General features: G+C 47.5%; 43 protein-coding genes and 2 tRNA genes. 1 reads left to right on the forward strand and 44 read right to left on the reverse strand.

Translation table 11 applies throughout. The annotated features are described in order from the left end of the window. Window positions 1-260: 260 nt before the first annotated feature. The 35 genes from lysS to metG form a co-directional block, all read right to left on the reverse strand. Complete coding sequence (gene lysS / locus PJK55_RS14215) at window positions 261-1,751, reverse strand: lysine--tRNA ligase (RefSeq protein WP_214786226.1); 1,491 nt, start codon at window positions 1,749-1,751, stop codon at window positions 261-263. A 148-nt stretch (window positions 1,752-1,899) separates the two neighbouring features. Continuing rightward, the gene (gene dusB / locus PJK55_RS14220; protein ID WP_243834802.1) at window positions 1,900-2,838 is read right to left on the reverse strand and encodes a tRNA dihydrouridine synthase DusB; all 939 of its coding nucleotides are present in this window, start codon (window positions 2,836-2,838) and stop codon (window positions 1,900-1,902) included. A 70-nt stretch (window positions 2,839-2,908) separates the two neighbouring features. Continuing rightward, window positions 2,909-3,406 (reverse strand): 2-amino-4-hydroxy-6-hydroxymethyldihydropteridine diphosphokinase, encoded by a 498-nt coding sequence (gene folK, locus PJK55_RS14225; RefSeq protein ID WP_271306200.1) that lies wholly within the window; start codon window positions 3,404-3,406, stop codon window positions 2,909-2,911. Continuing rightward, window positions 3,403-3,768 (reverse strand): dihydroneopterin aldolase, encoded by a 366-nt coding sequence (folB, locus tag PJK55_RS14230; RefSeq protein ID WP_271306201.1) that lies wholly within the window; start codon window positions 3,766-3,768, stop codon window positions 3,403-3,405. Before folB ends, folK begins: the two co-directional genes overlap by 4 nt. Then, window positions 3,761-4,546 (reverse strand): dihydropteroate synthase, encoded by a 786-nt coding sequence (folP, locus tag PJK55_RS14235; protein WP_271306202.1) that lies wholly within the window; start codon window positions 4,544-4,546, stop codon window positions 3,761-3,763. The genes folB and folP overlap by 8 nt, the downstream gene beginning before the upstream one ends. A gap of 11 nt (window positions 4,547-4,557) precedes the next feature. Then, window positions 4,558-5,376 carry an aminotransferase class IV gene (locus tag PJK55_RS14240; RefSeq protein WP_271306203.1) on the reverse strand — a complete coding sequence of 273 codons (819 nt, stop codon included), beginning with the start codon at window positions 5,374-5,376 and terminating at the stop codon, window positions 4,558-4,560. Next, window positions 5,360-5,944, reverse strand: coding sequence for an aminodeoxychorismate/anthranilate synthase component II (pabA, locus tag PJK55_RS14245; protein ID WP_271306204.1), 585 nt, complete (start codon window positions 5,942-5,944; stop codon window positions 5,360-5,362). The genes PJK55_RS14240 and pabA overlap by 17 nt, the downstream gene beginning before the upstream one ends. Further along, window positions 5,941-7,320 (reverse strand): anthranilate synthase component I family protein, encoded by a 1,380-nt coding sequence (locus PJK55_RS14250; protein ID WP_271306205.1) that lies wholly within the window; start codon window positions 7,318-7,320, stop codon window positions 5,941-5,943. Before PJK55_RS14250 ends, pabA begins: the two co-directional genes overlap by 4 nt. A gap of 94 nt (window positions 7,321-7,414) precedes the next feature. Next, a complete protein-coding gene (gene cysK / locus PJK55_RS14255; protein WP_074036641.1) occupies window positions 7,415-8,368 on the reverse strand; it encodes a cysteine synthase A in 954 nt (317 codons plus the stop codon). 84 nt (window positions 8,369-8,452) lie between these two features. After that, window positions 8,453-9,382, reverse strand: a complete 930-nt coding sequence (gene hslO, locus PJK55_RS14260) for an Hsp33 family molecular chaperone HslO (RefSeq protein WP_271306206.1) — start codon at window positions 9,380-9,382, stop codon at window positions 8,453-8,455. Between the two features lie 19 nt (window positions 9,383-9,401). Next, on the reverse strand, window positions 9,402-10,166 hold the full coding sequence (locus tag PJK55_RS14265) for a type III pantothenate kinase (RefSeq protein WP_214749858.1): 765 nt from the start codon (window positions 10,164-10,166) through the stop codon (window positions 9,402-9,404). Between the two features lie 93 nt (window positions 10,167-10,259). After that, complete coding sequence (gene ftsH, locus PJK55_RS14270) at window positions 10,260-12,284, reverse strand: ATP-dependent zinc metalloprotease FtsH (protein WP_271306207.1); 2,025 nt, start codon at window positions 12,282-12,284, stop codon at window positions 10,260-10,262. Window positions 12,285-12,389: 105 nt separating this feature from the next. Continuing rightward, window positions 12,390-12,935 (reverse strand): hypoxanthine phosphoribosyltransferase, encoded by a 546-nt coding sequence (gene hpt / locus PJK55_RS14275; RefSeq protein WP_012727721.1) that lies wholly within the window; start codon window positions 12,933-12,935, stop codon window positions 12,390-12,392. 35 nt (window positions 12,936-12,970) lie between these two features. Then, complete coding sequence (gene tilS / locus PJK55_RS14280) at window positions 12,971-14,197, reverse strand: tRNA lysidine(34) synthetase TilS (RefSeq protein ID WP_271306208.1); 1,227 nt, start codon at window positions 14,195-14,197, stop codon at window positions 12,971-12,973. 68 nt (window positions 14,198-14,265) lie between these two features. Beyond that, window positions 14,266-14,337 (reverse strand) — tRNA-Glu (locus PJK55_RS14285). A 9-nt stretch (window positions 14,338-14,346) separates the two neighbouring features. Continuing rightward, window positions 14,347-14,423: transfer RNA gene (locus tag PJK55_RS14290), tRNA-Met, on the reverse strand. 142 nt (window positions 14,424-14,565) lie between these two features. Beyond that, entirely contained in the window at window positions 14,566-17,178 is a 2,613-nt protein-coding gene (locus PJK55_RS14295; RefSeq protein WP_271306209.1) for a YhgE/Pip domain-containing protein, read from the reverse strand. A gap of 202 nt (window positions 17,179-17,380) precedes the next feature. Continuing rightward, entirely contained in the window at window positions 17,381-17,899 is a 519-nt protein-coding gene (locus PJK55_RS14300) for a S1 domain-containing RNA-binding protein (protein ID WP_214749849.1), read from the reverse strand. Between the two features lie 74 nt (window positions 17,900-17,973). Continuing rightward, window positions 17,974-18,348 carry an FtsB family cell division protein gene (locus PJK55_RS14305; protein WP_074036621.1) on the reverse strand — a complete coding sequence of 125 codons (375 nt, stop codon included), beginning with the start codon at window positions 18,346-18,348 and terminating at the stop codon, window positions 17,974-17,976. A gap of 76 nt (window positions 18,349-18,424) precedes the next feature. Further along, window positions 18,425-18,682, reverse strand: coding sequence for an RNA-binding S4 domain-containing protein (locus tag PJK55_RS14310; RefSeq protein WP_271306210.1), 258 nt, complete (start codon window positions 18,680-18,682; stop codon window positions 18,425-18,427). Then, entirely contained in the window at window positions 18,679-20,094 is a 1,416-nt protein-coding gene (gene mazG / locus PJK55_RS14315) for a nucleoside triphosphate pyrophosphohydrolase (RefSeq protein ID WP_271306211.1), read from the reverse strand. Before mazG ends, PJK55_RS14310 begins: the two co-directional genes overlap by 4 nt. Before the next feature lies 1 nt (window position 20,095). Beyond that, window positions 20,096-21,643: a polysaccharide biosynthesis protein gene (locus tag PJK55_RS14320; RefSeq protein ID WP_224863731.1), complete on the reverse strand. Its 1,548-nt coding sequence runs from the start codon at window positions 21,641-21,643 to the stop codon at window positions 20,096-20,098. Next, on the reverse strand, window positions 21,627-25,154 hold the full coding sequence (gene mfd, locus PJK55_RS14325) for a transcription-repair coupling factor (protein ID WP_271306212.1): 3,528 nt from the start codon (window positions 25,152-25,154) through the stop codon (window positions 21,627-21,629). Before mfd ends, PJK55_RS14320 begins: the two co-directional genes overlap by 17 nt. 45 nt (window positions 25,155-25,199) lie before the next feature. Next, entirely contained in the window at window positions 25,200-25,757 is a 558-nt protein-coding gene (gene pth, locus PJK55_RS14330; RefSeq protein ID WP_271306213.1) for an aminoacyl-tRNA hydrolase, read from the reverse strand. 55 nt (window positions 25,758-25,812) lie between these two features. Next, window positions 25,813-26,769, reverse strand: coding sequence for a ribose-phosphate diphosphokinase (locus tag PJK55_RS14335; protein WP_214697188.1), 957 nt, complete (start codon window positions 26,767-26,769; stop codon window positions 25,813-25,815). Between the two features lie 45 nt (window positions 26,770-26,814). Then, a complete protein-coding gene (gene glmU / locus PJK55_RS14340; RefSeq protein ID WP_214761674.1) occupies window positions 26,815-28,170 on the reverse strand; it encodes a bifunctional UDP-N-acetylglucosamine diphosphorylase/glucosamine-1-phosphate N-acetyltransferase GlmU in 1,356 nt (451 codons plus the stop codon). Between the two features lie 184 nt (window positions 28,171-28,354). Next, a complete protein-coding gene (spoVG, locus tag PJK55_RS14345) occupies window positions 28,355-28,654 on the reverse strand; it encodes a septation regulator SpoVG (protein ID WP_271306214.1) in 300 nt (99 codons plus the stop codon). A gap of 139 nt (window positions 28,655-28,793) precedes the next feature. Continuing rightward, window positions 28,794-29,618, reverse strand: a complete 825-nt coding sequence (gene purR, locus PJK55_RS14350; protein WP_271306215.1) for a pur operon repressor — start codon at window positions 29,616-29,618, stop codon at window positions 28,794-28,796. A 73-nt stretch (window positions 29,619-29,691) separates the two neighbouring features. Further along, window positions 29,692-30,555 carry a 4-(cytidine 5'-diphospho)-2-C-methyl-D-erythritol kinase gene (gene ispE, locus PJK55_RS14355; RefSeq protein WP_214761693.1) on the reverse strand — a complete coding sequence of 288 codons (864 nt, stop codon included), beginning with the start codon at window positions 30,553-30,555 and terminating at the stop codon, window positions 29,692-29,694. Between the two features lie 100 nt (window positions 30,556-30,655). After that, window positions 30,656-30,892 (reverse strand): Veg family protein, encoded by a 237-nt coding sequence (locus tag PJK55_RS14360; protein WP_012727736.1) that lies wholly within the window; start codon window positions 30,890-30,892, stop codon window positions 30,656-30,658. A gap of 82 nt (window positions 30,893-30,974) precedes the next feature. Continuing rightward, complete coding sequence (gene rsmA / locus PJK55_RS14365; RefSeq protein WP_214749825.1) at window positions 30,975-31,853, reverse strand: 16S rRNA (adenine(1518)-N(6)/adenine(1519)-N(6))-dimethyltransferase RsmA; 879 nt, start codon at window positions 31,851-31,853, stop codon at window positions 30,975-30,977. After that, window positions 31,850-32,410: a ribonuclease M5 gene (gene rnmV / locus PJK55_RS14370; protein WP_224863722.1), complete on the reverse strand. Its 561-nt coding sequence runs from the start codon at window positions 32,408-32,410 to the stop codon at window positions 31,850-31,852. Before rnmV ends, rsmA begins: the two co-directional genes overlap by 4 nt. After that, window positions 32,403-33,689 (reverse strand): 3D domain-containing protein, encoded by a 1,287-nt coding sequence (locus PJK55_RS14375; RefSeq protein ID WP_271306216.1) that lies wholly within the window; start codon window positions 33,687-33,689, stop codon window positions 32,403-32,405. Before PJK55_RS14375 ends, rnmV begins: the two co-directional genes overlap by 8 nt. Further along, the gene (locus PJK55_RS14380; protein WP_271306217.1) at window positions 33,686-34,453 is read right to left on the reverse strand and encodes a TatD family hydrolase; all 768 of its coding nucleotides are present in this window, start codon (window positions 34,451-34,453) and stop codon (window positions 33,686-33,688) included. Before PJK55_RS14380 ends, PJK55_RS14375 begins: the two co-directional genes overlap by 4 nt. A 51-nt stretch (window positions 34,454-34,504) precedes the next feature. Further along, window positions 34,505-36,463 (reverse strand): methionine--tRNA ligase, encoded by a 1,959-nt coding sequence (gene metG, locus PJK55_RS14385; RefSeq protein ID WP_074036582.1) that lies wholly within the window; start codon window positions 36,461-36,463, stop codon window positions 34,505-34,507. A gap of 330 nt (window positions 36,464-36,793) precedes the next feature. Between metG and PJK55_RS14390 the strand changes: the two genes are divergently transcribed. Next, complete coding sequence (locus PJK55_RS14390) at window positions 36,794-37,087, forward strand: AbrB/MazE/SpoVT family DNA-binding domain-containing protein (RefSeq protein WP_012727742.1); 294 nt, start codon at window positions 36,794-36,796, stop codon at window positions 37,085-37,087. 16 nt (window positions 37,088-37,103) lie between these two features. Here the strand turns inward: PJK55_RS14390 and rsmI are convergent, their stop codons facing one another. The 9 genes from rsmI to PJK55_RS14435 are packed head-to-tail and all read right to left on the reverse strand — an operon-like array spanning window position 37,104 to window position 43,606. Next, entirely contained in the window at window positions 37,104-37,973 is an 870-nt protein-coding gene (rsmI, locus tag PJK55_RS14395; protein ID WP_271306218.1) for a 16S rRNA (cytidine(1402)-2'-O)-methyltransferase, read from the reverse strand. Beyond that, entirely contained in the window at window positions 37,945-38,223 is a 279-nt protein-coding gene (locus PJK55_RS14400; RefSeq protein ID WP_214749818.1) for a GIY-YIG nuclease family protein, read from the reverse strand. The genes rsmI and PJK55_RS14400 overlap by 29 nt, the downstream gene beginning before the upstream one ends. Next, window positions 38,216-38,953, reverse strand: a complete 738-nt coding sequence (locus tag PJK55_RS14405; protein WP_214697164.1) for a tRNA1(Val) (adenine(37)-N6)-methyltransferase — start codon at window positions 38,951-38,953, stop codon at window positions 38,216-38,218. Before PJK55_RS14405 ends, PJK55_RS14400 begins: the two co-directional genes overlap by 8 nt. Window positions 38,954-39,013: 60 nt before the next feature. Beyond that, window positions 39,014-39,349 carry a DNA replication initiation control protein YabA gene (gene yabA, locus PJK55_RS14410; RefSeq protein ID WP_012727746.1) on the reverse strand — a complete coding sequence of 112 codons (336 nt, stop codon included), beginning with the start codon at window positions 39,347-39,349 and terminating at the stop codon, window positions 39,014-39,016. A gap of 23 nt (window positions 39,350-39,372) precedes the next feature. Then, window positions 39,373-40,203 carry a PSP1 domain-containing protein gene (locus PJK55_RS14415; RefSeq protein ID WP_074036570.1) on the reverse strand — a complete coding sequence of 277 codons (831 nt, stop codon included), beginning with the start codon at window positions 40,201-40,203 and terminating at the stop codon, window positions 39,373-39,375. 6 nt (window positions 40,204-40,209) lie between these two features. Then, window positions 40,210-41,202, reverse strand: a complete 993-nt coding sequence (locus PJK55_RS14420) for a DNA polymerase III subunit delta' (protein WP_224863712.1) — start codon at window positions 41,200-41,202, stop codon at window positions 40,210-40,212. Window positions 41,203-41,216: 14 nt separating this feature from the next. After that, on the reverse strand, window positions 41,217-41,546 hold the full coding sequence (locus tag PJK55_RS14425; protein ID WP_271306220.1) for a cyclic-di-AMP receptor: 330 nt from the start codon (window positions 41,544-41,546) through the stop codon (window positions 41,217-41,219). Then, the gene (tmk, locus tag PJK55_RS14430) at window positions 41,546-42,184 is read right to left on the reverse strand and encodes a dTMP kinase (protein WP_083600200.1); all 639 of its coding nucleotides are present in this window, start codon (window positions 42,182-42,184) and stop codon (window positions 41,546-41,548) included. The genes PJK55_RS14425 and tmk overlap by 1 nt, the downstream gene beginning before the upstream one ends. Before the next feature lie 3 nt (window positions 42,185-42,187). Next, window positions 42,188-43,606 (reverse strand): aminotransferase class I/II-fold pyridoxal phosphate-dependent enzyme, encoded by a 1,419-nt coding sequence (locus tag PJK55_RS14435; protein ID WP_271306219.1) that lies wholly within the window; start codon window positions 43,604-43,606, stop codon window positions 42,188-42,190. Between the last annotated feature and the right edge of the window lie 68 nt (window positions 43,607-43,674).

Below are 43,674 nucleotides of genomic sequence, written 5' to 3' on the forward strand. Positions count from 1 at the left end.
GGCGACTCTTAAAATAATACAAGTCATCGACACAGTTGTCAACCACTTTTTTATTTCTTTCCGCTGCCATCAGCGGCAACGTTTATTACTTTACCGCACACCTTTAATTAACGCAAGGGTTTTTTATAAAGTTTTTTCAAAAAAGTTTTTTTGTTAGAGTTTACCCTTTATTCAACGGCTTGTTTCCCAGCGTTCATCCGGAAAAACAAAAAAGAGAAGCTGGATTGCACCTACGTACAAACCGGCTTCTCTACTATTATTCACTGTTGATGACGCATTGTAGGGAAAAGAAGAACGTCGCGGATTGATGGTGCGTTCGTCAACAACATGACAAGACGGTCAATCCCGATTCCAAGTCCACCTGTTGGTGGCATACCGTACTCAAGCGCCTCAAGGAAATCGTTATCGAGTTCATGCGCCTCGTCGTTACCTGCTTCTTTTTCAAGCAATTGTGCTTCGAAACGCTCACGTTGATCGATTGGATCGTTCAACTCCGTGAAGGCATTCGCGTGTTCACGACGAACGATAAACAATTCAAAACGATCTGTGAAGCGTGGATCCGTTTCGTTTTTCTTCGCTAACGGCGACACTTCAACCGGGTGTCCTGTCACGAATGTTGGTTGAAGCAATGTCTCTTCGACCTTTTGCTCAAAGAATTCGTTGACGATATGACCGAACGTCATATGGTCCTGAACTTCCACACCATGCTCTTTCGCAAGGGCACGTGCTTCTTCGTCGGACATTTGTTGCCAGAAGTCTACACCTGTCTCTTCTTTAACAAGGTCGACCATGTGTGCACGTTTCCAACCGATGCCAAGGTGAATTGTATCTTCACCATATTGTACATCTGTTGTACCGAGTACTTCTTTCGCTACGTGCGCAACCAATTCTTCCGTCAAATCCATGATGTCGTTGTAATCCGCATACGCCTCATACAATTCGATCATTGTGAATTCAGGGTTGTGGCGTGTCGAGATTCCTTCGTTACGGAACACACGTCCGATTTCATAAACGCGCTCGAGTCCGCCAACGATTAGACGTTTCAAGTGAAGTTCGATGGCAATACGCATATAAAGTTCCATATCCAACGCATTATGATGCGTTAAGAACGGACGCGCCGCTGCTCCACCCGCAATCGTGTGTAACATCGGTGTTTCCACTTCTAAATATCCTTTTTGATTTAAGAAGTTGCGAATCTCAGAAATGATGCGGCTACGCAAAATGAATGTCTGGCGTGAATCTTGGTTTGTGATCAAATCAAGATAACGTTGGCGATAGCGCTGTTCCACATCTTTCAATCCATGATATTTGTCCGGAAGCGGGCGAAGTGCTTTCGTCAAGAGCTCAAACTCTTCCACATGAATCGAGAGTTCACCTACATTTGTTTTAAAGAGCTTTCCTTTGACACCAACGATATCACCGAGGTCTGATGATTTGAACAAGTCAAACGGCTCATCCCCGACATCGTTTTTACGAACGTAAATTTGAATCTGGCCTGTCACATCTTGAATGTGGGCAAAAAACACTTTCCCTTTTCCGCGTTTCGTCATGATGCGACCCGCTAGCGTGACTTCTACGTCCTGCTCTGCTAAAGCTTCTTTTTCAACTGATTCATACTGCTCATGTAATTCACCTGCGTGTGCAGAACGATCAAAGCGTTGACCGAACGGGTCGAGACCGCGCTCGCGCATATCGGTCATCTTCTCAAAACGAACCTGCATTTGATCATTCATTTCTAACTCGTGGCTCACTATTCCATTCACTCCTCTATCCATATTGGGTTTATCCCTAACAAAAAACTGTCGACCCGATGGCCAACAGCACAGCCGAAGCCGTTCATTCGTTGTGGTGCACTTTTTCGCCAAACAAGCTTACCATAAATTAGTTCTTTTCTCTAGTTCACACTTCTGACAGTTGTCGTTCGAGTTGATCAACAAATCCATACAGGACCGCTGCGAAAGCCTCACGCGATTCCGTTTCATTGATTTGTTTGCGAATCGGGCCACTGCCTTTCAACCCTTTCAAATACCAAGCCGCATGTTGACGCATTTCACGAACGGCCGTCAGCTCACCCTTAATTGCGCTCAATCGGTCGAGGTGCAACATGCAAATATCAATTTTTTCACGAGCTGCTGGTTCCGGTGGAAGTTCTCCCGTTTCGAGGTACTGAACCGTCTGATAGAGCATCCACGGGTTCCCAAGTGCAGCGCGCCCAATCATGACGGCATCCACACCGTATTGATCAATGACACGCTTCGCGTCTTGTGGTGTGGCAATGTCCCCGTTCCCGATAATCGGCACGGTCGCGACTTTCTTCGCTTCACCGATCCAATCCCAGTTCGCAGTTCCTTCATATTGTTGGGCTCGCGTACGTCCATGAATGGCAATGGCTGCCGCCCCACCTGTCTGAGCCGCTTTGACATTGTCCAAAATAAAGATGTGATCATCGTCCCAACCAAGGCGCATTTTCACCGTGACCGGTTTTTCGACCACATTCGTGACGGCATTGACCATCTCATACACTTTATCCGGATCAAGTAACCACTTTGCACCTGCGTCACATTTCGTTACTTTTGGCACAGGACAACCCATGTTGATATCAATGATGTCGGCATTCGTATTTTGATCGACGTACTGCGCCGCTTTGACGAGTGTATCTTTAGAACCACCAAAAATCTGCAAGCTGAGCGGTTTTTCTCGTTCATCGACATATAGCATGCGCATCGTCCGCGCGTTCTCCAGCAAAATCCCTTTATCACTGACCATTTCAGCACAGACGAGTCCCGCCCCGAATTCTTTTGCAATCAATCGGAATGCCGGGTTGGTCACGCCAGCCATCGGTGCAAGGACTGCACGGTTTTTAATATCTATATTTCCAATCTTAAAGCCTGTCAAGACAACACATCCTTCATTTCACCAAATTCGTTAGCAACTGTAACCGAACGACATCTTGGCGGTCTGCCATCGGTAAATCTGCTAGCCACGACGCGACCGTTCGTCCGCGGACGACGAGTTCTGGCGCAATCTCAGCTAATGGAGCGAGCACAAACGCACGTTCCTGCATCCGCGGATGTGGTACCGTCAAGTGTTCTGATTGTATATCTTCCCCATTATAATAGAGGATGTCAAGGTCGATGGTGCGCGGACCGTTCTTAAAGAGACGCTCTCGACCTAACTGCCGTTCAATTTGTTGAAGGGTGTCTAATAAGTCCGTTACAGATTGATGAGTCTCCACTTCGACCACCATATTGTAAAATGATGGTTGATCGATATAACCGACAGGGGCGGTCTCATAAACCGATGATTGTTTCGTGACCATAACACCCATTTTCCCCATTTCATCAATCGCGTCAGACAATTGTGCGGCCCGCTCCCCGATGTTTGCTCCTAATGCGATATAAATCATGACGTGCGTCTCCTTGTCATCTCGATTGCCACCGAGTCGTAATGTCCTGGAATTGGTGGGTCCGGCTTGATCACTTTTACCGTCACGCTTTGAATCAAATCATGATGTGCCAAAACGGCCGTCGTGATGCGTTCTCCAAGTGTTTCGAGTAAATTGACCGGTTCCCCCGTTACAATGTCTTCTGTGACTTGATATAATCCCGCGTAGCTGACTCCATCCTGTAAATCATCTGACTTCCCAGCAGGTGCAAGGTCCAATTCACACATTAAATCCACGTGAAACCGTTGACCGAGACGGTTCTCCTCTTCAAACACACCATGGTATCCATAAAAGCGCATGCCGTTCACAAAAATCTTATCCATGTCCGTTCCCCCTCATCATCGCATCCATCATCTTCGCTGCACGCATATTCTCTTTCACGTCATGGACGCGTACCCAATCGCACCCTTTCATGATGCCTAAACACGTCGTCGCAATCGTCCCTTCCACGCGTTCTTCTGTTGGTAAATCGAGCGTTTGGCCGATAAACGATTTACGGGACGTACCCAGTAACACCGGATAGCCAAGACGCGTGATCACATCGAGGTGATTCATGAGCTCTAAATTTTGCGCCACGTCTTTTGCGAACCCGATTCCTGGGTCTAGCCAAATATGCTCATCTTTCACACCCGCTGCATGAGCAATCTTAATCGACTCCTGCAAATCACTCACCACATCCTCAATAAAATGATGGTAGTCTCGATTTTCTCGGTTATGCATCAAAATGATGGGGACGCCATATTCAAAGGCGACACGCGCCATCGACCGATCTCCCCATTTCGAGCCCCACACGTCATTGATGATTGTCGCACCCGCTTCTAATGCCGCCCTCGCAACAGCAGGTTTATACGTGTCAATCGAGATAGGCACATCAATTTCTTGTACCAATCGTTCGATGATTGGGACGACACGTTCAATTTCTTCTTCTGCAGAAACAAGCGCCGCACCGGGTCGCGTCGATTCACCACCGACATCAATCGCATCTGCACCTTCTCGTACGAGTTGCTTTGCGTGACGTACGGCTTCTTCGACCGCTGTATATCGTCCTCCGTCTGAAAATGAGTCCGGGGTCACGTTTAAAATACCCATGATCTTCGTCATGCTTCAGCCTCCTATCCAAGTGAACGAACAAGTTCCGCCCACACTTCGTTAAATCGTTCCCCGTCTTTACCGGGGTATTTCAGATTTCCGTAATGCGTCACCGGAGCGACCTGCTGAATCGAGTTCGTCATCCAAATCTCTTTCGCTGCGGTTAATCCATCAAATGTCACCGATTGCTCCACCACGGGAAAGCAATCGATCACCCACTGTCGCGTCACGCCCGCGAGTGCTCCGCTCGAAAGTGGTGTCGTATACAACACATCATCAGACCCGACCCAAAAGATGTTCGACACGAGCCCTTCCACCACGTAGCCCTGTTCATCCGCAAACAATCCTTCAGCATCCTGATCTTGCAAGGTGCGTTTTCCGAGGATATTGTTCATGTAATGATGCGACTTTAATCGAAAAGCCGCTTCAGGACGACTTCTTGGGAAAGGGATTGGTTCGACTCGCTTCTCTTGTGGCACAACTTCTGAGGAGAGCGGTTTGGCAATCAACGTGACGTTCGGTTTTTCATATCGTCCGGCATACAGACCGAGCGGTGCGACTCCTGCCGATACATTCAATCGGATATACAAGTCAGGAGCTTCATTTTGACGACACAATTGCTGAATCGCCGTCTCGATTTCTTCCTTTGTGTAAGGAAAATCAATCCACAGCTCATCTAGACTCTTCATCAATCGTTCCCAATGCGCATCGAACAAGAACGGAATGAAATCATACGTTCGAAACGTCTCGAATAGACCCATCCCATATAAGAATCCATGGTCCTCAACAGGAATCCATGCATCCTCTCGCTCAACAAGGTCCCCGTTATGCCAATACCACATGGCGGTACTCCTCGATAAAGTTTCGAATCATCTCTTTTCCATGCTCGGTCAAAATCGCTTCAGGGTGATACTGAACCCCTTCAATCGGAAGTGTCCGATGCCGGAGTGCCATGATTTCCTTCGTTTCTGTTTCTGCTGTGACCATCAAACATTCCGGTAAGGTAGAACGCTCCACAGATAACGAGTGATAACGGGTCACGACCGTCTGTTGAGGAATATCTTTGAAAATCGACTTCCCGTCATGTTGAATCTTCGACGTTTTCCCATGCATCAGCCGCTCCCCATGAACGACGTCTCCTCCGAACGCTTGCGCAATCGCTTGATGACCGAGACAAACACCTAAAATTGGAATACGCCCTGCGAACGCTTGAATCGCTTCGACGCTAATCCCGGCTTCGTTCGGTGTACAAGGTCCAGGGGAAATGACCAGGTAGCTCGGAGCAAGTTTCTCAATGTCTTGAATCGTCACTTCATCGTTTCGATAAACGACCAGTTCTTCACCGAGTTCTCCAAAATACTGCACTAAGTTGTATGTGAATGAGTCATAGTTGTCGATTAGTACAATCATGTCGTCTCCTCCGTCATTTGCTTCGCCGCCCATAGCGCCTTCGCTTTGGACAAAGATTCTTCATATTCTGAGACCGGATCCGAATCGATGACGATGCCCGCTCCCGCTTGAACGTATGCAATCCCATCTTTCACGACCATCGTTCGAATGGTGATGTTGAAGACGAGATCATCGTCCCAACTTAACCATCCATATGACCCGGTGTATAATCCCCGGCGAACTGGTTCAAGTTCCTCGATAATTTCCATCGTTCGAATTTTCGGTGCACCGGTAATCGTACCACCAGGGAACATCGCTGCTAGCGCCTCCGCTCCTGATACTTCATCACGAATCGTACCCCGTACGTTCGAGACGATATGCTGAACATGTGAATACTTTTCAATCACCATCAATTCGTCCACATGAACACTCCCGTATGCCGCGACTTTCCCGAGGTCGTTCCGTTCCAAGTCGACGAGCATGACGTGTTCCGCTCGCTCCTTCTCATTTTCAAGTAGCGTGTTCGCCAATTCCAAGTCCTCAACATCGTCTTTTCCACGTGGACGCGTACCCGCGATCGGTCGCGTCGAAATGTCAGACCCGTGTTTTTCAAGCAATAGTTCCGGGGAAGCGGAGACCATTGTCAGTGCGTCATCCACAAAGTATCCCATGTACGGAGATGGATTCATTTGACGAAGCGTATCGTAAACACGACGGGGGTCGGCGCGTAACGGTTCGGATTGACGAACGCTCAAATTCACTTGGAACACGTCACCTTCCACGATATAAGACTGAATTCGTTTGACCGCCTCCACGAATTCGTCTTGAGACATGGAGCGCGAACGCTCGACAGGCAATTGTTCAGTCGGTTTGAATGCGTAGTGTGATTCGACGTTCCACATGGCCGCCAAGCGATCCGCTTTACGTTCGGCATTGCCTTCTGCTGTGACCATCAAATAGAGCGTCGAACTCTCTTCGTCGAACACAGCCACTTCATCAAACAACAGAAACGAGACGTCCGGCGTCGCTAAATCATCTTCTGCCTGGCTAGGGAGTCGCTCAATCGTCCGAGAAACGTCATAGCTGACATAACCAATCATGCCACCGAAGAAGGGAGGTGCCCCTTCCGGACGCTCAGCTTCAAATCGTTTCCGCACTTCACTAACCATCTCGAGCGGTTTCCCATACATCGTTTCAGTCGTTTCCCCTATTTGTAAGAGACCGACACCGTCTTTTACATGGAAGCGACCGAACGGTTCGATTCCCGCAATCGTATACCGTCCCGCCCTTCCACTTTCTAGCCATGCGTGGTACGGCTGGTCTGCTGTCAACGTCATGTATGCCTCATACATCTTTTCTTTCGTCATCCGCTTCGTTCTGAACGCTGTCGATCTCACTTGTCATTCCTCCGTCTATTCATTCATGCCTTTTATTGTACACAAGAAAAGGCAGCAACCGAAAGAGAATGTCTCTCGATTACTGCCTGAAATGTTATACGCGACTCTCGTTTGATTCTTCATCAAATTGATAAAGCGGTGTGCTCAAGTAACGTTCTCCGTTTGACGGGATAATCGCCAATACGTTTTTCCCTTTACCGAGGCGTTTCGCCGTATCAAGTGCCGCTGCAATGGCAGCCCCTGAAGAAATCCCACCGAGGACACCGTTCGTGCGTGCCGCTTGGCGCGCGTATTCAAACGCTTGGTCTGTCGTGATTTGAAGGACACCCTCATAAATCTCAGTATCCAGAATGGATGGGACAAAACCGGCACCAATTCCTTGAATCTTATGAGGTCCTGGCTTTCCACCAGACAAGACTGGGGAATCAACCGGTTCAACCGCCAAAATTTTCACGTCTGGATATTTCGCTTTCACGACTTTTCCTGCACCGGTGATTGTACCACCTGTACCGACTCCCGCGATGAGAGCATCCACCGAAAGTCCTGATTCTTCGAACGCCTCGACAATTTCAGGTCCCGTCGTCATTTCATGTACGTTCGGGTTCGCTGCGTTGTTGAATTGTTGGGGAAGGAAGTAGCCGTTTTTCTCAGCTTCTTCAGTAGCACGACGAATCGCTCCACCCATTCCTTCTGGTCCTGGCGTCAAGATGAGCTCAGCCCCATACCCACGAAGAAGGTTACGACGCTCCATGCTCATCGTCTCAGGCATGACGAGAATGGCTTTATATCCTTTCGCGGCACTGACCATCGCCAAACCGATCCCTGTGTTTCCGCTCGTCGGCTCGATGATGGTATCACCCGGCTTCAAGATTCCGTCTTTTTCTGCCGCTTCGATCATGGCGAGAGCAATCCGGTCTTTGACACTTGACCCTGGGTTCATATATTCAAGCTTCAGATACACATCGGCATCTTCTGGTCCAGTCATTCCGTTCAATTTCACAATCGGAGTCTTTCCAATCAAGTCTGTCACTGAGTTTACGATTCGCATTCCATTTCCTCCTCTATAATTCCGACTATTCCGATATTGTAATCATACCCTATCGAATTGAAATTATGCAATTTGGAACGTTGCTTACGATTGTGCCTGTTCTTTCATCGTTTCTAACTGTTCAGCCGAGAAATGATACTTTTCACCACAGAAGTGACAAACCGCTTCGGCTCCGCCGTCTTCCTCGATCATTTGGCGAATCTCTTCTTTTCCAAGACCGATAATGGCACTTTCCATTCGTTCACGACTGCATGTGCAATTGAACTGGATTGGGTTCGTATCGAGGACATCCAGGCTATCGCCGAGAAGTAATTGCAGCATTTCTTCCGGTGTTTTTTCTTCACCGATTAAAACAGATACCGGCGGGAACGTCTGAAGTGCTTTTTCAAGCGCTTGTACCGTCTCTTCGGAAGCGTTCGGCAGCAACTGAACGATGACACCACCTGCAGCAAGAATCGATTCATCTTCTGGTAAGACGAGAACACCTGCTCCGACGACTGATGGTACTTGTTCAGATGTCGCGAAGTAGTATGTGAAGTCTTCACTGATTTCACCTGTTTGAATCTCTGAAGAACCACCGACATAATCTTTCAAGCCTAAGTCTTTAATGACCGAGACCGTTCCTTTTCCGACCGCTTCGCCGACTTTCAACTTCGTCAATCCTTGCTCGTTAACGAACGTCCCGCCATCGACACGAGGGGAAGATACGTATCCACGGACATCTCCTGCTGTATCTGCGTCTACGATGATTTTCCCGATTGGACCATCACCTTCCACTTTAAGTGTGACGCGTGCCGCACCTTTTTGCATGGCTCCGATCATCGAACCGATTGTCATCGTCCGTCCGAGGGCGGCTGAGGCAACCGGTGTCGTCTGATGACGAAGTTGTGTTTCGTATACTGTTTTTGTCGTACGGGCTGCAAAGGCACGCACCTCTCCATTAAAGCCGAGGGCCCGAACGAGATAATCGTCTTTCATTTGATCGAGTAATACTTGTTGTTCTGAATGAATCATATGAGTTAACTCCTTTAGTTTACTTTTGATTGCGCTCGTAAATGAGGCGGAGGCCTTCGAGTGTCAGGAACGAATCCACATGGTCAATCGTTTCTGCATGTTCACTGATCAATCGTGCCAATCCTCCAGTCGCAATGACGGTCGCTTCACCAACTTCACGCTTCATCCGATTCACGATGCCATCCACTTGGGCGACATACCCATAATACGTCCCCGATTGCATCGCTTGAATCGTATTTTTCCCGATAACCGTTGGTGGTGTTGCCAGTTCAATCCGTGGTAATTTCGCAGCACGTTGATAAAGTGCTTCCACTGAAATCATGATCCCTGGTGAGATGATGCCGCCATGGTAGCGACGCTTCTCATCGATGTAACAATACGTGGTTGCCGTTCCAAAATCAACAATTATGAGCGGACCGTCATACTTGGCGATTCCTGCCACCGCGTTGACAATTCGGTCGGCCCCGACTTCGCGGGGATTCTCGACGTGAATGTCTAATCCGGTCTTCACACCTGGGCCGACAACGATTGGACGTACATTGAAGTATCGTTGTGACATTTGTTCAAGTGGGAAAATAACAGGAGGTACGACAGAGGACAAAATGACACCGTCGACTTGATCGAACGAAACGTTCGAATGGTCAAAGAGCGATTTCACTAGCATGCCATACTCATCCGTCGTTTTCGTCCGGTCCGTTGAAATTCGCCAATGGTGTACGAGATTGTCTCCATCGTACATCCCTAGAACAATATTTGTATTTCCAACATCAATCACTAAAATCATGATATAGTTCCTCACTTTGTTGTCAATTGCAGTTCGCTCGAATTATAACACGAAAAAAGACGAATGCCTCGTCAAGGGCATTCGTCTCATTCATTAACGTGATTCGTTGTTCGGACGTTCCGTTGGAGTCGCCTCTGGCTTATCGCCTTCAGGTACGACATCCGGTTGGCTGTCTTGAACAACTTCAGGTCGATCGACAATTTGTCCGTGTTGCACGGCCGCATCATCTTTCTTCGCTGCGTCGTCCGAGTCCGTCGATGCATCCACGTCTTCTTCCGGCTCATGCGGGAGATATTCGCGTGTCTTAATCAAGTGACGAATCTGTTTCGAGTCGAGCGTTTCCACATCAAGCAATGTCTTCGCTACGAGCTCGAGGTCTTCGCGACGCTCTGTCAAAATCTGCTTCGCTTTCGCGTAACAGCGGTTGATGATGTCACGAATCTCTAAATCGATCTCTTGAGCGATCGCATCCGAGTAGTTCTGCTCTGTCTGGAAGTCACGGCCAAGGAAGACTTGTCCGCCATGGTTTGAACCGAGCTGGAGCGGTCCGAGCTTATCACTCATCCCGTAATCCATGACCATCTTCCGCGCAATGCCTGTCGCGCGTTGGAAGTCGTTGCTCGCTCCTGTTGACACTTCACCAAAGATGACATCTTCGGCGACGCGTCCACCAAGAAGTCCAACAATCTTATCTTCGAGTTCAGGTTTTGTCATGAAGTAACGATCTTCTTTCGGAAGCATGACGACGTATCCTCCAGCGTTACCGCGTGGGACGATTGTCACTTTGTGTACTTCATCCGCGTTCTCAAGCTCAAGACCGATGATTGTATGACCCGCTTCGTGATAAGCGACAATGTTACGTTCTTTTTCAGAAATGATTCGGCTCTTCTTCGAAGGTCCTGCAATAACACGATCAATTGCTTCTTCGACATCGACAACTGATACTGCCGAACGGTTAGAACGTGCCGCAACGAGTGCTGCTTCGTTCAAAAGGTTTTCCAAGTCAGCCCCAGAGAAACCAGGTGTACGTTGTGCAATCGACTTCAAGTCTACAGTTGAGTCAAGTGGCTTGTTGCGTGCATGGACTTTTAACACTTCTTCGCGCCCTTTTACATCTGGACGATCGACCGTGATTTGACGGTCAAAACGACCTGGACGAAGGAGGGCTGGGTCAAGGATATCCGGACGGTTTGTCGCCGCAACCATGATAATCCCTTCATTGTCACTGAATCCATCCATTTCAACGAGCAATTGGTTCAATGTTTGTTCACGCTCATCGTGACCACCGCCGAGACCGGCACCACGTTGGCGTCCGACCGCATCGATTTCATCGATGAAGATGATACATGGAGCATTCTTTTTCGCGTTTTCGAACAAGTCACGGACACGTGACGCACCGACCCCGACGAACATCTCAACGAAGTCCGAACCTGAGATCGAGAAGAATGGTACTCCGGCTTCTCCGGCTACCGCACGGGCCAAAAGTGTTTTACCTGTCCCTGGAGGACCAACGAGTAAGACCCCTTTTGGAATACGCGCACCGAGTTTCGAGAACTTACGAGGGTCTTTCAAGAATTCAACAACTTCGATGAGTTCTTGTTTCTCTTCGTCTGCTCCGGCCACATCTTTGAATGTGACGCGACGTTTTTCTTGGTCGTATAGTTTCGCCTTCGATTTCCCGAAGTTCATCACACGACCACCACCGCCACCACCTTGCGCCTGGTTCAACAAGAAGAAGAACAAGATGAAGATGATAATGAACGGTAAAATCGCGAAGACGATGCTGAACCAGCTACTGTTCGATTCAGCCTCCTCGATTTGAATATCCGTATTCGCTCGAAGCTGCGTTAATACATCCGCATATTCAGCTTCGTTCGCTGGAATGTTTGTTTCGTAACGCTGGTCGTCATCTCCTGTAAGGTCGCCTGTAATCGAGATAGCCCCCGGGATTTCTTGTACGGTTGCCGTCTCAATCCGATCATCTTCCACATATTCTAGGAATTTCGAATACGAGAGGGTTTCACTCTGACTATTCGGATTCTGCAAATATTGAAGGAACAAGATCAAGGCTAGGAAAATCACACCAAAAACCAATGTGTTTTTCACTGCACGATTCATTCTCTGCCTCCTATTCCGAGAAACGATGTTCTCGCCCATTCAGTATATGCCTATACTTTGGGGATTTCTTTTATCTTACCACGTCACATTTTCAAAAGAAAAACGTTAGCCCCCGTAAACGCTCGGTTTGAGCACACCGACGTAAGGAAGGTTACGATATTTCTCTTCATAATCGAGACCGTAACCGACAACGAACTCGTGTGGAATCACGAAACCGCTATAGTCTGCTGATAAACCATTTTTGCGTCCTGTCGGTTTGTCGAGAAGCGTGACGATCTTCACAGACTTCGCTTTACGGTATTTAAGAAGATCGACGAGATAGCCAAGCGTCAATCCACTATCAATAATATCTTCTACAATCAAGATGTCGCGTCCTTCTACAGATGTATTTAAATCTTTCTCGATTTTCACTTCACCTGTTGAAGAAGTACCTCCGTGATACGTCGACACGTCCATGAAATCCATTTCTAAATGGATATCCATTTCTTTGACGAGATCAGACATGAACGGCATCGCGCCTTTCAATACACACACGAGAAGCGGAAACTCTTCTTTATAGTCTTCGCTAAGTGTTCCAGCGAGTTCTTTCACCTTTTCTTGAATCTCTTCACGTGAGATTAAAATTTTCTCCATATCGTTCATTAATGACATCTTGAAATCCTCCTCTTTCTGTTTCGACACAATCATCATTTTACCATTAATCGTAGGCAAATCGCATCCGACTTGTCTAGAAATTCTGAAACTCGTACCCCGACAATCGCGAGAATTCGTCCTGAGGCATCTTCAAGCAGGGGTAGAGTCGGACGAATCGTCCGCTCAATCTTTTCATCGATCAGGATACGGGACACTTTTTTTGTTCCCACGGCCAATCGCATTCGATCACCTGGTGCACTTGTTCGAATCGTAAGTGGACAAGTGATCTCATGTAACGGAATGCCCTCTCTCCCCTCCTCGACGGATAAAGAGATAGTTCGGTCTCCGAATTCAACAACGGTCGGCAACGAATCAATTTGAATGGGGCGAAGTGAATCTGGCGTAGAGCGCTGTACAAGATTCAGTACCCTATTCTGCTTCGTCATGAACCACTCGCCTGTCAGATGATAGGTTCCTGTATCCTTTTGACTCTGGAGTAGCTTCTCCATCGCCTCGTTCACATTCACCTCGTAACGAGATGAAAGCAATCGACCGACCGTATACCGATCAAGGAATGATAAGCGCTCGAAATCCTCGAGTTTCACATGAAACGCTTTCATTTCAAGTTCGACACATGCCTCCACCCATTGTTCGCACGATTGATACCTGCTATCCCAATCAGCACGGGCCTCCTTTGCCGCTTCGCTGACTTCTCTCACAATCGATGGCCGCATCTGTTTCAGTCGCGGCACAATCTCATGGCGAATTTGATTCCTTAAGTAAGTACGTTCTTGGTTCGTTGCGTCTTCGCGCCACTCTAATTCATTCTGTCGTGCATACTCGATCAGTTGAGCTTTCGACTCATGTAACAACGGACGGATGAGCCTCCCGTTACCAAATTGCCGGCTTTCGGGAATTCCTTTCACTTCGATCACGTTTCGATGTAGTTGAATGAGCACTGTTTCTAACTCGTCATCCGCATGATGCGCCGTGGCCAATGTGTCATATCCATATTTGTTCATGACGTCTTCAAAAAATTGATAGCGGGCTTCCCGGTATCGGGCTTGTGATCCTCCATCTTGAAAGCAGAGATGCGTTCCATGAAACGGAATATGGTAGGTTGCTGCGACGCGGGCGACGAACATATACTCTTCGTCTGAAGCTTCTCGTACGCCATGATGGACATGCGCCACCGCAACATTCCATCCCTTTTTGACGAGACGATCCAATAAGACAATGGAATCCACCCCACCAGACACTGCGACGAGCACTTTTTTCATGAATTCCCTCCTTGATATAACAAAAGAAGCCATCTCGATTGAGATGGCTTCTTTTCGCTTAGGCTAAGTGACCCGTACGGGATTCGAACCCGTGTTACCGCCGTGAAAGGGCGGTGTCTTAACCGCTTGACCAACGGGCCTAAATAAAATGGTAGCGGCGGAGGGAGTCGAACCCACGACCTCACGGGTATGAACCGTACGCTCTAGCCAGCTGAGCTACACCGCCATGTTATTGTTGTGTCCTAAGCACATTTTCTATAATAACCAGTCACCATTCGAGTGTCAATTCTTTTTTGAAATTTTTTTAATAAAAAAATCGTGCATAGTGTCATCTCCATCACTATACACGATTTCATTACGTTTTTACATCATGCTTCTGATACAACTTGGCGATATTTTTTCTTCCATGCGATTCGGAAGTATGCCCACAGTAATGCAAAACATCCAGCAGCCACAAATGCTAAATACGCTGTCGCCGTCTGCAAATACTGCGCACCGTCAGCTGACAAGATTTCTTTATATCCGGCAACCGTATACGTCATTGGAAGGAGCGCATTGAACGGTTGCAGCGCTCGTGGAATCAACTCGAGCGGGAACGTTCCAGCAGAAGTCGTCAATTGCAAGATTAACAAGACGATTGCTACAAAACGTCCTGGGTTCCCAAGTGTGGTGACGAGTAACTGCACAATAAAGAGGAATGTGATGCTCGTCAACCAACTGAATCCGAAGAACTTCAATGGTTCGCTCACTTCAAGTCCTAATAGTTGCACCATCGCCACGTCTAAAATGAGCGCTTGAAGGAATCCGACGACCATGAGAACACCAGACTTCGACAATACCCATGATAGACTACGTTTTGGACGTCCAGCTGGATCGTACAATGGATAGACGATCGATAAGAGAAGCGCCCCGACAAAGAGTCCGAGTGACATGAAGTATGGAGCAAACCCTGTACCATAGTTCGGTACCTCGTGAATCGAGTTGTCGACGAGCGACACTGGTCCTGCCATCATTTCGACATTTTCATCGTTCAAGCCGATGTCTGCATCTTTCGCACCTTTTACTAGAGCGTCACGAAGTTCATCGCTACCTGATGCGAGATCTGTCATTCCATCTGCGAGTTCTCCGCTACCATCTGAAAGTTCTTGTCCGCCGTCCGCGAGCTGATTCGCGCCGTCCGTCAACTTGCTTGTTCCTGCCCCGGCAGCCTTCGCGCCATCTGCAAGTTCACGACTACCTTCTTGAAGTTTTTGTCCACCGTCCGCTAATTGAGTAGCACCACTCGCCAACTCACTCGTTCCCGAACTTGCGCTTTTCGCACCATCGGCAAGCTTCACACTACCTTCAGACAACTGTCCAGTCGCAGCTACGAGTTTGTCACTGCCTGCCGTAAGTTCAGTTGTCCCGTCTTGAAGTTGTGTTGCACCTTGATTGAGTTTTGAACTCGCTGACACGAGTTCTTGTGAACGGTCAGCTGCAGTTTGTGTCCCTTGCTCGATTTGACTCGAACCACTTGCTAACGCCTGAGCACCTTCCGCTAACTTCGTTTGACCCGTGTTCAATTCAGAAAGTCCTGACGAAAGTTGTCCTGCACCTGTTTCCGCTTGTGCAAGACCTGCCGCCAATGAGGTCTGTCCCTCTTTCACTTGCGTCGCCCCTGCAGCTAATTGATCAAACCCAGCCGATGTCGCTTGTTTTCCTTCAGTGAGTTGTGCTGCGATGGCTTGAAGCATTTCAGGTGACGCAGATTGACCGGACTCAGCAAGTGCCGTTAATTGTCCAATCAACTCATCCTGTTTCGCCGTCAATTCAGATTTCATTTGTCCGATTCCATTGACCACTTCAGTTTGACCCGCGATGAGAGCAGTGTTTCCTTCTTTCGCTTTCGTCAATGCACCTGCTAGTTGGTTTGCGCCGTCATTTAATGCAGACGCCCCTTCTTTTGAACGCTCGATGCCAGCAGCAAGGTCTTGAACGCCTTGATTCAACGTTTTCGCACCCGTGTGAAGCTCATCTAATTTGGACGCGAATGCCCCTGTTCCTTCGACGAGCTGGCTCGTTCCGTCTTGTAAGGCGGATGCGCCATCATTCACGCGGTGTACCCCGTCTGACAAAGCAGTTGACCCGTCGTACACTTGCTGACTTCCATCCGCGAGTGCTGATGAACCTTCTGCCAACTGAGTCACACCATCGTTTAACTGGCTTGCACCGTTAGCGAGTTCACGCTGTTTCGAGGCGAGTAGTTTCGTCCCGTCCGCGAGTTCAGATGAACCATCGGACAACTGAGCGATTCCGTCATTTAACTCACTTGCACCGTCTGCAAGTTCGCGTTGTTTTGTGGCGAGAAGTTCCGTTCCATCCGCCAATTTGACGGCACCATCTTTCGCTGACGTAGAACCGTCGGCAAGTTTTGTCGCACCATCCGCGGCTTCACCAAGTCCGTCCGCCACGTCATTTAATCCATCTTTCAATGCACTGACGTACTGTTTCGATACCTCGGTCGAAAGCTCTGCTTTCACTTGCTCCATTGCGGAGCCACCGATTTGTGCGGCTAGGAAGTTATACGATTCATTCGCAATGTACTTCAATTCAAGTTGCTCTGGATTTTCATCTAGAGCGGTCGTCGCCTTCTCCGAAAAGTCTTCTGGAATCTCGATTGCCATGTAATAATCATGGTCTTTCAATCCAGATTCTGCTTCCTTCTTTGTCGTCTCGACAAACTCGAAGGCTTCCGAATCTAGTAACTTATCAATCAGATCGTTCCCGATTTCAAGTGACTCCCCTTCAAATGATGCCCCTTTGTCTTCGTTGACGATGGCGACCGGTAAATCTTTCATCTGTCCATACGGATCCCAGAAAGCCCACAAAAACATACCGGCATACATTAACGGTACGAGCGCGACTGCGAGAATCGGAACCAACACACGTGGGTTCTTAAAGATACTCCGCCACTCCGCCGTCCATAGTTTCCATCCATTCATTTTTTCTCTCCACCTTCACTTATAAAACATAACTATTTTTTCATGTTCCCTATTTTGCTCTCTTCCTCGAGAAAAATCAACTATATTTAGTTATTTTTTATAAATTTTTTAAAACAAAAAAAGTCGTGAACAAAAATGTTCACGACTTGTCTTGTTACAAGACCTATATGGTTACGAGTAGAAGCTAATTGGTATCAAAGGATTACCCGCGTTTGGCTCCACGTCCACCGCGTTTCGAATCTGTTTGACGTTTCAACGTCGAAAGACGCTCGTCGCTGTCTTTCAAGAATTTGCTCATCAACGTATCGAATGTTTCTGGTTCACGGCGTTGTTCACCACGACGACCGCCGCCACGTGGGCCGCCGCCACCGCGTGGACCGCCGCCACCGCGCGGACCGCCTTGACCTGGGCCACCTGGGCGTGGGCCACGAGAGAAACGCTCACCGGCTGGACGCTCTGGACGTTCAGGGCGTTCACTTACAGGACGATCGACTGCTTTCTTGATGGATAACCCGATTTTCCCATCATTTTCGACGTTCAACACTTTTACCGTGACTTCTTGACCGACTGTCAACACTTCGTTAATGTCTTTGACGTAAGAGTCCGCCACTTCACTGATGTGTACTAATCCTGTCTTGCCGTTTGGGAGCTCGACGAACGCTCCGAAATGCGTAATCCCTGTAACCTTACCTTGTACCTTGCTTCCTACTTCAATTGACATAAAATAATGTACTCCTTTTTTGATTGATTCTTTTCAATTATACGAGTCGTTTCCCTAGCGGTCAACGAACCGACTTATTCCTCTGGGGAGAAGTAGAAAATAATCTCTCCATCTTTGGAGAAGAGGAGCTCGTTTCGCGCTAAGTTCGCGATATAATCCTCATCCTGCAAACGCTCCACTTGTTCCTTCAACTCATCTTGCTCGGCTTTCTGCTCTTGCAACTCCACTTTCGCTTGTGCGTAAGCTTGTTGTTGGTCCGATACATAGCCTACCTTTGAAAAGTAACTCTGTCCAATCAATACCATGACGAATAAAAATAGGAGTGAGGCTGCCGCCAAACGACGTCGAAGATGAACTCTTCGGCGATGTGTGTCTTTTTCCAGCTGTTCTCTACGCTCATCTAGCGCTCGAATGCGCCGTTGTCGATCCATCGGATTACGTCCGTTCATCGCCTCATCCCCCTCCTCTTAATACATTAAGTATACTTTTTTTTACGAGTCGATACTACCGTCCATCTTCTCTTCTTTAAGTAATCTTCTCTTCTTTAAGTAAACGATACATTTCTTTCGCATCTTCTTTACGTGCATGTTCCGCAATCGAGTCAATGACGACCGTGACGAGCTTGTTTCCGAATCGAATTTGCAGCTCGTCTCCGACTTTAACATCAGTACTCGCCTTCGCCACTTGCCCATTTAGCTGAATCCGCCCTTGATCTGCCACTTCTTTCGCGAGCGTGCGTCGCTTGATCAAGCGGGATACTTTCAAAAATTTATCTAATCTCATAACCCTTTCTCCTTTGCCTCGTTCCAAAGAGCATCCATCTGTTCGAGCGTCATCTGCTGAAGATCACCATTCGCTTCTATATACTCGAATCGACGTTTGAACTTTCGGTTCGTCTGTTCTAACGCTTGCTCGGCATTTAGCCCAACGTATCGCGCGATGTTGACGATGGAGAATAATACATCGCCAAGTTCTGATTCGTCACTCAACTCTTCACGCCACTCTTGCAGTTCTTCTTCCAATTTTCCGAAAGCGCCCGACACGTCATCCCATTCGAATCCGATTTGGCCAGCTTTCTTTTGAAGTTGTTCAGCACGCATCAATGAAGGTTGGTCGACGAGTACACCATCGAGTTGCGATTGTTTCTTTTCCCCTTTTTCCGCTTGTTTAATCGTATTCCAATTTTTTACCACGTCGGAGGCATCTTCGACGGTGACATCTCCGAAGACGTGCGGATGACGGCGGACCATCTTTTCACTGATTGCCCCGATGACATCACGAATATCGAAATACCCTTCGTCTGCACCAATTTGGGCATGTAACATGACTTGAAGCAACACGTCACCGAGTTCCTCGATGATGGCATCGTCATCTTCTGCATTGATGGCTTCAATGAGTTCATACGCTTCTTCTAATAAATACTTCCGAAGCGACTCATGCGTTTGTTTGCGATCCCACGGGCAACCGTCCGGTCCACGAAGCGTGGCGATGATTTGTTTGAGCGTTGCAAAATCTTTCGCCAAATAAGCTTCATCCTTGAGTGGCGGAACATAGAGCGTCGTCAAGTTGTTCACTTCCGCCATGCGATCCATCTCGAACAACGGAATGTGTTCGATTCGTTCTTGTGTGGTACCCGCAGCTGTCACGAGGGTGACAGGGTGCTCATCCGGATATCGTTCCATCAGCTGCACTTTTACATCTCCCGCTACAAATCCATCGTACACTTGACCAATCAACACATGTTGCGTCACCTGCAGTCGTTCAAGGTCGAGCGCCGTCGCATCCAACAACTGAAAGCCGTTGATTGGATCGATTTGCAGTGCCTGGAACATCGCATCTAAGAAGCTTTGCCCGCCGAGTACGTGAAGGTCCGCTCCACGTTCCACTAAAAGCTCGACAGTTCGCTCGGCGACGAACGGGTGACCGGGTACGGCATACGTGATAGCCATCTCTTCACTTTTGTTCATCAACGTCTCGACAATTTGATCGTACACCTCTTCAAACGTATCACTCGATTCATAAATCGAATCAAATGACTCGAATGCGAGCCCTTCTGACTCTAACTCACGTACGACAGGGTGTTCTTTCGTCCGTAGCCAAACGAGCGGTTGTTGCTTCAAATGACGGTACACTCCGAGTGGCAATTGATTCAGCTCACCAGATCCAAGACCGACCACCGTGATTGTATAACCCATACTAGTTCTCCTTTTTTTCGAGCACATCGAGGAGGCGACCACCGAACGGGATGAACTCCCATTCCGCAAGTGATAGCATTCGCGTGCTCCATAATCTCCATATATAAAGGACGGCTCCGCTACATACCATCCCGATTAACCATCCGAAGGCTGCGATTCGCGAATCGACCCACATCTGACCAACCCAGTTTAACACGGCAACGAGTAATAACATGGGCACCAGCGCTTTCGATAGCGATTTGTAATGCTTCGACCGAAACGACCCGAGTGGAATCGAACGGTCGAGCGCCCGAAAGTTATAGAACGCCATCGCCAAAAAGCCGAGTGAGGTACCGATGGCCGCCCCTTCAATCCCATAGAAGGGGACAAGCCCCACGTTTACGACACCTTTTGCCAAAATCGCGACAATCATACTGCGAGCCGCAATCCATTCACGGTCGATTGCTTGAAGGCAAGTCATGCTTGCAATCGCTAACGATGCCGCAAACGTACTCGTTGCCAATAACACGAGCGCCCGCGTACCTGACCCATCTTCAAACAAGGCAACGTTTAAGAAAAACATCACCCCCATCAATCCGACGGTCGCCGCACCCGCAATGGCTGTTGTCACCCGAATCATCGAACGGAGCCCTTGTGTCGTTTTTTGCAGATGTCCCGCTCGATAGTGTCGGACGAGTGTTGGGACGTTGGCCATACCGATGGTCGTTGCGAACAGGATTGCAAATTGGACAAGTGGGTATCCCCGGTCGAACACGCCTTTGCTCACTTTCGCCTCGTACGTCCCCCCCATTAAATTGACGATTGTAAAGGAGTCGACGAGTTGCATCCATAAGATTCCAAGCGAGGCAAATCCGACCGCGAGCCCTGTCGTCAACAATAGACGCAATCCATGTTGAAACGTGACACGTCGTACTTTTACGATTCGTAGGCCGCGCGCCTGATAGATTAAAAAGGCAATCGCCACAACCCCACCGACAAGCGTCGCGCCATACGCGTATTGACTGAGCGTGTATGCATCTTTTCCAAGACGTACGCCAATCCATAAGAGCGACAGCATGACCGTCACGCGTACAAAATTTTCTAACACTTGCGACCACGCGCTCGGTCGTAAATCATCCCTTGATTGAAAGGCACCACGTAACACGGCGGACGCCGGCATGAGTAAGTAACTCAAACTGATTACGCGAAGCGCCGGGGCCAACTGTTCATCCCCGAGCCACATTGCGAGTGTCGGAGCGAAGATCCACATCGTGACAACAAGCGTGATAGAAAGAAGAAGCAACGCATAAAAACTGCTCCATAACACTTCTAGCTTCTGGTTCGACCCCTTCGCGCCGACTCCTATTTTCGCAATGACTACCGGCATCGCATAAATTCCGAGCGATGCGACAATCGCAGCGAACGGATAGACGGTTTGATAAGCATAGAGTCCAAAGTCACCCGCCAAGTTTTGATATGGGACGCGATATGCGAAGCTGATCAGTTTAGAGACATAACCGGCAAGGGCGAACAGGACGACACCTTGCGCAAACTTACTTGGCGACCGCATCGCCCACCAACCGCTTCGTCAGTTCTTCTAATACAGTATCGGCATCATTCAAGAGCTCTGTGAGTGGCATTCGACCACTGAGTGACAATTTCAAGGCTCCGTCTTCTTGACCGATTCCTAGTTTACGGCCGAGCGGCATCGTCCATTCCATAAAGGATGGTACATCGAGGGCTGTCGTCGAATCTTTCGATAAGACAATTTCAATCCGTCCAGGCGTTTGTTTGATTCGGCTCACTTTCGCCAGTTCTCCGTAAATCCGTAGACGTGTCAGCTGAATGAGAAGAGCGACCGGTTCTGGGAATTCCCCAAATCGCTCAATCAATTCGTCTTGCAAGGCAAACAACGCGTTTGGTGTATCGACGTATTTGAAACGCTTATACATCTCAATCTTCAGTTCGCTATCCGACAAATAGTCGTCCGGGATGTAGGCATCCGCTTGGAAGGCGATTTCCGGCTTGAAGACGACTTGTTTCGCCTGTCCACGCATCCGGTCTTTCCGTTCCTCGATTGCTTCGGAGAGCATTTGAGAATAGAGGTCGAAACCGACTGAATCGATGAATCCAGATTGTTGTGCACCTAGCAAGTTACCAGCACCTCGAATCGACAAGTCACGCATCGCGATCTTAAAGCCGCTTCCGAGTTCTGTGAATTCTTTAATGGCTTGAAGACGACTTTCTGCTACTTCGGTCAAGCGCTTATCTTTTCGATACGTGAAGTAAGCATACGCAATTCGATTCGAACGTCCGACTCGACCACGAAGTTGATACAGTTGGGAAAGTCCCATTTTGTCAGCATCATGGACAATGAGTGTATTGACGTTTGGAATGTCGATTCCCGTCTCGATAATCGTCGTCGAGACTAAAATATCCGCCTCCCCTTCGAGGAAACTGATCAACTGGCTCTCGAGTTCGCTCTCGGTCATTCGTCCGTGTGCCGTAGCAATACGCGCTTCAGGCAATAAGGCCCGAATCTCTTCCGCTTTCCGCTCGATGCCTTCGACACGGTTGTAGAGGAAGAACGCCTGTCCTCCACGAGCAAGTTCACGCTCTAACGCTTCACGTAAGACGATGCCGTCATATTCCATGACATACGTCTGAACCGGGTAGCGGTTCTCTGGCGGTGTTTCTAACACAGATAAGTCGCGGATTCCAATCATCGACATGTGAAGCGTTCGCGGAATCGGAGTGGCCGTCAACGTGAGTACGTCGATGTTCGTCTTCAACTGTTTCAGACGTTCTTTATGCTTGACGCCGAATCGTTGTTCTTCGTCGATGATGACGAGACCGAGGTTCGCGAACGTCACGTCTTTTGACAACACTCGGTGTGTCCCGACGACGATATCAATCGTCCCTTCCTTCAAGCCCTTCTTCGTCGCAGCCATCTCACTCTTTGAGCGGAAACGACTCATGACAGAAACGTTGATCGGAAATTCACTGAATCGCTCGAGCATCGTTTCATAATGTTGTTGGGCGAGGACGGTCGTCGGGACGAGAAATGCGACTTGTTTTCCGGCGAGCACCGCCTTGAATGCTGCTCGGATTGCCACTTCCGTTTTGCCGTAGCCGACATCCCCACATAAAAGTCGATCCATCGGACGTGAACGTTCCATGTCTGCTTTAATCTCAGCAATCGAGCGGACCTGGTCCTCTGTCTCCGCATAAGGGAAGGAGGATTCAAATTGTCCCATCTCCTCATCATCCGGTGGAAACGCAAATCCGACCGATGCTTCTCGTGCCGCATACAATTTAATGAGCTCATCGGCGATATCTTCAACCGACTTGGCGACTTTCGATTTAACTTTCTTCCACTCGGTGCCTCCGAGTTTATAAATCTTCGGTTCTTTCCCTTCGGCGCCGACATATTTTTGAACGAGATCAATTTGATCGACCGGCACATAGAGCGCATCATCACCGGCATACACGAGATGGAGATAGTCCTGATGAATCCCTCCGACCTCGATGGTTTTAATGCCTAAATACTTCCCAATCCCATGATGCACATGGACGACATAGTCGTTCGGCTTCAACTCTTGATAACTCTTAATCCGTTCTGCGTTCGTTAAGTTTTTCGTCTGACGCTTGCGCTTCGTCACACGTTTAAACAATTCCTCTTCTGATACGACGACGAGGCGACTCGTCGACAATTCAAATCCGCCTTCGATTTGACCGATGATGACGGATACGCGTCTCGGTTCTAATTCTCCATCGACATTCGTGAACGTGGAATGAATGCCGTAGTCCGAAAGGAGCGCTTCAATCTTGTCCGCGCGTGACTTATCCCCCGCAAGCACGACAATGCGTTGATCCCCTTGTTGCCAGCGTTCCACTTCTTGCTTTAACAGGTGCATCTGCCCATGAAATGCCGGGAGTGGACGACAGCTCAAATGTACCGTCGCGGTTTCCGGAATCCCTGAGCGACGAGATGGAAGTAGCGAGAACGCCACTTGTTTCAAGTCACGAAACACTTTGTGCATCGGGACAGCAAGCGTGTAATTGCTGACGGCTTCCCCTTTTTCGATGAGTGAAGAGAACCATTCCGCCTCTTCCCGCTCCTGTACGTCCGCGGCATCATCGATTCGTGCCACTTCGTCTAACATAAGTACGGCGTCTTTGCCAACATAGTCTAAGAGCGTCGATGTATAAAGGAGTGGCGAATACTTCCCAACTTTATCCGGGAAATCACCACGCTCTAAACGCTCGATGTCCGTTACGACTCCTTCCTCAAGCGCTTGACGAATCACTTCGTTCTCAATCAACTCGACAGTTCGGTCATATTGTTTCCGGAGTGAACGCCCGGCTTGTTTCAACTGATCGTCAGTAGCGATGAACTCGGTGGCAGGTGTGATGCACACTTCCCCTACCACACCGAGCGAACGTTGCGTCTCGGCATCGAACGTGAAAATGGAATCGATTTCGGTATCAAATAAATCAATCCGATACGGACGCGCTTCCGTGAGCGGGTAGACGTCCAAGATACTGCCTCGTACGGAAAACTCGCCTGGCGTCGTCACGGTCGCTGTTCGTTCATACCCCATATCTGTCAATTGCTTCGCAAAGTCTGCCAACTCAAGATCACTTCCCGGCTTTAGCATGACACGACTATGTTGCCACGCCTCCGGGCTCGGCATATAGCGTCGTAATCCACCGAGCGGCACGACAACGACGCCTCCTGTTTGGTCAAGGAGACGAGTACGGGCATCGATTCGAGCGGCCAACAGCTCAGGACTAGACGTCAGCGACAGTTCAGCGGCCAGCGTCTCATCAATCGGATAAAGCAATGTTTTGTCCGGTCCGATGAGTGATTCGAGTTGATCGAACATTTTTTGTGCTTGATACATGTTATGCGTCACGACGACGAGACGTCTCGATGACGATTTCACAAGTCCTGCGAGGACGAGAGCTTTCGCGCTTGTCGTCAGTCCCGTCACCAATTGACGGTCTACTTTTTGTAGCCGCTCACGAATCACGTTCGTCTCCGGGAGCGCCACCATAAATCTCTCTAAAGCATTCATTTGTTTTCCTCCAACTCATACGACAAAAAAGGGTGCTATGACCCTTTAGTTGTATCGATTCATCAGCGCTAGCCAATCTGTATCTATGAAATCAGTGGCTGCGGTTACGGCGTTTTCGAGTGTTTCGTTCAACTCCGGCAAGTCCTCTTTCCGATAGTTCATCAACACCCAATCGACGACTTTGATCGGGTGAGGAGGACGTCCAATCCCAAGTTTCAATCGCTTGAATTCTGCGGTCCCTAAGTGTTGAATGAGCGATTTGATTCCGTTGTGACCACCCGCACTCCCTTTCGGACGGAAGCGCAGTTTTCCTGGCACCATATCCAAATCGTCATAGATGACAAGTAAATCGTCAATCTCAATCTTATAATAATCTAAAATTGGACGGACGGCTTCACCCGATAAGTTCATATACGTAAGGGGTTTCACAAGTACAACGCGTTCACCATTGATTCTTCCCGTTCCCATAAGGGCGTTAAACTTCGCTTCATTCAGCGAGATCCCATGCTTTTCAGCGAGGCGATCAATTGCCAAAAAACCGATGTTATGTCGGGTCATCTCAAACTTTTTACCAGGGTTTCCAAGACCGACGATGCATTTCATATCATTTCCTCCTGAACAAAAAAGCCCAAAGGCGAATGCCTCCGGGCCTCGTTTTTTAATCGAATAGGGTACTGACCGATTTGTGCTCGTGGACACGCATGATCGCTTCCCCAAGCAAATGGGCAACCGACATCTGTCTGATTTTGCTCGAGCATGGACGACCCGTCAAATCGATTGTATTTAAAACAACCAATTCTTTGATTGATGAGTTGTCGATACGCTCCATCGCTGGACCAGAAAGGACTGGGTGCGTACAAGACGCATATACTTCTTTCGCGCCAGCTTGGACGATTGCATCCGCTGCAAGCGTGATCGTTCCTGCTGTATCGATGATATCATCAATCAAAATTGCTGTTTTCCCTTCAACGCTTCCGACGATGTTCATCACTTCAGCGACGTTCGCTTTCGGACGACGCTTATCAATGATGGCAATCGGAGCTTTCAAACGTTCTGCCAATTTACGTGCACGTGTCACGCCACCGTGGTCTGGAGAGACAACCACGATATCCTTCGCTTGAAACTCTTCTGTTTCAAAGTACGTCGAGATGAGCGGCACACCGAGTAATTGGTCAACCGGAATATTGAAGAATCCTTGGATTTGCGCTGCATGCAAGTCCATTGTGATGACGCGTGTCGCACCTGCTACCGTCAGAAGGTCAGCGACAAGTTTCGCCGTGATCGGCTCACGCGAACGCGCTTTACGGTCTTGACGTGCATACCCGTAATACGGCATCACGATGTTGATCGTACGGACAGAAGCACGTTTGAGTGCATCAATCATGACGAGCAATTCCATGAGCGTTTCGTTTACAGGTGAGCTTGTTGATTGGATGACATACACATCATCTCCACGAACACTTTCCTCGATGTTGATATAGAGTTCACCGTCGCTGAAACGTTTGACTTGGCAATCACTGAGCGGGACACCAATTTCTTTCGCGATTTCTTCAGCAAGCGGGCGGTTCGAGTTTAAGCTAAATAGACGAATTTCTCGTTCGTATACAGTAGACATGTTTAGGATTCTCCTCCATCGTTTTCCATAGTGATTGGCAGCAAGTTATCGTTTTGTGTAACCTTCTTTATTTGTTTGGCGTTCACGTGCAATCGCGAGCGCCTCTTCCGGTACGTCATTTGTAATCGTCGAACCGGCTGCGACAATCGCACCTTTTCCGACTTTTACCGGGGCAATCAAGTTGACGTTACAGCCGACGAACGCATCGTCTTCTACCACTGTCTCGAACTTGTTTTTGCCGTCATAGTTGACCGTGATTGATCCACAACCTAAGTTGACACGTTCGCCGATTGATGCATCCCCGATGTAGCTCAAGTGCGAAGCTTTCGCACCGTCACCAAACGACGATTTTTTAATCTCGACGAAGTTTCCGACGCGTGTGTTCGCACCAAGTACAGCTTGTTGGCGCAAGTGAGCGAACGGTCCGACCTGAGCCGCTTCACCGATTTTGCTATCTGTCACGACAGACTGACGCACGACTGCATGATCTTCAATCACACTGTTGCGGATGTCTGAGTTCGGTCCGATGACACATTCCGAACCAATTGTCGTCTTCCCAAGGATGACCGTACCCGGATAGATGATTGTATCCGAACCAATCACCACATCTGGAGAAATATACGTCGATGCCGGGTCCATGAACGTGACACCTTCACGCATGAGACGTTCGTTCGTGCGTTTGCGCATGATTGCTTCCGCCTGTGACAAGGCAACGCGGTCATTGACCCCGATTGTCTCATCAAACGTTGGCGCTGTATGTGCTGCGACGACTTCGCCAGCTTCTTTCGCAATCGAGATGACGTCAGGCAAGTAGTATTCGCCTTGCGCGTTATTGTTTCCGACTTGTTTGAGTGCGTCGAACAATAACTCGTTATCGAACACGTACGTTCCCGTATTGATTTCATTGATGGCAAGTTCTGTCTCAGAAGCATCTTTATGCTCAACGACTTTCGTCACGTTCCCATCTTCACCACGAACGACACGACCGTATCCTGTCGCATCGTCTGCAATCGCAGTCAACACAGTAACTTTAGCTTGTTGCGCTTCGTGATGAGCGAGAAGGGCTTCCAACGTTTCTGCCGTTAGTAACGGTGTATCTCCACAGACGACAAGTGTCGCCCCTGCTTTACCCGCAAGCTCTGCTTCTGCCATTTGAACAGCATGCCCTGTTCCAAGTTGTTCTTCTTGGACCGCATATTCCACTCGTGTGCCGAGCGTATCTTGTACCGCTTCCGCCCCATGGCCAACGATTACGATTTGACGACTGACACCGATTTGGTCTAACTGGTCGACAACGTGCTCGACCATTGGTTTTCCTAGAACCGGATGAAGTACTTTATAAAGCTTCGACTTCATTCGCGTTCCTTTTCCTGCTGCCAAAATGACTGCAAAACGCTCCATTCTTCAATCGCTCCTATCTCACAACAGCTGTGATTGGTCTGTATAGTTCGGCTTTTCTACAACTAAATCCTATTTACACCGTTTCTACTATATCGAAACCATGCCTTCGTTTCAATAGTTGTACCATTCCTTAACCATTGAAACGCAAAAAAACAGCGGCAGGTAACCTAACCGCTGTTTACTATCATTCATTCATGCCATAAGAGACATGCTGTGGATCCAGTACATCCACTTCCATGTTGGAATAGGTTTCCAACACAGCAGCTTCAACTTTCTGTCGCATCTCCCCATTGATTGGATGCGCAATATCCCGAAAAATACCTTCTGGTGTCCGTTTGCTCGGCATGGCGACAAATAGACCGCTACTTCCTTCGATGATTCGAAGATCATGTACAACGAATTCATGGTCAAGTGTGATTGAGGCCAATGCTTTCATTCTGCCTTCCGTCGCGACTTTGCGAATTTTTACGTCTGTGATCTGCATGTTTCGCATCCCCTTTTCATCGTTGTCTACGCCATGGTGTGGTCTTCTCTAAGGTTCAGTTGATTTCGAACGAACGTCATGACTCGATATTGGTAACTCTATACCCTCTAATCATAAAACGAAATCAAAATTTTGCCAATCATTTTAGGAACTGTTCTACATTCCCCCGTGAAATGGTGACGAGACCTTCGTCCGAATCAACGTTTGTCAATTTCATTAAGCTGACGTATTCGCTAACCATCTTCTTTTCGGCGCCTTCCGCTTCCATCAAGACACCGACACCAGCCAGGTTCGCCTCGAATTCGTTTAAGAGACTCATCATCCCTCGAATCGTTCCCCCTGCTTTCATGAAATCGTCAATTAAGAGCACGTTCGCACCGCGTGGTAGACTGCGTCGTGCGAGCGCCATTGTACGAATCGCTTTCGACGATCCCGATACGTAGTTGATACTGACGGTTGACCCTTCTGTTACACGACTATCTGAACGAACGATGACGAATGGTACACCTAATTGTTCTGCGACAGCATAAGCAAGGGGGATCCCTTTCGTCGCAATCGTCATGACCACGTCGACTTTACGATCGGCGAATACAGACGCAAAGACTTGTCCCATCGGTTTCACCTGACTCGGATTGCCTAGTACATCTGTGAGGTAGAGATAGCCCCCAGGTAAGAGACGCTCCGGTTTTGATAATTGCTCACAGAGCGTATCAATCATCTCAAGCGATTTTTCTTTACTCCAGCCTGGGATAAACATGACGCCGCCCGCTGCACCAGGAACGGTCACAAGCTTTCCGATCCCGTCATGAGACAGCATTTCACTTACGATGACAAGGTCTTCACTGATCGACGACTTTGCGGCTTTATAGCGACTTGAAAACATCGACAACGAGACAAGCTGATGCGGATGGTCAAGCAAATAACGGGTCATATCGACGAGACGACCACTTCTACGAATTTTCATACGGATTCTCCTTCACATCTTCAATAATAAACGAATGTTCTATTGAGAATATATCACTTTCATTCGTTTTTGTTCAATGTCTTTTGCCGAGAATCCGAACGACGAACACTTCTGGGCAAAATCCTTTTAGACCGTTATAGATGCGATGCGCCTTTTGCTCATGCTCAATGAGCGCAAAGACAGTCGGTCCACTACCGCTCATGAGAACACCTTCTGCCCCACAATGCCGCATCGTTTCTTTGATTTGTTTTACTTCCGGATGAAGCTTAAGCGTCACACTCTCGAGTGAGTTTCCAAGATTTTCGCAAATCCCATGAAAATCTTTTTGACGAATCGCTTCTACCATGGCACCTGTGTTTGGATGATGAACTTCATCCATACGCACGGCGCGATACACATCTGCAGTCGATACTCCTAGCTTAGGCTTTCCGAGTACGACGTAGCATGGCGGCGGTGCCGGAATCATTTCTAACTGTTCACCACGACCTCGAGCAATGGCTGTGCCACCGATGACACAAAATGAAACGTCAGACCCAATCTCCGCACCGAGCTCTGCTAGCTCCTCTAATGACAAGTTTAACGAGAATAACTCGTTCATTCCACGAAGTGTCGCCGCTGCATCACTCGAGCCACCAGCAAGCCCAGCTGCCACTGGAATTTGTTTATCGAGTACAATCTCCACACCTTGTTGAATATTAAAACGCTCCCGCAACAACTCTGCTGCACGATATGCCAAGTTCCGATGATCATTCGGCACGTAAGCGTGCTCTGATTGAATCCGAATCTCATCCGAATCTAAAATCGTCAACTCTAAGCGGTCTGCTAAATCGACTGTCGTCATTACCATTTCTACTTCATGATAGCCGTCCGGACGCTTTCCGAGGACATCGAGCGTCAAATTAATTTTTGCCGGCGCTTTCACACTGATCGTGCGCATCACGTTCACCCTTCCCATTTGTCTCCTGTTCGACATTGTACCGTAAACAGGCGCACAAAAAAAGAAGCAGCTGCCAATGCATCCGCCCCTCATTTATAAATCAATTGCCGAATTCAATTTTAACTGTATCCGTTAGGACATCAGCGTAGCTATACGAGACACGTTCCACATTATGCAGGTCTTCATCCAATTTCACAACGAACACCGCAGGATATGTCTCAACGAGCGTTCCAAACCGAGTAACGACTTTCTTACGACCGCCGTTTGCTTTCAACGTCAATCGTTCACCAACATGCGATTCGAGTTTCTGTCTGATTTCTTGTAACGTCTTTGGCATACGCTTCACCTCACTGTTACAAGTATAGCATAATTGAATATGAAAATAAAGTTTAATATTATAACGACTCGTTTTAAGGTCGTCAACTATTTTTAAGTGGTAAAATTGTGTCAGACAATCGTGCGAATTCTTCTAGGCTTAACGTCTCTCCCCGACGTTTCGGATCGATTCCTGCCTCATGGAGCGCGCGTTCAAGTTCGACTTTGTGTTCTTTTCCAATATAGTTTGTTAAGTTGTTCAAAATGGTTTTACGACGTTGTGCGAAGCTTGCGCGTGCGATATCAAAGAAAAAGGCTTCGTCTTTCACCTGCACCGCCGGCTCTTTGCGCATACGGAGTGTAATGACTGCCGAATCGACGTTCGGTGCCGGGATAAACACGTTCTTTGGAACGACAAAACTGACTTCTGCCTCTGCGTAATACTGAATCGCAATCGATAGCGAACCGTATGCCTTCGTCCCAGGTTTCGCCCCAATCCGCTCTGCCACTTCTTTTTGAATCATCATCACGAGCGCGCGGAATTTCACACCACTTTCAAGCAATCGCATGATAATCGGTGTGGTGACATAGTATGGTAAGTTGGCAACAACCGAGATGTCTTCAATGCCTTCTTTCAAAAATTCTTGCTCTACAATCTCACGTAAATTTAATTCTAAAGCATCTCCATGGATGACTTTCACGTGAGGATACGGAGACATCGTATCATCCAGAATCGGTAAAAGACGCTGATCGATTTCAAGCGCCACGACTTTCTTGGCACGCTTGGCCGATTGCTCAGTCAACGAACCGATCCCTGGTCCGATTTCGAGGACACCACTCGATTCACTGAGTTCTGCCGCACCGACAATCTTACTTAAAATATTTAAATCGATTAAAAAGTTTTGACCGAGCGATTTTTTAAATGAAAAACCATGTCGCTCTAAAATGGCTTTCGTTCGTTGGATTGTTGCAATATCTTTCAACCCTGTTCCTCCTCTAATTGAGCAAGTGCTTGCTCCCACTCTTCGACTGTGACGCCGAGCGCCTCGACTCGTTTCACGAATTGTTTCGCATTCGGCTCACCGATTCGAAGCAATACACCGAGTCGCTTCCGACGTTTCGCTGCCGCTTCTCCACCGATCAAATCCGCGTCTAACACCATTTTCCGCGTGACAATCGGCTGGTTCGTTTCAACACGTGGTTCAAATACGGCGCGTAAGACACGACGAAGCGACTCCGGGCTCGCATGTTCCACTCCGATTTTCCCACGTTTCCCTTTTGCCTCAGCACGTGGCAGATGGGCATGCTTACACCCTTTGACCCGCTCTTCGACGATTGCTCGAATACGGTCTCCCGGATAATCCGGATCGGTCAAAATGATGACCCCACGCTTCTCTTGTGCACGGCGAATTCGTTCAATCGTCTGATCAGATACGGCAGAGCCGTTCGTCTCAATCGTATCGACCTCAAACACTTCCTGAAGTCGTGCCGTGTCGTCACGTCCTTCTACGACGATAATTTCTTGTATTTTCTCACGCATTGTCTGTTCCTTCTTTCTCTTCTTCCTGCTTTGGAATGACCCAAATGGTAAGCGGCTTGCGACCAAACGTCACAGCCTCCTCCAACTCATCCATCATGATGTCGATTTTTTGACCTTTGATTGCACTTCCCGTATCTAGCGCAATCGCCATGCCAATCCCTTCCACATACACGCGGGTACCGAGAGGAATGATTGCCGGGTCGACGGCAATGATACGCATACCCTCGAAGAGAATCGTATCCGTCACATCATAACCGCTTCTTGTCAGTACTCGTCCGTCATACGTCACCGTATCTTCTGGATTGTTCGTGTAAGCTGTTGCTTCTACGAGTAACTGCTTCGCGGATGAGAAATCTAACACATCGTCCGTTTTCGGTGGCTCTGCTATCTCGACTTCAGCTTCCGGGATGAATGGGCTCGACTCGTCCGCTGTCGTAGGCTCTGTAACGGGCTCTGTGACCTTTTTCGTCCCGACTTTGATGATCTGTGGCATTGCTTTACGTAACGTCTCGACATCCGTTTTCGTACGATTTGTAATTGTACCATTTTCCACAGTAAGTGCATACCTTGTCCGTTCGAGTCCAGGAACTCCGACCTGCACGGTTTGCTTCACACCTTCTTCTAGCGTGTCATCCTCTTCCTCAACCATATCGTACGGAATCAATTGACTCTCGTATTGAACGACGTCACGATTCGTATTGACCGTGATCGTCAGGCCATCCCGTATCGGTGTCGATGCGTCTGGTAGCACCGTATCACGTTCTGTCACGTCAACATTCGCTTCTCTTAATAATTGCGCTACATCCGTTGCCATCGTATAGATGGTCGACGCATCTTGCCCGACGATTAAATTGACGGCAACAACCGGCTGGTAGCGAATTGTCATCCCATTCGTGACGGCAGTACGCACAGACGGATAAACCGTATCTCCGTCCCGTACAGTCACCCCGTACCGCAATAAGACGTCCTCTACGGTCCGCTCTCTCGTTTGAATGACTTCTGTTTGTCCGTATCCGATTTGAAGCGAAACCTCATGTGAACGTTCGATTCGAATGAGTCGATCTTCCGGAACGTCCTCACTCAATGCCGGAGTAACGTAATCCGTTTCGTCTAATGTGATATTCAATTCCTCGAGTACCTCGAGGACGGAATCAGCCCGTGTCTCATGCTCAATTACCACGCCATCATCGATGACCTTGATCGGTTCAGGTTGCAACATGACGTATGCGACAGACGCAGTCACAATCACGCCTATACTGGCGAATACACGCTTGATCATGGGAGGCGGAACAGTTTCTTCGCGTTGACCGTCGTCGCTTCTGCCAACTCCTCATACGAGATGTCTCGAAGTGACGCGATTTCTTCCGCAACGTACTTCACATAGGCCGGTTCGTTTCGTTTTCCGCGGAACGGAGTCGGCGTCAAGTATGGGCAGTCCGTTTCGACAAGAAGACGATCTAACGGTACTTCTTGTGCGACTTGTTTTGGAACTTTCGCATTTTTAAACGTGACCGGTCCTCCTAAAGAAATATAGAAGTTCAAGTCTAGGCAACGAGGGAGAAGTTCTACTGACATGCTGTAACTATGGAAGACCCCACCGACTTCTTCTGCATGTTCTTCTTCCAAAATATCGAGCACGTCTGCCGTTGCTTCGCGGTTATGGATGACGATTGGCATATTTGTCCGTTTCGCGATGGCAATCTGTTGACGGAATAGGCGCTGTTGTACATCTTTCGGTGACTTATCCCAATGATAGTCGAGACCGATTTCACCGAGTGCCATCACTTTTGGGTGACTCATGAGTGTTTCGATCCGTTCTAAATCCGCATCCGTACAGTCAATCGCATCGACCGGGTGCCATCCGACGATGGCATAGATGTCTTCATATGTTTCGGCTAGCTCGATGGCTCGGTCGATGGTCGGCGTATCAAATCCGACGACGAGTAGCGGAGAAACGCCGGCTTCTCTTGCCCGCTCAATCGTCTCCTCCACATCTTCATTGAACTGCTCCGCATTAATGTGCGTGTGTGTATCAATCAACATCTTGGTTCCTCCTTAGAAAAAGAGAGGGAGACCGTGGTCTCCCCCATTTCATTATTTGACGATGGCACCGTTCGGCATTTGATCAGAGACTGTCGCAAGTTCTAACTTGCCGTCACGGTCCGCAGCTAAAATCATCCCTTGTGATAATTCTCCACGGAGCTTGACTGGTTTCAAGTTTGCGACAACGATCACTTTCTTGCCAACTAAATCTTCAGGGGCATACCATTCAGCAATACCTGACACGATTTGACGCGTCTCTTTCCCGAGATCGACTTGAAGTTTCAACAGTTTTTTCGCTTTTTTGATCTTATCAGCTTCCACGATTTGACCGACACGGAATTCGACCTGATCAAAGACATCAATTGTGATTTCAGGACGAACGTCTTCATCGACTTCTTCTGTCGCTGTCTCCGTTTCCTCAATCCGCGCTTTCGATGCTTGACGCATCATTTCTTGGATCGCATCCACTTCTTCCTTCACGTCACGACGTGGGAAGATTGGTGTCCCGTCTGTCACGACAGCGTTATTGAAGTCGGCAAACGTCTCTAACGCTTCCCAAGACATGTCTTCCCCTTCGAGTCCGAGTTGACGGAACATTTCTTTCGGTGCACGTGTCATGAACGGTTGAATCATGATGGCAACGTGACGAAGTACGCCCGCGAGGTGTGTCATGACAGAAGCGAGTTCTTCGCGCTTCGATTCATCTTTCACGAGTACCCATGGCTGTGTCTCATCAATATATTTATTCGCACGGCTGACGAGCTGCCAGATGTTTGTGAGAGCGACCGAAAACTCCATGTGTTCCATGGCTTCTTCTGTTTTACGAGTCGTTTCTTTCACCATGCTCAATAACGCGTCATCAAACGCTGTGACATTTCCGTTGTACGCCGGAATATTCCCGTCGAAATACTTTTTGATCATCGCAATCGTACGATTCAATAAGTTCCCGAGATCGTTCGCTAAATCAAAGTTCAAGCGATCGACGAACGCTTCCGGTGTGAACGTACCGTCTGCTCCGAATGGTACTTCACGAAGAAGATAGTAACGAACAGAATCAAGTCCGTAGCGGTCAATCAACGGAATCGGATCTACCACGTTTCCTTTTGATTTCGACATCTTCCCGTCTTTCATGAGCAACCAACCATGCGCAAACACTTGTTTTGGTAATGGAAGGTCAAGCGCCATTAAGAGAGCTGGCCAAATAATCGTATGGAAACGAACGATTTCCTTTCCGACTAAATGGACATCTGCCGGCCAATAGCGATTGAAGAGCTCGTCGTTGTCTGTCCCGTACCCGAGTGACGAGATATAGTTCGTGAGCGCGTCGACCCATACGTAAACGACGTGTTTTGGGTTCGATGGGACTTGTACGCCCCAGTCAAATGTCGTACGTGATACCGCTAAATCTTGAAGACCTGGCTTCAAGAAGTTATTGATCATCTCTGTCTTACGAGATTCTGGCAAGATGAAATCAGGATGTGACTCGAAATATTCAATCAAGCGATCCGCATATTTGCTGAGACGGAAGAAATAGCACTCTTCGCGCACGAGCTCGACCGGATGTCCGCTGTCAGGACTTTTTCCATCGACAAGCTGAGACTCTGTATAATACGTCTCATCTGGTACAGAATACCATCCTTCATATTCACCAAGATAAATGTCTCCATTTTTAAGTAACGTTTCAAAGACGTGTTCGACAACCTTCTTATGACGGTCTTCTGTCGTACGGATGTAATCATCGTATGAGATCTCAAGACGGTCCCATAAGACTTTGATTTCTTCTACAACTTCATCAACGAAGGCTTGTGGCGTCACGCCTGCTTCTTTCGCCTTTTCTTGAATCTTTTGACCATGCTCATCCGTTCCCGTCAAATAGCGGACGTCAAATCCTTTTAAACGTTTGTAGCGAGCAACCGCATCACCTGCTACCGTGGTATATGCGTGTCCGATATGCAATTTTGCACTCGGATAATAAATTGGGGTTGTAATATAAAAAGTCGGCTTCGCCATGATTTATTCTCCATCCTTTCGACATATGCAATTCTCATTATACACGGTTCGACAAAAGAATTTCCAAACCTAATTGTTTGGAATTATTTTGCGTTTAATTCGTCATAAATGTTCCAAAAATACCCTTTCTTTGTTTCAAGTTCAAACTATCGGGGAAATTTAGGTATATATCGCTCTTGATTCGACAAATTTCGAAAAATTGCTTTTCCAGATAGTAAGCAGTTGACTGCAATTGGAAAGTTTAGTATGCTTTTTGCTGTAGTCACATTGTCGAATTTTGACGATTCATGTCACCACGAGATTTCGACACCATTGGAGGAGGAAACACAAATGAAATCTACAGGTATTGTACGTAAGGTTGATGAGCTTGGTCGTGTCGTTATTCCAATCGAATTGCGCCGTACACTTGGGATCGCAGAAAAAGATGCTCTCGAGATTTACGTCGACAACGATCAAATCGTTTTGAAAAAATATAAGCCAAACATGACTTGCCAAGTTACAGGTGAAGTATCAGACGATAACTTCAAATTGGCAGATGGCAAACTCATCTTGTCACCAGAAGGCGCACAACGTGTTCTCGTTGAATTGAAGAACATGCTCGAAAACTACTACAGCGAAGAGTAAGCAAGGATTTCCTTGCTTACTCTTTTTTGTGCAGTTGATGATACGCATCATATACATCGTTTCGTGATTCACCACGGTCTTTTGCGGTCTGCTTAATGGCCGCATTCGGCTTCAGTCCCTCTTCTATATAATGAACAACATGTTCATAGACAGAGAGCGCTTCCCACCACATTGTCGTAGGTGCCGCTTCTGTTGCACCGCTCACAAGAACGACAAACTCCCCGCGTACTTCACCTTCGCACCACTGTAACGCTTCATCGACTGACCCTCTCAAAAACTCTTCGAACGTTTTGGTTAACTCTCTACCTAATACGAGCTGACGGTTACCAAACACTTGTCGAATCGCCGTTAACATTTCCTTTAGTCGATGAGGGGCTTCATAAAAAACAATCGTGCCCGGCTCATATTGAATCGATTCGAGGACATCGATGCGATCTTTCTTTTTACGTGGCAAAAAACCGTAATAGAGGAAACGTTCTGTCGGAAGACCTGAAGCAACCAATGCCGTAAGTGCTGCATTGGCACCTGGTAAGACGACCACCGGAATGTTTGCCTCGATGGCTAACCGTACGAGATCACTCCCCGGATCTGAAATACCAGGCATTCCAGCATCCGAAACAACCGCAACCGACTTTCCAGCCAAGAGATCTTCCATCAGTCTCGGTCCACTTACTTCTTTGTTGTGTTCATGATAGCTAATCAGTTTTGTTGGAATTTCAAAGTGGCGACAAAGCTTCATCGTTTGGCGAGTGTCTTCCGCTGCGATTAAATCCACTTCTTGAAGCGTTCGCACCGCTCGATATGTCATATCTTCTAAATTGCCGATTGGCGTTGGTACGACATACAACGTTGGTTGTTCAGTTTGATAACTCTTCTGTGAATTCATTAGTCGTCCCCTCCATCAACTTCTCTTTTTGCGCGCGGGTCAATTGTTTAATGGACCATTCGTATTGCATGGCCTCCCGTTTCGTATCGAACGATTGCACATACCGAAGTCGTACGGGAAGGCGAGCTTTCGTATACTTCGCCCCTTTCCCGGCATTATGTGCAATGATTCTCTTTTCCACATTCGTTGTATAGCCTGTATAATACGTCCCGTCCTGACATTCCACGATATACGCATAATGTTTAGGCATCGAGAATGGCTCGCATCGCTTCCGTATACGTATCGTCTTCTTCATATACAACAAATGGTGGTAAAATTTTAAGACCTGCTTTTCCATCTTTCGATCCCTCGATTAATAACGTATTCGCTTCGCGTCCAGCTTTCGGATATACGAGCTGCATTCGCTTCGGTTCAATTCGGTAGGTACGCATCAATGTCAGGATATCGAGTAAACGTTCTGGCCGATGCACGAACGCCACTTTCCCTCCTGGTTTGACGAGTTGGCTAGCCGTTTTAATACAATCTTCTAGCGTGCACAACACCTCATGGCGTGCAATGGTATGATGTTCGTTTTGATTCCGCAATGACGTTTCATTTGCTAGAAAATACGGGGGGTTACACGTGACCACATCATAACGAGCGTGCCCGAGTTGTGCCGCTGCCGCTTTGACGTCCCCCTCTACAACTTGAATTCGATTTTCGAGACGATTGACCGCCATGCTTCGATTCGCCATATCGACGAGTTTCGATTGAATCTCTACACCTGTAATCGTTCCTTTTGTACGATACGACAAGAAAAGTGGGATTGCTCCCGTACCGGCGCACAAATCGACCAATTGCCCTTTTTGAATCGGTACCCATACAAACTCCGCCAGTAGTACCGCATCTAATGAAAACGAGAACACATCGTCACTTTGAATAATCTTGCCAGGGCGTCCAAGCAGATCATCAAGGCGCTCTCCATCCTTTACCGTTACCATTGTTTCCTCCTTCTATAAAAGAAAGGCGACGGATAGGGAATCCCTATCTATCGCCCCGTATTAATGTTTATTGAGCATCGACAAACAGAAGAGACAATCCCCATCTTTTCGTACCTGTCCGTAATGGAGGTTACAAATATGGAATCCTTCTTGATACAGCGCAGCCAAATTGTTCTGCCCTTTTCCAGACAATGCGATTTGTGAATCACCATTTGTCGTATCAACTTCTGCCAATTGTTCGACTTTTTCGCGCAAGTGATGATTCTCTAGATACATATGCTGATTCTCTTCAAGCAAATAGGCGAGCTGTTCTTTTAATACGCCTAAGTGCTCCGTTAAGAGTTGCATCTGTTGCTCGATCGCATCTACACGCATCATCACTTCTTTTTTGTCCATTCTTTCCACTGCTCAGCACCCCATCACTGTTTTGACGGTTTTCGTTTAATCGCACCCACTTCAACAAGTTCATCAATCGTATATGTGACGACACGCGTCCGATCGTGAAGTTCAACTTGAATAAGTTGGTCCAAAATGTTGAGACCGATTACACGACCATCACCTTCTGGAATTTTGATTCGCTTGCCGACGTCTGGTAAATCGCGTTTTAATTCTTCGTATGTGTCATTCTCATATTTTAAACAGCACATCAAACGACCACACACTCCAGAAATTTTATTCGGATTTAACGAAAGATTCTGGTCTTTGGCCATTTTGATGGAAACTGGTTCAAACTCCCCAAGAAATGACGAACAACAAAGAACTCGACCACATGGTCCAATCCCACTTAGTAGCTTCGCTTCGTCACGAACACCGATTTGTCGGAGTTCGATCCGTGTCCGAAACACGCTAGCCAAGTCCTTTACCAATTCTCGAAAGTCGACGCGACCCTCGGCAGTAAAATAAAAGATCACTTTATTGCGATCAAATGTATACTCAACATCGACTAACTTCATGTCTAATTGATGTTCTCGAATTTTTTCTTCACAGACGGCGTGAGCATCAACGGCTGCCAGTCGATTATCGCGTACGATATCCGCATCCTTTTGGTCCGCGACGCGAAGGATTGTCTTCAACGGCATGACGACTTCATCTTCGCCGAGCTTTTTATCGACTTGGACGACTTCGCCATACTCAATGCCACGTACCGTTTCAACGATGACATGTTCCCCACGTTTAAGCGTTGCATCGCCTGGTGAAAAGTAATAGATTTTTCCCGCTTCTTTAAAGCGGACTCCAACTACTTCAAGCACGCGCTTCTATCCTTTCTGCAAATCGAACGAAAGTCGTTCGAAAGTTAATTGAGGATTGACGTTTGCCTCGAGACGTCGAATTGCCGCATGCACACTTTCAATTGCATGTGTGAGTTTAGAGACAGATCGATTCTGAATAAATGCGTTATATAAAGCCGCCTCGTTCTTAAATAGCTTTGGAGTATACGTATCTCGCACTTTGAGATGAAGTGCCTCCTCTAACCAATGTTCGAATAATTCGAGGCCAACTCGTAACTCATTTCGTCCTTTAAAATGTCCTAACCATTTTTCCTGGGCGAACAAGAGCAACTCTTGAGGTCGTTTCGTCAATACTTCAATTAATTGTACCACTAGCCCATACGCCTGTACAAACCACTCCTGCTCAACTGCTTCTTTCGCATCATCCCATTTTGGATAAACGGTTAAAGCAAGGTAAGCCAAATCGTACGTACACGACAATTCTTCTGACATCGTTTGTGCTAACTTCGCGCGGTCAATCGGGCGAAAAGCAAGTTGTTGAGCTCGCGAACGAATCGTTGGAAGAAGTAACTGTGGTTGTGTCGTCACCAAAATAGCAAGTTTTCCCACACCTGGTTCTTCAAAGAACTTCAATAAACTATTTGCCGCTTGAGTCGTCATCTTATGAGCTTGATGGATGACATACACTTGGCGATCTCCTTCAGCACCTCGTAATGATAGGTCGCTGAGTAATTGTTGAATCTGTTCTTTTTTAATGCTAGCTCCGTCCGGCTCCACTTCGATATAGTCAACAATGTTTTTTGAATCCATGCGTCGACAATTTCGACACACTCCACACGGTTCTGCTCCTTGTGGGGATTCACAAAACAAGGCTTTCGCAAACAATGTGGCTGTTTCAATTAAGTATGGTTCATAATCGCCCGAAAAGATGTACGCATGCCCAACTTTATTCGAAATGATTGAATTTTGAATGATTCGAGCAACAACTGTTTGCGACTCATTTAATTCCTGAAAACGCATATGCCCAACTCCCATTAAAACTGATAGAATCCTTCAATCGGCAAGACGAATACAGTCGCACCTCCAACTTGTACTTCGACCGGATAAGGAATATACGAATCAGCATGTCCTCCCATTGGAGAGATTGGCGTAATCATTTGATCGCGACTCGAACAGTTCGATTGAATCACATCCATTAAATCATCGAGGCGTTCCTGTGGAATACCCATCATGAACGTTGTATTCCCCTCTTTTAAAAATCCGCCTGTTGTAGCTAATTTCGTTGCACGAAAATCTTGTTCGACCAATGCGTCAGACAAACGTGCGCTATCCTTATCATGTACAATTGCAATTACCATTTTCATCATTGTTGTACGCCTCCTTGTTGTAATCGTTCTATTGTATAATCGAGTACCTCATCTTGAATACATTCAATCGATTGATCGGCATCAACTCGGATGATTCGTTCTGGGTACTGTTTAAGTAACGTTTGAAATCCTTCGTAAACACGCTCATGGAACGCTTGATCACGACTTTCAATCCGATCGAGTTGCCCTCGATCTTTCATTCGTGCATTCGCTCTTTCAGGGCTTAAATCAAACAAGAAAGTCAAATCCGGTGTCAAACCGTTCGTTGCCCATTCATTCAGCGATTGGATTTGATCAAGGTCATATTGTAAACCGTATCCTTGATAAGCAATAGATGCATCGATGAATCGATCACACAGAACGATTGCCCCTCGCTCCAATGCCGGACGAATCACTTGTTCCACATTTTGTGCTCGTGAAGCAGCATAAAGCATCATTTCCACTCGTGGTGTCATCTCATGATGATCCGGGGATAATAAGACTTCGCGGATTTGATTGCCCACAGTTGTTCCTCCAGGTTCACGGGTTACAACGATGTCATATCCTTTTTGTTTTAGACTCTCGACTAATAGTTGAAGTTGTGTAGACTTACCTGATCCATCTGGTCCTTCAACCGTTATAAACATTCCGCTCACTTTTTAAAACTCCTCTACAATAACGTCAATTTGCTCTATCATAACATGCTTACTTGCTTGAAGCTTCCTCCCTAAGGAAATCCACTCTAGGAGCACACGTATTTTTTCCTCGGTAATCCGCTCTCCTTTTAGAATCCACGGAATGCCTGGCGGATATGGAATCACCGTTTCTGCTGAAACACATCCGATTGCCTGATTGAAGGATACACGTCGTACTTGCTCATCCCCTATTAACGTATAAAGTTCAGATACACGTTGTGTTTGAGGGAAAGGAAAAATCGTTTCATCCTCATCAATGATTGGCACATGTGTAGCGGCTTTTTTAATTAATTTAATCCAATGCTCAATTTCCTGCTTTGTTATTTCCCTTAATGGCAAACAGAATAACACATGATCCACTGCAGCTAATTCAATATCGATTCCGATTGATGCAAGATGTTCACTAAAGACTAATCCATTTTTCGGATACGTCATGACAGTTACTTTCGTAAAATCGTCCCCCACTTTGACAGTAAAACCTGCACGCTTCAGCTCAAGCACAAAATGAGCATGACTCTTTTGAATAGAAGACCATGCTTCGTCCGTTAGACTTTCTAAATAGGACCGTGCATAGTCTAATGAAGCCATAATAAGATAAGAAGGACTTGATGTCTGAAATGAAGATAATGCATGCTTTAACCGAATTTCATCGATGTCTTCTTTATAATGAATCCAAGCTCCCATCGTCAATGCAGGTAGCGTTTTATGTGCAGACTGTACAACTGCACTCGCTCCCTCAAAAATCGCAGACCGCTGAAGCAATTTAGGATGAATTAAATGGGCACCATGTGCTTCATCGACGAGTAATGGAATCTCAAGTGAAGACAAATAATTTGAAATCGCACGAATATCGGCCATGTCTCCATAGTACGTAGGAGACGTTAACATGACGGCTCGTCCTCCCGGGAATTCTTGAACAGCCTGTTCAATCGTTTCTAATGTCACCACGGTTGGAATTCCTGTCCCACGTTCAATTGTAGGTGTTAATAGGATTGGTTCTAACCCTAGCCATTCAATTGCGTTCCAAACCGACTTATGTGAGTTTCGTTGAACGTATACTCGCTCACCACGTTTTACAGTTGCCGCAAGCATGCTCCAATTTCCAACAGTTGAACCATTGACGAGCCACTTACTTTTACTTTCATACAGTTTACCCAATGCTTTTTCAGCTTGATCGATAATCCCAGAAGCGTCATGCAAATCATCTAAATGTGCCAGTTCCGTCAGGTCATATGGCATCACCTTGGCAAATGCACTCGGTAACGTATGATTAGTCACGGTACCATTATGATGCCCCGGGACGTGAAAAGATACGCGATGTTCACTCACATGCTGTTCTAGAGTCTCTAGAAATGTAAAAGGATTTTTCCGAGAAGGAGCCATCTGTTATTCCTCCTTAACTATTGACTATGAAAAAAAGACGATCAAGCATATGCTTGATCGTCTACTGC

Source organism: Exiguobacterium sp. MMG028 (assembly GCF_027947425.1).
GTDB classification, from domain to species: Bacteria; Bacillota; Bacilli; order Exiguobacteriales; family Exiguobacteriaceae; genus Exiguobacterium; species Exiguobacterium aestuarii_A.

Excerpts from the sequence above, each read along its gene's own strand:
- PJK55_RS14240 (WP_271306203.1), bottom strand. The coding sequence starts at position 5,376 with ATGTGGTATTGGCATAACGGGGACCTTGTTGAGCGAGAGGATGCATGG.
- glmU (WP_214761674.1), bottom strand. The coding sequence starts at position 28,170 with ATGGAGCGTTTTGCAGTCATTTTGGCAGCAGGAAAAGGAACGCGAATG.
- yabA (WP_012727746.1), bottom strand. The coding sequence starts at position 39,349 with ATGGACAAAAAAGAAGTGATGATGCGTGTAGATGCGATCGAGCAACAG.
- PJK55_RS14360 (WP_012727736.1), bottom strand. The coding sequence starts at position 30,892 with ATGCCAAAGACGTTACAAGAAATCAGACAGAAACTCGAATCGCATGTT.
- PJK55_RS14405 (WP_214697164.1), bottom strand. The coding sequence starts at position 38,953 with ATGGTAACGGTAAAGGATGGAGAGCGCCTTGATGATCTGCTTGGACGC.
- tilS (WP_271306208.1), bottom strand. The coding sequence starts at position 14,197 with ATGAAAAAAGTGCTCGTCGCAGTGTCTGGTGGGGTGGATTCCATTGTC.
- hslO (WP_271306206.1), bottom strand. The coding sequence starts at position 9,382 with ATGATTCATTCAGAACAACAAGTATTACTCGATCAAATGAAAGACGAT.
- PJK55_RS14300 (WP_214749849.1), bottom strand. The coding sequence starts at position 17,899 with ATGTCAATTGAAGTAGGAAGCAAGGTACAAGGTAAGGTTACAGGGATT.
- ispE (WP_214761693.1), bottom strand. The coding sequence starts at position 30,555 with ATGCGCACGATCAGTGTGAAAGCGCCGGCAAAAATTAATTTGACGCTC.
- rnmV (WP_224863722.1), bottom strand. The coding sequence starts at position 32,410 with ATGCGTGAGAAAATACAAGAAATTATCGTCGTAGAAGGACGTGACGAC.
- folP (WP_271306202.1), bottom strand. The coding sequence starts at position 4,546 with ATGACGAAGATCATGGGTATTTTAAACGTGACCCCGGACTCATTTTCA.
- PJK55_RS14435 (WP_271306219.1), bottom strand. The coding sequence starts at position 43,606 with ATGGCTCCTTCTCGGAAAAATCCTTTTACATTTCTAGAGACTCTAGAA.
- PJK55_RS14420 (WP_224863712.1), bottom strand. The coding sequence starts at position 41,202 with ATGCGTTTTCAGGAATTAAATGAGTCGCAAACAGTTGTTGCTCGAATC.
- PJK55_RS14295 (WP_271306209.1), bottom strand. The coding sequence starts at position 17,178 with ATGAATGGATGGAAACTATGGACGGCGGAGTGGCGGAGTATCTTTAAG.
- mazG (WP_271306211.1), bottom strand. The coding sequence starts at position 20,094 with ATGGGTTATACAATCACGGTGGTCGGTCTTGGATCTGGTGAGCTGAAT.
- mfd (WP_271306212.1), bottom strand. The coding sequence starts at position 25,154 with ATGAATGCTTTAGAGAGATTTATGGTGGCGCTCCCGGAGACGAACGTG.
- metG (WP_074036582.1), bottom strand. The coding sequence starts at position 36,463 with ATGGCGAAGCCGACTTTTTATATTACAACCCCAATTTATTATCCGAGT.
- dusB (WP_243834802.1), bottom strand. The coding sequence starts at position 2,838 with ATGGCTGGCGTGACCAACCCGGCATTCCGATTGATTGCAAAAGAATTC.
- hpt (WP_012727721.1), bottom strand. The coding sequence starts at position 12,935 with ATGTCATTAATGAACGATATGGAGAAAATTTTAATCTCACGTGAAGAG.
- PJK55_RS14375 (WP_271306216.1), bottom strand. The coding sequence starts at position 33,689 with ATGATCAAGCGTGTATTCGCCAGTATAGGCGTGATTGTGACTGCGTCT.
- PJK55_RS14380 (WP_271306217.1), bottom strand. The coding sequence starts at position 34,453 with ATGTTGATTGATACACACACGCACATTAATGCGGAGCAGTTCAATGAA.
- cysK (WP_074036641.1), bottom strand. The coding sequence starts at position 8,368 with ATGCGAATCGTAAACTCAGTGACAGACTTGATTGGAAAGACTCCGATT.
- rsmI (WP_271306218.1), bottom strand. The coding sequence starts at position 37,973 with ATGAATTCACAGAAGAGTTATCAAACTGAACAACCAACGTTGTATGTC.
- PJK55_RS14310 (WP_271306210.1), bottom strand. The coding sequence starts at position 18,682 with ATGAGATTAGATAAATTTTTGAAAGTATCCCGCTTGATCAAGCGACGC.
- ftsH (WP_271306207.1), bottom strand. The coding sequence starts at position 12,284 with ATGAATCGTGCAGTGAAAAACACATTGGTTTTTGGTGTGATTTTCCTA.
- folK (WP_271306200.1), bottom strand. The coding sequence starts at position 3,406 with ATGATTTATATCGCATTAGGAGCAAACATCGGGGAGCGGGCCGCACAA.
- PJK55_RS14425 (WP_271306220.1), bottom strand. The coding sequence starts at position 41,546 with ATGAAAATGGTAATTGCAATTGTACATGATAAGGATAGCGCACGTTTG.
- pabA (WP_271306204.1), bottom strand. The coding sequence starts at position 5,944 with ATGATTGTACTAATCGACAACTATGACTCATTCACATACAACTTAGTG.
- PJK55_RS14265 (WP_214749858.1), bottom strand. The coding sequence starts at position 10,166 with ATGATTTTAGTGATTGATGTTGGAAATACAAATATTGTTCTAGGGATG.
- PJK55_RS14390 (WP_012727742.1), top strand. The coding sequence starts at position 36,794 with ATGAAATCTACAGGTATTGTACGTAAGGTTGATGAGCTTGGTCGTGTC.
- PJK55_RS14305 (WP_074036621.1), bottom strand. The coding sequence starts at position 18,348 with ATGAACGGACGTAATCCGATGGATCGACAACGGCGCATTCGAGCGCTA.
- folB (WP_271306201.1), bottom strand. The coding sequence starts at position 3,768 with ATGGATAAGATTTTTGTGAACGGCATGCGCTTTTATGGATACCATGGT.
- PJK55_RS14335 (WP_214697188.1), bottom strand. The coding sequence starts at position 26,769 with ATGTCTACTGTATACGAACGAGAAATTCGTCTATTTAGCTTAAACTCG.
- purR (WP_271306215.1), bottom strand. The coding sequence starts at position 29,618 with ATGAAAATTCGTAGAAGTGGTCGTCTCGTCGATATGACCCGTTATTTG.
- spoVG (WP_271306214.1), bottom strand. The coding sequence starts at position 28,654 with ATGCAGATCACAGACGTAAAAATTCGCAAAGTCGCGACGGAAGGCAGA.
- pth (WP_271306213.1), bottom strand. The coding sequence starts at position 25,757 with ATGAAATGCATCGTCGGTCTTGGAAACCCTGGTAAAAAGTTTGAGATG.
- PJK55_RS14320 (WP_224863731.1), bottom strand. The coding sequence starts at position 21,643 with ATGCGGTCGCCAAGTAAGTTTGCGCAAGGTGTCGTCCTGTTCGCCCTT.
- PJK55_RS14400 (WP_214749818.1), bottom strand. The coding sequence starts at position 38,223 with ATGCCTAAACATTATGCGTATATCGTGGAATGTCAGGACGGGACGTAT.